Raw genomic sequence first — 57,671 nt, forward strand, 5'->3', positions numbered from 1 at the left:
CTGTCCTGGTAGAAGAGGGGTGATTTTAGTCCATTCCTGCTCGGTGATCTCATAGCGTCTCATGCCACAAAGATCGTAGGATTGGGTAAGTTTATCCTAATTGTCCACACACTCTAAAATTCGGGATGACTCATGTTTAGACTCATTAAGTTTCAGCCGGGTTTCCAAAGGAGTTGTGCCCGAATTTCTGATGAGTCGGAGAGTCGGCTTTTCCGGTTTACAGGCAAACTATGTAAAGCGTGATGGTCAAATCAAGCAACGGAACGTCGGTCGCTATAAACTATAAACCAAAAACTATAAACCATAAACCCCTCAAACCACCGAGGGCGAAGTAGCTTCGGGCAGACCTTCCTGCCGCCATAACTCGATGCCTTGCCGGATCAGGACGAAGGTAGGAAGTTGCGTGATCTCAAAGCTTCGGAAAATATCCGGGTGGGCGGTCTCGTCGAGCTTCATTACCCGAACCCCGGTGCCCAGATGCCCCCGTAGCCGCTCGATCAATGCCATAACCGATGGACGTAGGGTCGCATCGACAGGCATAAAAATCAGCAGAACGGCCGACGCGGTATCCGAAACATGCGTTTTTTTACGGTCTGGATTCATGGGGAATCAAAGCTACAGCCTGGGTAAACCCGGCTGAATTCAGGGGTAAAAGTACGAGTAGGGGCCGGTTTGGGTACATGACTTTTATCAGGCAATTGACTAATCGTTTCCCTGCTGACCATATTCGGCGTAATTTGCAGCTTTATAGAGACAGTCTTTAACTCATACATACCGCCATACCCGTATGCTTACTGGTTTGTATACCAATACATTAACCGATCTGCTGTTTGAGCAGGAAGATGATTTTCTGGGCGTATTTGACCTGGCGCAAAACCGGTATGTACGTATCAATCAGGCAGGTATTCGGTTGTTGGGGTACGCGTCGGAAGAACCAATCCTGAATCAGAGCGGGCCCTGGTTTCGGCGGGAACCGCTCTCGGCTGAGGGGCAACAAGAGGCTCTGGTCCGGCTGCTCCAGGTAGGTTCGCATGAGGAGGAGACCGAAATGGTGCGGCACGACGGCTCTACGTTCTGGGCACGGCTGACCATCACCCTGTTTCCCGATGGTAAACTGGCGTTGGTACGGCTGGTAAACCGCGAACAACTGCACCGCACCGAGCGTGAGCTGAACCACAGCGTTCGACGCTACGAGGCCATTTTTTCCAATGCCACCATTGGTATCATCGTCTCTGACCAACAGGGGCAGGTTGTGTCGGCTAATCAACTGGCCGACCAGCTATTTGGGTACCAGGAGGGCGAACTGGTGGGCCTTTCCATTGAGCAACTCGTGCCTGATTCGGTGAGCCATCAGCACGAAAATCTGCGTAAGTCGTTTAACCGAAACCCGCAGGTGCGGCCTATGGGGCACAACCGCGACTTGCACGCCCAACGCAAAGATGGCACCTTGTTTCCGGTCGAAATCAGTCTTAGCTATTTCCGGCTCGATCAGGCTCTGTACGCCGTCGCGTACATCATCGACATCACGTTCAAGCGCGAGGTAGAGCGCCAATTGCTCGAACAGAAAAGTCAGGTGGAGCGGCTTAACGCCGAACTGGAGCAGAAAGTGGCCGACCGGACGCACGCGCTTATGAATACGCTCGAACAGCTCGAACAGTCGAAAGATGAGCTGGCACAGGCCCTCAAAACCGAGCGTGAACTGGGCGAACTGAAGTCGCGCTTCGTGTCGATGGCGTCGCACGAGTTCCGCACTCCGCTCACGGCCGTACTCAACGCCACTACGCTTATTGAAAAATACCCCGAAGGCGACCAGCAGGAAAAGCGGCTCCGCCACCTGCACCGGATTCGGGCGTCGGTAAAGCACCTTAACGATATTCTGGAGGAGTTTTTGTCGGTTGGCAAGCTCGAAGAAGGCAAAATTGTGGCGCATCCGGCCCGCGTCAGTTTGCCTCAGCTGGTAACCGAAACCGTGGCCGATATGCACAGTATGCTCAAAACCGGGCAGGTGGTGCATACCGAACTGGACTGCCCGCGGCCAATCTGGCTCGACCCCTCGCTACTCCGCAAAATGATCGTCAATGTGCTGTCTAACGCCATCAAATATTCCGGCGAAGGCTCCGAAATCCATATCCGGGCCAACTGCCAGGAGGGTCAGCTGACCATGATCGTAACCGATCAGGGCATTGGGATTTCGCCCGACGACCAGCAACATCTGTTTGAGCAGTTTTTCCGGGCCAAAAATGCAATTAATGTGGCCGGTACGGGCCTTGGGTTACATATTGTGGCCAAATATGCTGAACTGATGCAGGGCTCGGTGCAGTTGCAGAGCGAACTTAACAACGGAACGACTATCACCCTTATTCTCCCTTATGAAGACCATCCTCTTGATTGAAGATAACGAGGCCATACGCGAAACCACCGCCGAAATTCTGGAATTGGCCAACTACAACGTGCTCACGGCCGAAAACGGCAAGGTAGGCGTAGAAAAAGCCCTGGCTACCCGGCCCGATCTGGTCATCTGCGATATTATGATGCCCGTACTCGATGGCTACGGGGTGCTACAGATTTTCAATAAAAACCCGCAGTTGTCGGGGGTGCCGTTTATCTTCCTGACTGCCAAAACCGAACGCACCGATTTCCGCAAAGGCATGGAACTGGGGGCCGACGATTACCTCACCAAGCCCTTTGAAGAAAGCGAATTGTTGAGCGCGATTGAGGGCCGACTGAATCGGTTTCAGCACATGCGCCCGGCCTACGATCTCCAGCAAAACGGCCTCGATCAGTTTCTCGACGATGCCCGCAGCACGGCCAACCTGGAAAGCCTCTCGGCCGACCGGAAAGTACATGCCGTTCGGAAGAAACAGTATCTCTACACCGAGGGCGACGAACCCACCCGTTTGTATTTCCTGAAGTCGGGTAAAGTGAAAACCGTACGGACCAATGCCGACGGTAAAGAACTCATTACGGGCATCTACAACGCAGGTGAGTTTTTTGGGTACCTGGCCCTGCTCGAAGACCGTGAGTATACGGAATCGGCTGTGACCATCGACGATTCGGAGCTGGTGTATATTCCGCAGGCCGATTTTCAGCAGCTTTTACTGGCTAATCAGGACGTAAGTCATCAGTTTATTCAGTTGCTGGCCGGTCGGGTAGTTGAGCGTGAACAGCAGCTGGTAGGCATGGCGTACCATTCGCTTCGTCGGCGGGTGGCCGATGCCTTGTTGTGGCTCCACAGCCGCCAACCGGAGTCGGGGCCGGGCCTGATTCAACTCTCGCGCGACGATCTGGCGTCGCTTGTGGGTACGGCTACGGAGTCGCTTATTCGGACGTTGAGTGAGTTTAAGCAGGACGGCCTGATCGAAATGGTGGGATCGAGTATTCGGGTACTGCAAGCCGAAAAACTCCGCCGGGCCAACTGGTAAGTCCATGACGTACTAACCTGACCAACATCAGGTCAGGACCTAATCGGTCTCATTCGGGTAGCGGATGAGGCCGATTAGTTTTGTGGGGTAATTAATCGTCAACCGGCGCATGAAGACTGCCCTTTATCTCACGAATTGTACAGCCGATGCTTCGCAGATCCTGCATCGCTGGTCCTCGACCGACGAGCCCGTGCGGCTCACGGTAGTTTATCCCTACACCATTGAAACGGGCCGGGCTTTGACCAAAGACTCGTTTCATCAGGCTAAAAATCAGGCCGAAACCCGCCTGCAAGGCTGGGCCAACCAACTCCCGCAGGCCTGGCCGGGCGAGGTGCGTACCGAAACCCTGCTGGCCGAACCCGAACTGGCGGCTACGCTTCACCTGCTGCTGCGGGGCTACGACTATATGCTTGTCGACGATGAACAGCTGGGCCTTTCTGAGGCTGCATCGGCCCTGCTGACCCAGACTCAGACCCAGCTTTGCCAATTGTGTGGGAAGCCCACCTACGCTGCCGTATAGAGGGCGAGTGAGTGGCTTTGGGCCTGCATGCCCACCTGTAGGTAGCTTTAGCACATGAATCCGGGCGAGTGAGTAGGTAAAAAATCGAGTGCTCCTTATATTGTGAAACTATTGGGAGTGACCAGCGATAAACCGACTCAACGATCCTTGTTATTCAATCAGACTCGCCGACACGCTGACGGTGAGAACACTTCGAACCAACGGGCTTCGCTCCCGGCCGCAGGGCTGATCGGGGGCATCTTCGACGCTATCCCGGGGTACGTCGCGTACTGCGAACCGGTATTTTACCCAGAAACCGACACGGTTGTCGACTGGGTGTATCGGGTAGCTAACGCCCGGCTCAATTCGCTGGTACATCCGCCGGGTGGGTCGGTAGTAGGGCACACCCTCCGGGAGCTGTTTCCCGACCTCCCGACCGGGGATTTTCTGTCGCACTGCACCGTTGCGTTTCTCCAGAAGCAAGCCGTCTCCTTCGAGTTTTCGTACAGGATTGGTACCGAAGAAACCTGGTTTCTGGCCGGAGCCGAGCCGCATGACGACGGGTTAGTGTTGTCGTGGACAGACATCACCCAGCAGAAAAAAGCCATTTCGGAAGGGCCGTTGTCGTCGGTTGTACAGGCAATTCTGGACTATTCGCAGACCGCCGTGGCCCTGCACGAAGTCGTATACGACCAGGCGCATCGGATTGTTGATTTTCAGACCGTACAGGCCAATAAACAGGCATTGGTTAATTGGGGAGCTCATGGGCAAGCCCGGCTGCGCGAGTCCCTGCTGACGCTCGAGCCGCAGGCCCGCGAATCGGGCGAGTTTGACCGGCTCGTGCGGGTGGCTACCACGGGTGAGCCCGAATCGTACGAATTGGCTTACAACGACCGGCTGTATGCCGTGACCGTGGCCCGCGCCGACAAGGGTGTGGTGACCTCCGCCGTTGATATCACCATCGACCGGCAGTACCGGCATCAGCTCGAAGCCATGAACCAGAGCCTGCGGCAATCCAACGAAAACCTCCAGTCGTTTGCCTACGTAGCCTCGCACGACTTGCAGGAGCCTCTGCGCAAGATTCAGACATTCAGCGACATTCTACAGAATCAGTTCGAGGATAACCTCTCGGATGGGGAGCGCGATATGACCCGCCGGATTCAGAAATCGGCCCGGCGGATGCAGATGCTCATTAAAGATTTGCTCGCGTACTCGCAGTTGGCGGGTCGACGGGAGGCCCATCAGCCCGTTCGGCTCAATGAGATCGTCAACGAGGTGGTGAGTGATCTGGAAATAGGCATTGCCGAGAAAAAAGCGACCGTAGAAGTTGCCGCGCTGCCCGTGGTCCGGGGGAGTGCGTTCCGGTTACGGCAACTCATGCAAAACCTGCTGGCCAATGCGCTTAAATTTGCCGGGGCCAACCGCCCGCCTGTGGTACAAATAAACGCCCGGCCCGCTCAATCCGACGATCTGCCCGCCGATTTGCCCCGCTCCAATTCGTATTGGCTCATTACCGTAGCCGACAACGGCATCGGGTTCGACGAAAAGTACAAAGGGCGCATTTTTCAGCCATTCCAGCGACTACACGACCCGGCCGATTATACCGGTACGGGCATTGGGTTGGCTATCTGCCAGCGGGTAGTCGAGAGCCACGGGGGCGCCATTGACGTGAATAGTGTGCCCGATGTGGGGACAACGTTTAAAGTGTTTCTGCCCGTCGATTAAGTGAATGAATAATGTACAATGGGTAATGAATAATGAATAATGGGAAAGGCTCAGTGTGCTGGTTGTCAGACTTTTAACTATTCATTCTGCATTATACATTATACATTTGATTTGGATTCAGCACTTAACACACGCTGGTATCGGCTGGGAGATGGCCAAATACCTGCGGAGCTGTATACCCAAAGATTTTGCGGTAACAATCAAAAGCCTGCCGGGCAGCGGCTACAACCGCATCGGCATCGGGGGCACCCTGCGCAAAGGCAAACTCGCCAAACTCCCGCCATAATGGCCCCGTCTGGACACCGTAACCGCGATAAAAACGGGCCTGCCCGAGCAAAGGCTGTAAGGCTTCGCTTTGTTCCAGGTAATGCCAGACCGTTTTCCCGCCCAGCATGGAGCCTTCGCCCACATACGCAGCCCCAAGTAGCTGTACGGGGCTCCAATCGGCAAACACGGGCTGAGGGTGCACGGGTAACGACAATTGAACGGTTTCCAGATCGGCCCGGAGCCAATTCGTTTTCCGGCGGGAATCGGGCCGGTAATCCGAGAAAAAAGCCGGCTCGTTGTCGATGGCGGCTTCGAGGGCCTGGTGAAAAATGCCGTGGGTAAGCAACAGGTGCCGGTACTGATCGGTCGATAGGGTACCCGACCGGAGTGCATCGGCGTAAAGCAGTTGTTCGGTCTCGGTATGGTGCGGGCGTGTTTCGTCGCGCAGACGCAGGAGCAGGTCGTTCATGGGGAGGCAATTTGGGCGTTATCGTCCAACCAAAAATGGCAGAGCCGCCGGAGCAGGGCCCCAGTTTCGGGATAGCTGCCCGGTTTCACGAGGTAAGCGTTGGCCCCGGCTTCGTAGGCTTGCCGAATATCGCTGGGGTTGTCTGAGGTGCTGTAGGCAATAATGGGCAATAGTCGGGTACGTTCGTCGGTTCGCGCCCAGCGTAGTACGTCAATACCGCTGATCCCCGTCAGGTTAATATCGAGTAACACCAGTTTGGGTAAAGACGTTGTTGGGCGGGCCTCCAAACCCTCCGCCGATAGGTAGCGAATCGCGTCGGAACCGCTTGTCAGAATGGTGTACTGGAGCGGCCGTTCCAGCTTATTCAACAATCGACTGAAGACCTCCACGTCGTCGGGATTGTCTTCAACGTATAAAATATCAGTCATGACTTATTGAACCTGAGCGCCAGGTAACGAAACGAAAAAGGTGGCTCCCCGATTCAACTCACTGTGGTACCAGATTTTGCCGCCGTGCCGGTGGATAATCCGCTTCACAATAGCCAACCCTACGCCTGTTCCTTTGAACGAGCGGGCGTTTTCGAGCCGTTTGAATAGGTCAAACATTTTTCCGGCTTCCTTCATGTCGAAACCAATGCCGTTGTCGCTGACGGTGTAGATAACTTCACCATCAACCTCATGCCCGTTGACGTGTACCAGACCCGATGCAACCGAGCGGGTGTACTTGGCGGCATTGGAAATCAGGTTGGTAAATAATTGGGTAATCATAACCGGGTCGGCGTGCAGAGGGGGAGTCTCGCCAATCAGAATAGCCAAAGGCCGGTCTTTTTCGACCACCAGAATTTCCTCGCGGATGGTCTGCAACAGACCGTTGGTGTTGATCGGCTGCTTTTTTATGTCGACCCGACCCATGCGCGAGTAGTACAGAATATGCCGAATCAGCGACCGCATCCGGTCGGTTGAGTCGATGACTTTCTGAAACAGCACCTGGGCGTCGGGGTTGAAGTCGGCGCGGTATTCTTCCAGTAAGATTTCGGTGTAACAGCGAATCGACGACAGGGGTGTCCGCAAATCGTGCGATACCGTGTAGCTAAAGGCGTCGAGCTCTTCGTAGGCGGCCTGCAACCGTTGATTCAGCAACCGGATTTCGTTGGCCTGCCGGGTTACAATTTGCAGAATGTCTTCGCGGAGTTTGACGGCGGCTGCTACCTCGGCCTCAGTCCAGGGTTCCGAGGTGTTGCGCACCAATTCGGTCCAGGCTTCAAAGCTCTTGCGGGGGCTTATTTGATGTTGACCGTTCGGGTTAATGGTGACGGGCTTGTCGGGATTCCCGGCCCAGGTCACCTGCTGAATCTGTTCGGGCTTGAACCAAAGCAGGTACTCGTTCATTTCCTTCGACAAGACTATGGCCAACATACCGGCTCCCGTGTTGCGGAAACTTTCGGCAGGCGGATATAGGCTGGCTAAGTGGTCCGTTTCCAGAAACGAATCGGTATCGATGGATTTGAGCCAGCCTGTCAGGTCGTTGATAGCGGTTTCGTCGGGTGTTTGGCCGAGTCGGTACTGCTGGTTGTTGAACAGCAGCACTGCACCCGTGGCCGAGGTGAGGTCGAGCGCCGTTACCGGGTGACGGGTGAGGGCTCGCACCACGTCTTCGTCGGCCCGGAGCTGGCTGTTCAGGTGTTGCCCGTTTTGTCGGCTTACTTTGAGCAGGTTGCTATCTTCCTCATCTTTCCGAAACTCCAGCGCGGCCGACAGCAACTGACTTACAAATTTAGCTGCTTGCCGGGCGCTGAAGTCCACAAACCGGGGCGAGTAATGATGACACGACATCAGGCCCCACAGCTCGCCCTGATACAAGAGCGAGATGCTCATCGACGCGCCAACGCCCATGTTTTTGAGGTACTCGATGTGCACGGGCGACACGGCCCGCAGCACCGAGTGAGTCAGGTCGACGGGTTGATCGGCGGGCCACTCGGGCAGCGACAGAATAGGGGCGGGGCTGCTACCTACGTCGGCAATGAGTCTGACCAGATTGGCTTTGTACAGTTCGCGGGCCTGCCTCGGAATGTCGGATGCCGGGTAGTGGAGGCCCAGAAACGGCTCCAGGTGGTCTTCTTTTTCCTCGGCAATCACTTGTCCGTGCCAGTCGGGGGCAAACCGGTATACCATGACCCGGTCGAAGTCAATAATCGTTTTGACCCGCCGGGCGGTATTCTGAAGCAGCTCAATCAGTTGGCGGCTCGATTGCATCTCGGTCAGGGCTTCGGCAATAAGCCGCTGATTCAGAATCTGCTGGTTGCTTTCGCCAACGGGTTCCCATTCGAGCAAAATCAGGCCATTATGTTCGTGAACGATCAGATTCCAGGCTCGCCCGCTAAACTGGAGCCGGTACGGGTTGATTGTATCCCAGGCTTTGTTACGCTGCCCCACATTGAGCAGTTCGATCAGGGTCGAGGTAGGTAAATCGGTATGGGCCAGCAGCGTATCAATGGGTTGACCAAGTACGTCGGCTACGGGCCGACCAATAAGGTGAGCAACATTGGCGCTGACGTGGACAATGGTGTAGCTTTCGGGCAGAATACCAACTAAATAGCCATGTGCCTGGACATGACCCAGAATGTGGATAGGCTCTTGCTCGCAATTGGTCAGGTCAACGTCCTGAAAAGTCATTCTAACGGAGTTGTGAGGGCTATCCGGTGAACCGAGGAGCCGGTATTTGTTTATACGGGGAGCAATATACGTTATTCGCTTTAAGTATATATAAAGTATAGATTAATCTAATTGAATGGACCGGGTGAATTAGCGAATGAGTGATTGAGTGAATGAGCGCAAGGGAGGGCGGCTTTTTTCCATTCACTCAATCACTCATTCGCTAATTCACTCATTATTTCCGGTATAACGTTGTTGCGGCTGCCTGGGCGCTGGCCAGAATGGTCAGGTCGGCAATAGTAACGTGGGCGGGGGCGGTTACGGCATACACAATGGTATCAGCAATGTCGTTAGCCGTGAGTGGGTCAAATCCTTCGTAGACCTTGGCTGCACGCTCAGCATCGCCTTTGAAGCGTACCACCGAAAATTCGGTTTCTACGGCTCCGGGGGCAATGTTAGTTACTTTAATGCCGTGCTGGGTGAGGTCGAGCCGCATGCCCGTGCTGAGCGCTTCAACGGCCGCCTTGCTGGCGCAGTACACGGCCCCGTTGGCGTAGGTTTGTTTGCCGGCAATAGAGCTGATATTGACAATATGCCCCCGGCCCCGGGCAACCATGCCGGGAATAACGGCTTTCGAAACGTACAGGAGTCCCTGCACATTGCCGTCGATCATCTGGTCCCAGTCGGCCACGTCGCCATCCTGAATGGCCGATAGCCCGTGGGCGTTGCCGGCATTGTTCACCAGAATATCCACGAGTGGGAAACCGTCCTGCTGCCAGTCGGCGGGTAGGCTTGCTATGGCGTTCTCGACAGCCTGCCGGTCGCGAACGTCAAAGGTTAGCGTGGTAACCGGTGTTTGGGAAGCAAGCTGATCGGTCAGTTCGGTGAGTCGGTCGGTACGGCGGCCGCACAGGATAAGGCGGTAACCGAGAGCCGCGAAAGCTTCGGCGGTGGCGCGTCCAATGCCCGATGTGGCACCGGTAATAAGAGCAGTGCGTGTCATGGTTTGTCGTTGGTTAAGACCGTCAAAGCTACGATCTAAATATACTTTGGCCCAAATATTGCTCGCTTATCAACAGATGCTGTTGTCTTGGTCTTCTTTTTCTACGACTCAGCATCGACCCGTTGTTCGACAGGACAGACACCAACCCTACATTAATCGCTACACGTTATGATTCCTGATTTTTCGGTGGTAGTGCCTACAAGCCAGAAAACCACCCATCTCCTGAGGTGCCTCGACGCATTGAGTCGTCAGCGCCTGCCCCACGGACAATTCGAAATTATTGTGGTCGATGACGCCAACGACCGCGCTACGGCAGAGGCTGTTCGGTCGTTCACGCAAGTCTTTGGTATCGAAGCCCGGTACCTGAGTCAGCCCCGACGGCGCGGAATTGCGGCCGCCCGCAACCGTGGCTGGCAAGCGGCCCGTGGGCGGATCATTGCCTTTACCAACGAGGATTGTGAACCCCAGCCCGACTGGCTGTCGGCGGCCTGGGCGTGTTTCCGCCGGGGGGCGCAGGTGGTTTCAGGACAGATGCGCACGACCCCGTCGGCACGCTCGCATCCGTACGGATATGCCCCTGCCTTTGCTGAAAGTGGCGATTTTACGGCGGCCAACTGTTTTTGCCTACGCACAGCCATTCATCGAGTAGGTGGGTTTTCGGAGGAGTTTGGGATTACATGGTACGAAGATAGCGACCTTCAGTTCCGGCTTATTCGTAAGGGAATCCCGATTGCCAAATGCCCCGAGGCTGTGGTTTTGCATCCGTCACAGCCCACGCGTTCTATTCTGGAAGAGGAACGTCGACGGTCGTACGATGCCCTTTTGTACAAACGTCATCCTGATTTATATCGGCAGCGGATGCCCCACTCGCGTACGCAAACGGTGCAGTATGCTGGTGTGGTGCTGAGTGCGTCGGCAGTTCTGGCAGGGGCGCTGAGTGGTCGGTTCGACATGGCGTCGCTGGCGCTTGGCGTATGGGTATTGCTTACCGCCGATCTGTTCTGGAAACGCCTGCCCGCCGGGCCGATAACCTGGGAGGGCGTGAAACAGGCTGCAACCACCGCCGTGGCAACGCCTTTTCTCTCAGTTTACTGGCGCCTGTATGGCTCTGTCAAGTACCGGGTTCTGTATCTATAGTGTGCCTGTCACCACTACATGGGTGAGGTGCTTCGGCAACAGTTTATGTAGAGCTTTATACGTTTTCTTGCTAAGGATCTGGGAATAAGGGCGAAAGAGTACACCGTTGGGTAGATTTCTGATTAAAATTCAACCTTGCAAGCTACTCTACACGCCTATAAAAAAGCCGCCGGACAGACCTGTTGATCTGCCCGGCGGCTTTGTGTACCTGGGTATCAGTTATGCCTGCTGGGGCGTGCAGAACTCTTCGAAAGCCATTTCGAGGTGCTGGGCAATCATCTGTGCCGAACGCCCTTCGATATGGTGCCGCTCAATGAAATGCACCAGCTCACCATTTTTGAAAATGCCAATGGCGGGCGATGAAGGCGGGTAGGGCAGCAGGTATTCGCGCATCCGGGCGGTGGCTTCTACATCGCCCCCGGCAAATACCGTAACCAGTTTGTCGGGCTTAATGCTGCTGTTGGCCAAAGCGGCTTTCACACCCGGCCGGGCCGCACCAGCGGCACAACCACATACCGAGTTTACCATCACGAGCATGGTGCCCTGATCGTCGTTCATTGCCGTGTCAACTTCCTGCGGGGTTGTTAATTCCTGAAACCCTACGCTGGTGAGGTCCTGACGCATGGGGACCAGTAAGTGAGGAGGATACATAAACAGTGTCTAGTTTATAGTTTACAGTTTTACAAGTGGGGCTGGATTTACATGAAACCCAACTCGAGTTTTGCCACTTCCGACATCATTTCGGTCGAGTAGGGCGGGTCGAACGTCAGCTCAACGCTCACGTCGTTTACACTTTCAATTTCGCGAATTTTCTGCTCAATCTCTCCCGGCAACGAACCCGCTGAGGGGCACGAGGGCGAAGTGAGGGTCATGAGCACATACACGTTATTGACAGGGAAAATCTTGATGTCGTAAATCAGTCCCAGTTCATACACGTCGACCGGGATTTCGGGGTCGTACACGCTTTTCAGCGCCATTACCACCTGCTCTTTCAACTCGGCTTCGGTCAATGTCGATACAGACATGGTTGGGGTTGTTTAATGGTTTCGGTTTGGTTGGGCGGGTATTACTGCGCCGGAGCTGCGTACTCCCGGCCGTACTCTTTCATTCGTTGCAACATGGACGCAAGGCCCCCGGCCCGGCGCGAGGTGACCAGACTACCCATACCTACCCGGTCGATGAAGTACAGGTCGGCCTGCGCAATGTTCTCGGGTTTTTCGTCCGACAATACCCGAATCAACAGGCTGATCAAGCCCTTTGAAATTTGGGCGGTGGGTTCGGCATCGCCGTAGAAATGGAGTGTATCGCCCTGAATTTCAGCGCCCAGCCATACCTTCGACTGGCAACCCATAATCCGATTTTCGTCGGTCAGGTATTGTTCGGGCATGGGGGGCAGTTTTTTGCCCAGGTCAATGATGTACTGCGTTTTATCGAGCTGATCGTCGAAAAGATCAAACTCTTCAATGATCTCGTCCTGTTTTTCGTTGATTGTCATATTTCAGGTTTTGCCAGGTGGTTGGCCCAGTCAATACACCAGAAAAAGCGTACGGCCTTGGTAGTCAGCGTATATGATTGATTGACTTAAATCAAGCCATCATAGTTTGCACGCGTCGGATGCCCTGTACGAGCCGGTCAATTTCGTCTTTGGTGTTATAAACCGCAAACGAGGCCCGTGTGGTTCCGGCAATGCCCAATCGACGCATCAGCGGCTGCGTACAGTGATGCCCCGTCCGGACGGCAATGCCCATTTGATCCAGAATCACGCCCGTATCCTGATGGTGAATACCATCGAGTACAAACGAAACCACGCTAATTTTTTCTTTAGCCTGACCTACAATCCGAAGTCCCGGTACATCAGCCAGTTGCGCAGTGGCGTAATCGAGCAACTCACCCTCGTAAGCGGCCATATTCTCCTTACCCAGCGACTCCATGTACTCTATGGCTGTCCGAACCGCAATCACGTCGGCAATGTTGGGCGTACCGGCTTCAAACTTATAGGGAAGCTCGTTGTAGGTTGTTTTTTCAAACGTGACCTCTTTGATCATCTCACCTCCTCCGCGGTAGGGTGGCATGGCGTCGAGCAGGGCTTTTTTGCCATACAACACGCCCATGCCTGTAGGACCGTACAGTTTGTGGGCCGAGAATACATAAAAATCACAGTCGAGCGCCTGCACATCGAGAGTAATATGTGAGGAAGCCTGTGCCCCGTCAATCAGCACCACTGCGCCCACGCGGTGCGCTAGGTCGACAATCGTTTTAACCGGGTTGATGGTGCCCAACGCGTTGGACACATGCACCACCGACACAAATTTGGTGCGCTCCGACAGCATCTTTTCGTACTCGTCGATGAGCAGATCGCCGTTGTCGTCGATAGGGATTACTTTCAATACGCACCCTTTCTCTTCGCAGAGCATTTGCCAGGGCACAATATTCGAGTGGTGCTCCAGGGTTGAGATAATGATCTCGTCGCCTTCGTTCAGGAATTTACGGCCGTAGGTTTGGGCTACCAGGTTGATGCCGTCGGTGGTGCCGTAGGTAAAGATGACTTCCTCAACGTGTTGGGCGTTGAGAAACGACTGAACCTTTTGGCGGGTTAACTCAAAATCGTGTGTAGCCCGTTCGGCCAGTGTATGAATACCCCGGTGGATATTGGCGTTGTCGTGTTCGTAATAGTGCGCCAGGGCGTTCAGCACCGAAACCGGTTTCTGGTTGGTAGCCGCGTTGTCGAGATACACCAGTGGCTTACCGTTGACCAACTGGTCGAGAATCGGGAAGTCCTGCCGGACACGCTGAATATCTATGGGACTAAGTACGGATTGCATAAGGGACTGTTAGAGAATAAAATAACCCGTCGGGGTTGAGCTGTTGGGCAAGCCAGTACCCCCGTTGACGGACCGGATAACCATTGCCTGCGCAAAGTTACCGCTTGTATTGATAACAAGGCCCGTGGGTAAAAGGTGCTGAAAAACCGCACACTCTTGCCTCATTTTACCCGGTTTGGTTTAGAATGAATCATTGTTTGGCGGCTACTACGGGTGTTTAGAGCAGTTTGATGGCCTCGGCCACGCTCGTAACCGGTAGCTGACAGGCCCGGTCGTGGCACACGTAGATAGTCGTTTGTCCGTCGCGCATGGTTCGGTCCTGGAGCAACGGCAAATCCGACACACAGGCGCTGGGGGTGTTACAAACCAGTCCGCAGAAAATGACACCCGTAGTCAGGTGGCTTTCCAGCTCGCGTCGGTAGGTATCGGCTTCGGGGCCAATAATCGCAATCTCGACCGAAGGCAGCACCCGTCGGGTGTAGAGGGCGGCCCAGTTGGTGAGGTAGTCGGGGTTCTTTTCGAGTAGTGGCCCAATCCGGCCCAGCATCCGGTCGGCGAGTTCGGCGTAGGCAGGCCGGTCGAGCAGGAGGCTCAGGGTGAGCAGGTTTCCGGCCATGATCGAGTTCGACGCCGGTACCACATTGTCGAACAGCTCCTTGCGCCGGGCAATGAGGTCTTCGGCGTTTTTGTCGGTGAAAAACAGGAGCGGGTCATTGTCGGTATCGGCAAAGTTTCCGAGTACGTATTGGGCGAGTGCGTCGGCTTCGCGGAGCCAGCTTTCGGTAAACGTAGCCTGATACAAAGCCAGCAGCCCATCGATCACGGCGGCATAATCTTCCAGAAAACCAGCCTGTTTGGCCCGGCCGGGGGCGTCACCGTTTTTCTTGTACGTGTGCCACAGCCGACCGTTGCGTTTGTCGCGCATGTTATGCAACAGAAAATGAGCCAGTCGCAGAGCAAGGGTCAAAAACTCAGGCTCGGTAAACGCCCGGTAGGCCGATACCAGCCCTTTCAGCATCAGTCCATTCCACGAGCACAGTATTTTGTCGTCGAGGCCGGGTCGGATGCGGGTTGCGCGTACGGTCATCAGTTTCTGGTGGGCTCCGGCAAGCATCTCGTGCAACTCGGCCACGGTCCAGTCGGCGCGTTGGGCAAACTGTTCGTCGGTGAGGGTGCGGTGCAGAATGTTGCGGCCTGTTTTACCGTGACCGGTTTCATGCTCCCAGTTGCCGTCTTCCTCAATCGAGTACAGATCGGCAAACCACTCAAAATCGGAACCCAGAATGTCGCGGAGTTCGGCCGTGGTCCAGGTGTAAAACTTGCCTTCTTCGCCCTCGCTGTCGGCGTCGAGGGCCGAGTAAAACCCGCCTTCGGGGCTCAGGAGTTCGCGTTGGGCAAAGGCGATGGTCTGGTAAACCGTCTGTTTGTAAAGCGGATTGCCCGTAACGCGCCAGGCGTCGGCATAGAGGCTCAGGAGTTGCCCGTTGTCGTAGAGCATCTTCTCAAAATGCGGGGCAAACCAGTCTTCATCCACCGAGTACCGGGCAAATCCACCGCCCGACTGATCGTAGATACCACCCAGAGCCATCCGGTCGAGGGTGAGCGTTAGCTGATTTAGGGCGCGTTCGTCGTTGGTAAGTTGGTGATAGGTGAGCAGAAACGTGTAGATGCTCGGCATCGGGAACTTAGGTGCCCGGCTCAGGCCCCCTTTCTCCTGGTCGAATTTGGTAGCAATCTGCTCAAACAGGGTTTCGGCTACAGCCTGCCGGTATTGCGGGCCGCTATCAGTCAGGCCAAAGCGCACACTGTCGCTCAGGTTCAGTTCATTGGTAAACCCTTCGGCCGATTCAACCAGTTGATCGCGGTGCTCATCGAACGCATTGCGCACGCTCACCAGCAGGTTCACCCATTGTTGCGGGGGCAGGTAGGTAACCCCGTAGAACGGCCGGGCGTCGGGTAGCAGAAACACGTTGAGGGGCCACCCCCCACGCACGCCCATGGCCTGCACGGCATCCATGTAGATAGCGTCCACATCAGGCCGCTCCTCCCGATCGACTTTAATACACACAAACCGCTCGTTCATGATGGTGGCAATCTGCTCGCGCTCAAACGATTCGCGCTCCATCACGTGGCACCAATGGCAGGCCGAGTAGCCAATACTTACCAGAATGGGTTTGTCTTCCCGAACGGCTTTGGTGAGGGCTTCCTCGCCCCAGGCGAACCAATCGACCGGGTTATGGGCGTGCTGAAGCAGGTAAGGGCTGGTTTCGTGGGCTAATCGGTTGGGCATGTTCTACAGGCATTAGTTACTGTAGGCATAACCGAGAAAGGAGAGGAATGTGTGCCAGAGATCACCAATTTTTGTTATATTGCTTAAAACAAGGGTTATGAGTCAGCTATTAATTGAGATAGACACCCCTGAAGATGAAGCGATTTTGCGCTCTCTTCTCCCAAAGCTAAATGGCCGTGTGGTAGCGACCAATCCGTTACTTGATGAGTCAAGACCAATTGAACAAACTAACTTGAAAGAAGCAATTCGTGTACTACGAAATGCTAATACGGCGCTTAAATTCGGAGAAGCAGCCGAATGGCAGCGAAATGAACGAGACGGTGATCGGACTTTATACGGGCGATAAAAATGATTCTGGATAGCAACATTATAATCTATTCAATACTGTAGTGTATCAGTTACCAATTCTGACAAATAACGTTGTTGATTTCTGGGTATAGACGATTTGGCTGTTATGCCTTTAGATTCTATTCGTCTGACTTAATAAGCCGGGTTTCGGCTCTGCCTTGTCCGTTGCTAACCTGAACGATGTAGATTCCGATTGGAAGCTGATTTAGCTTAAGCAAGTGTTTGTTTACACCCGTCCTGGCCCGTACGGCTTTCTCCGCAACCACCTGACCGAGCAGATTAACTACCTGGAGTTGAACCTCCCCGGCCTTTGCCGCTGAAAACGTGACTGTAGTCCAGTCGGTGGTTGGGTTGGGCGATACACTTAACTCCGAAAACGCGGGCGCATCGGGCAAGGCCGTTACAGCCGCCAGATTAAACTGACAGAGATACACCTGCCGACCCGTCAGCACAATGTCGCGGCTGAAATTTCCGTACCGAACGGACACGGTTGTGGTCGCGCCATCGGCTGCGTAGGGGTTGTGGGCGGCAATAAGTAGGTTTTGCCCTTTTACTACGCCCCGCCAAACGGGCTCGCGGGCGTCCATCAAATCTCGAGCGGGCTTCGGAATGACAAGCTGATAATCACCTTCGAACATATCGGCAAAGCGCGATAGCCGGTACAATCCATGTACAAACGACTCGTAGGCCGCGTACACATCGTTAGGGCGGTAGATGTTCGATTGCGGATTGTCGAAACCGGGTACCTCCCAGAGCCACAGCCCTTTGGCTCCCGAAAAAAATGGAAAAATCGCCGTGGCTTCGGCCATTTCGGGCCTGATAAACCGGGGGTAGTTGCCACAGCAATCGTGAAAACGCATCCAGACAAACGGCATCACGGGCTTATTCGTCCAGGCGCGGTTGGCCTCAACCTGAAACAGCAGGTAGGCCAAATAGTCAGGGGCCAGCGCACTGGGGTAGTCGTAATAGTAATAGCCCGACGGGCCCACGTAGTCGAGACGCTCGTAGAAGGGGCCACCCACGCGCGCAAACGAAGTTGTATCTTTCAGCAGATAGTGCACGCGGTTGGGGTTGGTGCTCCAATCGGTCCAGGAGTTGCCCACCACGTTGACAAACGTGTTCAGAATCGGGGTATCGCTGTAGGTGCTCATCCGAATCCGGCTGAGGTCGGCGCGTTCTCGGATAAAGCGAAGCCCCTCGGCGTAGAGGGCCGTGATGTCTTTTTTGTACCGAAGTAAAAACTGATCGTCGGGCAACGACCGGTAAGCCGCCGGCGTGGTGGGGTCAGTTTTCAGGCGCAGAATTCGGGTGTCGGTTTCGTGAATCCGCTCATAGTCGACCATCAGAATATCGGTGGGCAGCAAATACTGTCCGGCCGCATTTCGAACTCCGCCCGACGCATCGTGGAGCCAGCGGTCCCAGCGGGTGCGGTAGGCATTCAGATCGTTGTTCCAGGGGCTTTCGGCCGTTTCCCAGGGTTGGTTAAGGCCAAATGCAAACCCGCTCCACTCAATAGCCCGCTGCTGCGGTTGAACCAAAGAACCAAATTCGGCCTCCTGCACCGTCGAGATATGGCTAAATCCATGCTGAAGCGGTTTGGCCTGTACATCGCCCAGCCTAGGGCCGCCGTACACAATAGTAAAGGGCAGTTTGAACGTAGGGAACTTGTCCCAATCGATGCGGCCGGGTGCGCTCACGGGCGTGTACGAGAGGGGGTGGGCGCAACGGTCTTGCCCCCAGGCCGCAACGCAAACGAGCCATATCAGTAGAGTGCTGAACAAGAGCCTTTGAAGGAAACCTGTCCGTGCTGATGACCATTTGCTCCTGCTGTGCCTTACACTCATACTTTAGCTCTCTTTTCCGTAATCTGTCAATTAACCGCTAATTTGGCATCTACAAATCAAAAACTGATTGTTTCATGCGTCTGTTCACCCATTGTTTGCTTCTTTTTCTACTCATAGGGCTGTTTACCCAGTGCAAACGGGAGACCGATCCGGCACCGGTCACGGCGACAACCCAAACCGAGCTGCTCACCACTAATCCCTGGCGGGTCGAGCGAGTGACGGAAACGGGGGGTAAAGAAATCAATAAATCGGCGCTGGGACTCGAAACCGCCGTTCTATTTGAGTTGCTGTTTCAGTTCAACACCAATAAAGTGGTACGGGCCATTAACCTGACAACCCGCCAGATTATCAATGCGGGCGACTGGTCGCTGGTCGACAATAATACGGCGCTCGATATTCAGGTGACTGGTTTCAAAGGGAAGTTCAAAATTATTCAGCTTACCCGCCAAACCTTGATCCTGCAACAGGATCAGGTGCAGGTGAACGGCACCAAACAGGTTGCCAATCTGGTATTTGTGCCGAATATTTAGAGAGTTACGTGCCTGTAGAATGGAAAATGTACAATGGATAATGTAGAATGAATACGGGTTTATTGTGCTGATTGTAGGCTTGTCCATTATTCATTTTAGCCTGGACATTATACATTTGACGTTGACTCAGTACTTAACTGCCCTTTTCCTTTATGCAGAAGAATAACCCCCGTATTCTCAGAGCCTGGACATTATACGATTGGGCCAATTCGGTGCATTCGCTCGTGATTGTTTCCAGTATTTTTCCGGTGTACTTCTCCGCTACGGCCCTCAACGAGTCGGGTGGTCCGGTGATCGACTTCCTGGGTTTCCCGATCAAAAACTCGGTATTGTTTTCGTACACCGTATCGGCGGCCATGCTGCTGGCGGCTCTGCTAAGCCCGTTTTGCACGGCTTTGGCGGACTACAGCGGTCGGAAAAAAGCGTTCATGAAGTTCTTTTGCTACACGGGTTCGGTTGCTTGTGCGTTGTTGTACTTTTTCACCAAAGACACCACCACATTTGCCGTTTTCTGCTTCGGATGGAGCCTGGTTGGCTGGGCGGGGAGTATTGTGTTCTACAACTCGTACCTGCCCGAAATCGCAACCGAAGATCAGTTTGACCGGGTGAGTGCGCGAGGATTCTCAATGGGCTACATCGGGAGTGTGCTGCTGATGATTCTGAATCTGCTAATGATCCTGAAAGGCGACTGGTTTGGGGGTATTTCGGAGGGTATGGCCTCGCGGGTGGCGTTTCTGACGGTGGGTTTGTGGTGGTTCGGATTTGCTCAAATTCCCTTTACAGTGCTGCCCGATGGGGTTCGCAAGTCCCCCGAAAGTGCGACCGAATCGTGGCGCTCCTGGTTTTTCAACGGATTTCGGGAGTTGCAGAAAACCCTCGGCGAAGTGCGGCAACAACTGCTGCTCCGGCGGTTTCTGGTGTCGTTTGCGGTGTACAACATGGGCGTGCAGACGGTGATGTACGTGGCTACGATTTTCGCCAGCGATGAGCTGAAAATGGAGTCGAGTGCCCTGATTACTACTATTTTGCTGATTCAGCTGGTGGCCATTCCGGGGGCGTATGCCTTCGCCCGGCTTTCGGAGCGCTGGGGTAATATTTACGCCCTGATGGTGGCCGTTGGGATCTGGATTGGGATCTGCTGGGCGGCCTATCTGGTGCAAACCCAAACCCAGTTTTTCGTCCTGGCGGGCATTGTAGGGCTGGTGATGGGCGGGGTTCAGTCGCTTTCCCGCTCAACCTATTCAAAGCTGATTCCGGCCGATACCAAAGACACGGCTTCGTTTTTCAGTTTCTATGACGTGACGGAAAAAATGTCTATTGTGCTGGGTACGCTGGTGTACGGTCTGGTGGAGCAACTTACGGGCAGTATGCGCAACAGCGTGTTGGCCCTACTGGTCCTGTTTGTGGTTGGGTTGCTTTTGTTGTGGCGTATTCCGTCGCAAAAAATCTACCACCTGCGCTTGAAAACAGAGGAAGTTTTGTAGTTTTGCCGGGCCTATGGCAACGAATAATGTAGAATGCATAATGAAAAATGGGCGTTAGAGGCCACTATCCATTTTACATTAATCATTATCCATTAAACAAAGGAGGTTAGCTCAGTTGGTTCAGAGCGCTGCTTTGACAGAGCAGAGGTCAGCGGTTCGAGCCCGCTACTTCCTACCGGGACGCGTAGTCTAAAAGCCCCAAATCTCGCTGATTTGGGGCTTTTTCATGTCAAAGCGTAGCTAAAGTGTAGTTAGAGCGCGTTTTGGGTGTAGTATCTGTCTACCTGAACACTTCATTCTCCCTCAAATGGGTAAATTTTGGCAGTAAGCCGGTTATAGCGTGGGAGTACGCCCATTGAATCGCTACACGTAACCTGCATTCGTTTACCCACAATATGACCGAAATTCACGCGAACCGTCGTCGGTTTCTGAAAGAATCGATTAGCACAGCTGCCGGACTGGTTTTGGCGCCGGCCGTGCCGAGCCTGTCGGCTGGTACACCGATAAGCACCCCTTCGTTTTACATTCACGATACCACCAAACGGGCCAACCGGATTCGGTTTTCGGTGATTGGGCTCAATCACGGGCATATCTATGGGCAGGTAGAGGCCGTAGTGCGGGGTGGGGGTGAGTTGGTGGCGTTTTATGCCAAAGAGCCGGAATTAGCCGCTGAGTTTGCTAAACGTCACCCGAACGCCAAAAAGGCCCGCTCCGAAGATGAAATTCTTCAGGATTCCACCATTCAGCTCGTTCTGAGCGCGGCAATTCCCGACGAACGGGCTCCCCTGGGCATTCGGGTCATGAAGGCCGGTAAGGATTATATGGTCGACAAGCCGGGCATCACGTCGTTGAGCCAATTGGCCGAGGTTCGGCGGGTGCAGAAAGAAACGAAGCGAATTTACTCCATCATGTACAGCGAGCGGCTTGAAAACCGGGCTACCGTAAAGGCCGCACAAATGGTGAAAGATGGGGCCATTGGGCAAGTCATTCAGACGATCGGCCTGGGGCCACACCGGCTAAACCTGAAGTCGCGGCCTGAGTGGTTTTTCGATAAAAAGCGCTTCGGTGGTATCATTTGCGACATTGGTTCGCACCAGTTCGATCAATTTTTGTACTTCACGGGCTCTACCCAGGCCGATGTGGTGGCTTCGCAGGTGGGCAATGTGCATTTTCCGCAGTACCCCGGTTTTGAAGATTTTGGCGATGCCATGTTGCGGGGTAACGGCGGTATGGGCTACATCCGGGTCGACTGGTTTACGCCCGACGGACTGAAAACCTGGGGCGACGGCCGCCTGACCGTGCTGGGTACGGATGGCTACATCGAAATTCGTAAAAACATCGACATCGGCGGCCGCTCGGGCGGAAATCACCTGTTCCTGACCGACCATAAGGAAACCCGCTACATCGACTGTACCAACGAGCCCTTGCCGTATGGTACGCAACTGGTAGACGATGTGCTGAACCGAACCGAAACGGCCATGTCACAGACGCATTGTTTTCTGGCGACCGAGTTGGCCCTCAAAGCCCAGAAACAGGCCCAATTGGTATCGTATAAGAAATAAACGGCTGTAGGCATGAGTTATCCCGGGCCGCGTCAGTGGCGTAATCTGCTGACGCGGCCCGGTGGCTGAAGTGAAGAGCTAAGCCTTACACAACATCCAGCGTTTCTACGATTACTGTCTCCGTTTCTGCATTTCGCATTTTCCACCACAAAGCGGCCCAGGCCAGCAACAGCGTTCCGACGCCGTACAGCGTTAGCGTAATCACCTGCGGTTGGATGCTCGACAAAGGTGCGCCCAGAAAATAGACGCTGCGGAGTGCGCCCAGGTAGTGCGTTAGCGGAATGCCTTGTGCTAACTGTTGCAGAAAAACCGGCATCTGACTCGCAGGCCACGAGTAGCCGCTGATGATGAAAGCCGGCGTGGCCAGAATCATCAGAATTTCAGTAGCGCGTAACTGGTTTGGAATCAGAATGCTAACCAGAATACCTAGACCCGTGAGGGCGAGCGTAAACGCGGCAACGAGGACCAGCAGAGCCGAGGCCGACCCGAAACCAGGTAGTCGGAACAGCGGGAACAGAACCCCCAGCACAAACGCCCATACACCGGCACCCATGAGCCAGTACGGCAGGGTTTTGGCCAACAGTACCACCCCCGACCACCGCGTTTGCCCGGTCACCTCCTCGAAAGTATTTTCTTCAAACTCTTTGCTGAATGCCAGCGCCAGTACCAGCAGGAACACCTGTTGGACAATGGCCCCGGTAACGCCCGGCAGCATGTAATACCCGTAGTTGCCCGAGGGGTTAAAATAGCGGGTGTTGTTGATGCTAAACGCCTGAAACTGATTACGGGCTTCCAGGGCGGGTACACCCCGTTTCATCAAGCCCTCAATTTCGATACCAGCGTTGAGTGTCGACAGGGTAGTTTGTACAGCGCGCGATACAAAGTTGGCCGTCAGGATGTTGGCCATATTGAGGTCGACCTGAATTTCGGGGGTTCGGCGTTGTTGCACGTCACCGGCAAAGCCGGCCGGAATAGTAACCACAGCCTCGTAGCTGCCCGTGCCAAATGCCTTGCGGGCGGCTACCTCGTCCCGAAAAACGGTTTTAATCTGGAGGGTAGGGTTGTCGCCCAGGGCGTCGATTACCTTATCGCTCAGGGCCGAACCGTTCAGGTCGACCACCGCAATGGGCAGATTGCTTACCGTTGCGTTGGTGTAGGTGTATCCCACCAGTAGTCCAAACACCACCGGGCCACCCAAAAACACCGCCATAGCGACCCCGTTGCGCGAAAACTGGCGAAACTCGCGCAGAAAAAGATTCCAAAAGGCTTTCATGCAGGTGTGGGTTAACGACGGGGCAGCAGCACCGTCTGATTCGATAATAGGTTGTCCTGTTGACTAGGGTCGGTCGGAACGAGTTTGAGTTCGTAAGTGGCCTCACCCAGTTCATAGGTCGGGTAGCTGGTGGTACGGGCTGCATACGCACTCAATTCTTTAACCGTCACCAGCCGGGCCGTTACCGATTGGTTGGGCGCATAGGGCAACCGAACGGTGTAAACCTCGCCTTTTTTGAAAGGGCCAACCTCTTTCTCGCTCACCGTAAACCGCAAATACGTCCGGGTATTGTCGTAGCCGGTCATGACGGTATACCCCGCCGGAGCCAGTTCGCCTTCGTGCAGGCTGATACTTTCAATCGTCATGGCCTGCGGAGCCACAATAACCTTTTCCCGAATGGCCGCCTGTACTTCTTTCAGGGCACCTTCGGCCCGGAGCATATCCCCGTACGCCATCCGAATTCGCTCGGCCCGAATCCGCCCGTCTACCTCGTCGCGTTTGGCCTGCGTGCCGTTCAATTGCGCCCGTGCCGACCCGTATTTTGCCTGCATCTCGTCGTATTGTTGGGCCGAAATGAGCGAGTCCTGATACATATGCTGTACCCGTTTAAAGCTTTTCTCGGCCAGATCGGCCTGTTCGCGGGCGGCTGTCAGGGCGGCATCGGCTTGCCGACGCTCGTTGGGCGTAGCCCCGCGTAAGGCCATTTGGTACTGTGCCTTGGCCGAAGTGAAAGCCCCCTGTGCCTGTAAAAGTTTGGCCTCGGCTTCGGGAATGTCGATTCGGGCTAAAATCTGCCCTTTGGTCACAACATCCCCTTCTTTCACCAGCAGTTGGGTGATTCGGCCGGGGACCTTGGCCGTTACGCCGACGGTCTCTTTTTTGACTTTCCCCTCCAGCTCGTTGGTACGGGGTTGGTCGGGTTGGCAGCTGGTGAGCCAAAGGGTGGATAAGGTCAGAATAGGCAAAAAATGCGGTTTCATGGTTGTTGCTTGGTTGTACTGGCGTTGGGCCAGGTTTAAAATGGAATGCGTGATTAGCGTATATCGGCGATGGTTAACGAACCCGTTGCTTCGAGTTGCCCGACCTGAGCCGCCCGCTGATTGGTTACTGCCTGTGCGTAATCGAGTTCGGCTTTCTGGTAGTCGGTTTCGGCTTCGAGCCGTTCCGTAATGCGAATCAGGCCCTGCTCATACTGTTTGGTGGCAATGTCGAGGGCCTTGCGGGCAAGCACCACTTTTTGCGTGGCCACATCGGCCAGCTGATTGGCTGTTCGTAACTCGGCATGGGTTTTTTGCAGGTTGAGCGTCAGTAGGTCACGGGTTTGGTCGAGGTTGTTCTGGGCGATAATCAGGTCCTGTTCGACGGTCCGGCGCTCGGTGCGGGCCGTAAACCGGTCGAACAGCGTCCAGCGGACGCCTACGCCCACGTACCAGTAGGGTTCAATGGCCGAGAGGTCTTTCCGGTACAGTTCGTTTTTCCCGAATGCATACACCTGCGGCAAGTAGGCCGCCAGGGTCGCTTTTTGGCGATACCGGGTGGCTTCGCCCGCCAGAGCCAGCGATTTCAGTTCGGGCCGGTTCTCTACCGAGGTGCTGACGGTATCGGCCACGAGTCGCGTGAGTTCGGGCCGGATACCTGCCAGTTGTTCCGCCGGGGTTCCCGTCAGTTGGGTGAGCCGGGCCAGGGCTAACTGGCGTTTGCCGTTCAGATCAACGCGTTTGGCGGCTAAATCCTGCACTGCCAGTTCAACCTTGCTCCGGTCGTAGGGCGTCGCCAGACCTTCTTTAACCGCTTTATTGATAAACCGAACCCCCTCGGCCAGACGCTTGTCGGCTTCGTCGAGTACCCGTTCCGACTGAGCAATGAGGGCGAGTTGGTCGTACGCCAACGCCACATCGCGGATAACGGCCATGCGTTCTTTGTCGGCCAAGGCCTGCACTGCCTGTTGCTTGAACGACAGGGCTTTGTACAATGTCGGGATTTTGGTGCCGGAGAATAGAAGCATGTTGGCCTGCGCGGTGGCTTTCAGGATGTTACGGGGCTGGAGCTGCTGACTGAACTCGTAGGGTCCACTGTACACCTCCTTGGGTAGGGGTTGATACGGTAAGCGCGGCACCGTGATTGAAATGTCGCGGTCGAGGTGCGTGTATGTCGGGTTAAGCGTGAGCTCGGGCAAATAGGCATTTTTCAGGGCCTGTTTCTCCAGCTGTACTTTACGTTGCTCGGCATTATTGTTAGCCAAGGCATAGCTCTTGTTCAGGGCCTGCTCCATGAGCATCTGCCGGGTCGGGGGCGTGGGTTGCGCCATACTTTCGTTTGACAGGCTCAATCCCAGCAGAAGTGTGAAAATAGGTTTCGGTTTCATTTGTATTAATTACACTTTTATTGTTTTTTGAGTTTCCGTGTGGCCAAAAAAATAGAGGCTATTCCTCATAGAATTTTTCGGTCAGGATACCCCGGAGCAGAATCCCCAGCACCTGATCGATGCGTTCGGTGGTGGTGGCCGGAATCGAGCGGGTAATGTCGTCGGGAAATTGCCCCAGAAAATCGGCGTCGGTCAATTGACCAACTGTGCTGATAAACATGATAATGGCCAGGTTACGGGCCCCATCATTTCGGATATACCCCACCCGGACACCCTCTTCAACCAGCTGGGTGAGATACCGGAGCTGCATGTCGCGCCGGAAGTCAATAGTGCGGTTGTATGCGTTTGGCTCAGAGCGCTTTAGGTCTTCCCAGAAATCCTTAGAGACTCGCGAAAAGCTCTCGCCAATATGCTGTAAATAAGCATTTAGCTTTTGCCGGAGCGTCAGATCTACGTTGTCGACAATCTCGTCGGCCCGCTGCTGAAACCGGCGGGCAAACCGGTCGATGCCGGCGTTGAGAATCTCTGATTTACCACCGAAATGGTTATACACCGTTTTCTTGCTGATGGCCAGTTCCCGGACAATATCATCCACCACAACCCGGCTGTAGCCATACCGGAAAAACAAGGTCATGGCGGCCTCAATAATCCGGTCGGCTGTACTTAATTCAGGGGAAGGAGTAGTGCTACTATCGGTTTTCATGGAAACTATAAAAGTAAAATTAGTGTAAAATTGTTGGTGCGTGCCTGATTAACTCCAACCTCGGGGCTAAAGTTCAGCGTTTAGGCGATGTTTTGCTACTTTTTTACACCAACAGGGCTTTTTGAGGCATGGACAACCCCGCTAACCTCACAAAAAACTTTTGAAAAAAAATTAGTAAGTCGGCTCGGAAGTGCGCGCAAAAAACCTATTATTGCTCAGGCAAAACTGTTGCGTATTTTGGTATAAAGCCCAAAATAAAAAATATTATTTTACCTATAAGGCCTTTCGCCTTATATAATTAGCTATTTGTTTCATGTTGGGTCAGAACCTATCCTCCGAGTCCGACGCTCAATTATGGCAGCAGCTGCGTACCCATTCGCACGCAGCACTGGCGGCCATGTACGGGCGTTACGGGGCGGATCTGATTCGGTATGGCAATCGACTGACCGATGACGAACATTTGGTGCAAGACTGTGTGCAGGATCTGTTTGTTGAACTATGGAACCGGCGTCTGTTTATCGCTCCAGACGTGCAAAACCTTCGGCTGTACCTGCTGGGGGCTTTGCGGCACAAGGTAACTAAAGCGATTCGGGCGCAGCAACGGCACGAGGGCTGGTCGGATGCTTCTGAGGGGGCTTTTTCGTATTTCTCCCCCGAAGACGTTCTGATTCAAAGCCAACACGAAGAGGGGCAGCGCGAACGTCTGCAACAGGCCATGACCCGACTGGCTCCACGGCAGCAGGAGGTTATTCACCTCCGCTTTTTTCACAACCTTAGCCATGCCGAAATGGCCACCGTCATGAACATGCAGGCGCAATCGGTGCGAAACCTGCTGCACGGGGCTCTCCATCGTCTGCGCGAGTTGGTCTTACCGTATGTGCAACTGACCCTATTGCTGGTAGCTGAGTGGGTAAGCTGAATTTTTTTTTGTGATTCATACAGTACAAAAGCTGTGCACGGTGCACATCAGGTAAAGCGTGCGATTGGTGACCCTATGTACCCCATCGCTGGCGTTGCCTGATGAACTATCAATCCTATACCGTCGACGATTTTTTGCAGGATGATGACTTTGTGCGCTGGGTGCTTCGGCCCGACGCACCGAGTGACCAATACTGGTTGACGGTAGCCCATTGTTCGCCCGAGGTGGCCGATACGCTTGCGCAGGCCGCCGAGCGGGTGCGTCAGTTGGCCGAAACCGAGCACCAGCCCGTCGATCCTCGGATTGTGGCTGAGGTCTGGAGCCGGATTGAAGCGCAAACAGCCCCCCGCCAACGCGTGTACTCCCTCGGCCGTAGCCTTTGGGTGGCGGCCGCAGCCTGCGTAGTGTTGGTTGGATTTGGTGTGTACGGCTGGTTTACCCGGCAAGCCCCAACACCTTCGCTGGTCATACAGCAACAGTACGAAAACAAAACGGCCAAGCCCGTATGGCATCAGTTGCCCGATAGCTCCTGGGTATCGCTGGCGCCGGGTAGTGCCATGAAGTATACCGAGAGCCCCGGCACAAACAGCCGCAACGTCCGGCTTACGGGTGAAGCGTATTTCGATGTTCGGCGCGATACGGCCCGCCCGTTTCGGGTAACAGCCGGGCCAACACTCACACAGGTGTTGGGAACGAGTTTCTGGGTTAAAATGAAGCCCGCAGCCCGCGCTGTTGAGGTCGATGTACTATCGGGAAAAGTATCGGTAGGGGAGGCCGAACGTGCCCCGGCGGGTGCTTCAAAGCCGCAGTCGGTGCTGCTCCTGCCCAATCAGCGGGCGCTTTATTCGACCGAAAACCGTACCCTCACCACGGGGCTTGTCAACAATCCGGTAACATTGGCCGGTGCTGAAAGTACCCAAACATTTACCGACGTTCCCATAGCAGACATTATGGCTCGGTTGAGCCGGCTGTACGGAATACCCATTCAGATTCAGGGCAATGGATTGCGGTCATGCACCTTTACCGGCGACCTGAACCAGATTTCGTTTTTTCAAAAGCTTCAGTTGGTATGCCGTTCGGTGGGGGCCCGGTACCGGGTTGAGCAGACGGTTGTGCGAATTGAGGGAGGAAGATGTAACAAAATCGTAATGCCCGGCCAATAGCCCGTTCGATGCCTGTTCGCGTATTTTGTGCAGTCCCTGTTCACTTAACCCTGTTGTTGCGTATGGTCTAAACCGTATACAGAAACCTCTCCGCGCTATAGCTGCCGTTGGCCCGCCAATGGCTTTGGGGCCCTGGTTTCATCGTTGATCCGAAAGCATCGCCCCCAAACCTGTCCTACCTAATTTCACCTAAACGAGTACCGCTTATGAAGCCATTTTTAAACGAATGGGTGCCCAGACGGGCATCGTTACGAGTCCTTATCCCGCACTTACTTTTTCTGACCTTATTTTGTCAGATAGCCCTCGCTGCCGACGGACAGTCACAGCAGATTTTCGGGCGCCGAATCACGCTGAAAGTCGACGCTAAAGAGCTGAAAACAGTCTTGAGCCAGATCGAAAATCAGGCCGATGTTAAGTTTGCTTACAGTCGGCAGGTGGTTAACCCGAACCGACTGGTATCGCTCAACGTCAATCAGGCGACCCTCGCCGAAACCCTCGACCGGCTGCTCAAGCCCCTGTCGGTATCGTACGATTACGTATCGGGCCGGATTCTGCTCACGGCCACCGGCAACCCTGCTAAAACTACGGGTTCCGTTGAGACAGCCCCCTCGGCCGATGTAGTGGTGACGGGTCAGGTGAAAGATGCGCAAACCAATGCCCCCTTGCCGGGCGTGAACGTTGCGGTGAAAGGAACCATGCGCGGCACCACGACGGATGCAAGCGGTAACTACCGGTTGTCGGTAGCGGGTAGTGGCGATGTGCTTATTTTTTCGTTCATCGGGTACGTAACCAAAGAGGAAATTGTGGGGTCGCGGACTGAAATTAACGTGACGCTTGCCGATGATCAAAAGCAGCTCGATGAGGTAATAGTAACGGCCCTCGGTGTCAAACGCGAAGAGCGTTCGCTGGGGTATGCCGTGCAAAAAGTGAGCGGAGCCACCTTGCAAACCGTGAAGGGCCTCAACGTGGCCACCTCGCTCACGGGCCGGGTGTCGGGTCTGTGGGTGCGCAACAGCACCGAGTTCAACGAAGCGCCCACGCTCTCGCTCCGGGGCGAAACCCCACTGCTCGTGATTGATGGGGTACCCTACGGTAACATGAACCTGAGCAATATCCCGCAGGATGATATCGAAAGTATCGACGTGCTGAAAGGCCCCACGGCTGCGGCTCTCTACGGTTCGCGCGGGGGTAGCGGGGCCGTTATTGTGACCACCAAGCGGGGCGCGGGCTCAAAAGGGCTCACCGTGACGGTGAACTCCAACAACATGGTGAATGCGGGTTTCCTGATGCTCCCCGAAGTGCAGACGGGCTACAGCGCCGGTCTGGGTGGCAACTACGACCCTACCGACTATGTATGGGGTGCCAAACTCGACATTGGCCTCAAAGCCATGCAGTTAAACCCCGAAACGAAGCAGATGGAACTTATGGAGCTGCAATCGCGGGGTAAGAATAACTTCCGGGATTTTCTGGTGCCGGGCATGGTGACCAACAACAACATCAGCATTAGCCAAACAGGCGAAAATGGCAGTTTCCGGGCGTCGCTGACGCACATTTACAACAAGGGGCAGTACCCAAACCTGAAGTCGAATGCGTTCAACTTTGCGTTGAGTGGTGATATGAAGGTGGGCGACAAATTTAACTTGTCGAGTCAGGTGGGCTATAACCGCAAAACGGCCCCGCAGGTATTCGGGTCGGGCTACAGCGCGCAGGGCTACATCTACAACATTCTGATGTGGATGGGACCCGAATACGATCTGAGCAAATATCAGGACTACTGGCTCATCCCGAACGAGCGCCAAAACTGGCACTACAAAGCCTGGTACGACAACCCGTACATGATGGCCTACGAAAAACTCAACGGTATTGAGCAGAACAAGATGAACGCCAACCTCACGGCTACGCTCGCCCTGTTTCCGGGGGCCAAGCTGATTGTGCGGCCTGGTTTCGACTGGTATCAGAACGACGAAACGAAGCGTAACCCGCCCAATATCCTTTCTACGCGGGGCTGGGATGCTGCCGGTTTGTACTCGCTCGACAAACGTTCGGGCTACAGCTTCAACGGCGATGCTATCATGACCTACAACAAAACGTTTGGGCCGTTTGCCGTCGACGCCCTCGCCGGGGGGACCATGTATCGCTGGACCGATCAGGGCCTGTACAGTGCTACCCGGGGTGGTATCGTGATTCCGGGCTTCTACTCGCTCAACAACTCAGTAGAGCGGCCTAACGTGAGTACGTTCACGAACCGCAAGCAGGTGAACAGCTTGTTTGCCAAGGCGACGCTGTCGTACCAAAACCGCCTTTTCCTCGACGTAACGGGCCGGAATGACTGGAGCTCAACCATGCCCCGCATTTCGCGGTCTTACTTCTATCCCTCGGTAGGTGGTAGTGTGGTTATCAGCGAGTTTACCGATGCCCTGCCTACCTGGCTCGATTTCTGGAAGGTACGCGGCTCGTGGACCATGTCGAAAAGCGACCTCGGTGTGTATGCCACCAACCAAACGTACGGCACGGTTACAGCCGACTGGGATAACCTCAACTCGGCGGTGTACCCAACCACGATCCGGGGTGGGGCCGTGAACCCCGAAACCAACCGGACGTGGGAAATTGGTACCTCGGCCTACTTCCTGGGTAAGCGCTTCAAGTTCGACGCGGCTTATTTCGACAAGTACAATTACAACATTCAGCGGAGTGCTAACATCTCGTCGTCATCGGGTTTCACCTCCACGCTCATCAACATCGACGAGACGTACGTGCGTCGGGGTGTCGAGCTGAGCCTCGAAGGCGCTGTTATGAAGCGGGCTAACTTTGGCTGGGATGCCGTGGCCAACTATTCGTACAACCACCGTTATTTCAAAACCCTCGACCCCACGTATTCGGCCAAAAACAGCTGGACTACCGAAGGTGGCCGTACCGATACGTATACGGGCCGCGTTTGGGTGACCGACCCGACGGGTAACGTGGTGCATCGTACCAACGGCCTGCCGTTGCAGAGCGACTATAGCTACCTCTACGGCTACACCGATCCCAAATTTGTCTGGGGTTTGTCGAACAACATCCGCTGGAACAACTTCCGGTTTGGGGTTAGCTTCGACGGCCGCGTGGGTGGGGTACTTAATAACTACTCGGCGTACAAAATGTGGGATACGGGCTCGCACCCTGATTCCGACAATTTCTGGCGGTACGATGAGGTGGTGAACAAAAACAAGTCGTATGTGGGTACCGGTGTTGTGGTTGCCTCCGGCGAAGTGAAGTACGACAACTTCGGTAACATCACGAGCGATACCCGGCAGTTTGCCAAGAACGAAACTAAAGTGTCGTATCAGGACTATGCCCGCGCCTACGGGGATGGTACCCGTGGGGTGACGAATGCTACTTTCCTGAAACTGCGCGAACTCTCGATTGGCTACAACGTGCCAGCAGCCGTGGCCCGGCGTTTCGGGGCTCGCTCGGCAACGATCTCGTTTACGGGACAGAACGTCTGGATGTGGGCGAAAGCCTTCCGGTTTGCCGACCCCGACAAGGCCGACGATACCCAGCTGACGTCGCCCTCGGTCCGGTACGTAGGGGGTAACCTTCAACTGACGTTCTAAACAACCTGTAGTTTATCGTTTTTGGTTTTTAGTGTATGGATGTGGCCGATGGTCAACTCGTTGATAGATAAGGCTTCACTTGCCAATTTGCCCGTTCGGTCATCAGAAGCCCGGCGGCCATAAACCCAAAACCAAAACCCATTTGTTTAACCGAATTTCCGATGAAACCAGCTATAAAACGATTGACGCTCTTCGGCCTGACCGCCCTGATGCTAAGCAGTTGCGGAGAGTTTGAAGAACTTAACTCAAACCCTGATGCGGCCGTGCGGGCTACCGCGCCCATGCTGGCCACGGGCCTGATTCTGAACATTACAGAGGGGACCGTGAGCGGGCAGAAAGGGTTTCTGTCTCCGCACTTCCTGAGTAAGTCGGTGATCTACACCGAATTTGCCGAAGATCTGCAGTACAATTACCTCGGCCGGACAAGCTTCGATGGATTGCCGACGCTCACCAACGTCGAGAAAATGATTTCGTTTTCGCCCCCGGATGCCTATAAAAATTCGTACACCGCACTCGGTAAGTTTGTGCGGGCCTGGAAGTTTTTTGAGCTGACCATGCGCGTGGGCGACATTCCGTATTCGGATGCCCTCAAAGGCGAAGCCAACGTGATTGCCCCGAAGTATGACACCCAGAAACAGGTATTTGTGGGTATTCTGAACGAGCTCGACGAAGCCGATAAACTCTTCGCGCAGGGGGTGAAGTTTGACGGAGACCCGGTGTACGGGGGCGACGTGACCAAGTGGCGCAAGCTGGTCAATACCTTTGAACTGTACGTACTGCTTAACCTGTACAAGAAAACAGGCGAAGCCGACCTGCGGGTGGTCGACCGGTTTAAGGAGATTGTTAATACCCGGCCTATCTTCCAGAGCAATGCCGATAATTTTCAGCTGGTTTACTCCGATAAGGCGGGTCAGCGGTACCCGTTTTTCAAGCTGGGGAACCCCTCGGTTATTTACCCGATGGTGTCGGAGGTGCTGATTGGTAAGCTCAAAGATCTGGACGACCGGCGGTTATTTTATTACGCCAATCCCTCGCCGGTGCAGATTGCCGCCGGTAAGTCGATGAGCGATTATGCCGCCTACAAGGGTACCGACCCGTCGATGATCTACTCCGACATCACGAAAATCTTCTCGACCAAAGATTACTCGCCCCTCAACAGCCGGTACACCGAGCTGCCTAATGCCGAGCCGGTGGCGCTCATGAGCTTCGCGCAGTTGAAGTTTATGCTTGCCGAGGCTACCGTGCGGGGCTGGATTTCGGGGACGCCCGCAGCTACCTATTATAACGACGGAATTCGGGCGGCCATGCAGTTTACGGCCAATTATACCCCCGACAACGCGCTCTATCACCACAACATGAAGATTACTGATGCGTACATTGCTACGTATCTGGCTTCGGATAAGGTGAAACTGGCGGGTTCGAACGAGAAGCAGATTGAACAAATTGTGACGCAGAGCTACCTCAGTACTTACTTGCAGGCACCATTCCACGCGTTCTTCGAAAATCGGCGGACCGGCTACCCGGCGTTCCCGATTAACCCGGCTTCGAACAGCAACACGCCTTCGAACAAGATGCCGGTTCGGTGGCTGTACCCGCAGAAAGAGCTGGATTACAACACCGAGAATGTGAAACAGGCCATCGCCAGTCAGTACGGCGGTAGCGATGATTTCAATCAGGCTATGTGGATTTTAAAATAGATTGGGCTATAGTTTACTAACTTAGGAAGGCTGGATCCTTCCTAAGTTAGTGTTTACAGTTTAGGGTTTATAGTTTTTGGTTTACGGTTTAGCGTTTTGGGTGGCGATACAGTATGGACTCACGTAGAGAATTTCTTAAAAAGGCGGCCCTGCTCTCGGCGGGCCTATCGGGGGCGCTGCCTGCCTCCATTCAGAAGGCATTTGCGATTGACCCGCAGCCGGGTACTACCTACCTCGATGCCGAACATGTGGTGATTCTGATGCAGGAAAACCGCTCGTTCGACCATGCCTTTGGTACCCTTCAGGGCGTTCGGGGTTTCAACGACCCCCGCGCCATTGACCTCCCCAACAAACGGAAAGTCTGGTTTCAGACGAATAAAGCCGGGCAGACCTACGCGCCCTTCCGGCTAAATATTAAAGACACAAAAGCCACCTGGATGAGTGCCCTGCCGCACTCCTGGGAAAATCAGGTAGATGCCCGCAATGGGGGGCGTTACGATAAATGGCTCGACTCAAAACGATCGGGCAACCGAAATTATGCCGATATGCCCCTGACCATGGGGTACTACGACCGCGAAGACATTCCGTTTTACTACGCCTTAGCCGACGCCTTTACGATCTGCGACCAGAACTTCTGTTCGTCGCTAACGGGTACCACTCCCAACCGGCTTTACCTCTGGACGGGCACCCTGCGTGACCCCCGCGACCCCAACGCTATGGCCAACGTGCGCAACGAAAACGTGACGTACGAGCGCGAAGCAAGCTGGACTACCTTTCCGGAACGGCTCGAAGACAACGGTATTTCGTGGAAAATATACCAGAACGAGTTGAGCCTGCCCACGGGCCTCTCCAACGATGAGGATGGCTGGCTGAGCAACTTTACCGATAACCCGATTGAGTGGTTTACGCAGTACAACGTGCGGTTCCACCCGGCCTATTATCCGTATATTCAAAAGCAGCAGAAGGTGCTTCCGGCTACCATTAAAGAGCTGGAAGCGAAGCTGCAAACCCTGACCGAGACCGATGCCGCCTATGCCCGCACCCGGCGCGAACTCGACAACGCCCGGCGGTTTATGGGGTACATTGAGCAGGATCTGGTGAAATACGCTCCCGAAAAATTCAATAGCCTGTCGGCGCGGGAGAAAAACCTGCATCAGAAAGCGTTTACCACCAATACCGGCGACCCCGATTACCGGACCCTTTCGACGGTCAGTTATCAGGATGGTGATACCCAACGCCGGATGACGGTGCCCAAAGGCGATGTGCTGCATCAGTTCCGGGCCGATGTCGAAAACCGGAAACTCCCGACCGTTTCGTGGGTCGTGGCCCCCGAAAACTTCTCCGATCACCCCGGTGCCCCCTGGTACGGGGCCTGGTACATTTCGGAGGTGATGGATATTCTGACCAAAGACCCGGAGGTCTGGAAGAAAACGATTTTTATTCTGGCCTACGACGAAAACGATGGTTATTTCGACCACGTGCCGCCGTTTGTGCCGGCTCACCCCGACAAACCCGAAACGGGCTTAACCAGCCGAAATGTTGATACCCGGCAGGAGTTTGTAACGGCCGAGCAGGAATCTAAACGCCCTAACGGTGGGCGTACTGGCCCCATTGGGCTGGGTTTCCGGGTGCCGCTGCTGGTGGCTTCGCCCTGGAGCCGGGGTGGCTATGTGTGTTCCGAGGTGTTCGACCATACCTCCGTGCTCCAACTGCTGGAGCGGTTTCTGAGCCACAAAACGGGTAAAACGATTCAGGAGCCCAACATCAGCCCCTGGCGACGGACCGTGTGCGGAGACCTGACATCGGTGTTTCGGCCGTACCACGGCGAAAAAATTGCCATGCCCGCTTCGGTGCAGAAACAAACCTTTATTGAGGGAATTCATAAGGCACAATTTAAAGAAGTGCCGACGGGCTTTAAGGCACTTTCGGCCAGTGACCTCGACCGCCTGCATACGAACCCGATAGCGGCTGGCTTTGGTCAGGAGCGCGGGGTGCGTCCGTCGTGTGCCTTGCCGTACGAGCTGGGGGCTGAGGCCACGCTTCAGAACGGCAAGCTGACGTTACGCCTGTCGGCCGGGCGTCAGGTGTTTGGGGCAAAATCGCTGGGGGCGCCGTTTCATGTGTATCAGCTACTCGACAACGACGTGCTTGTCCGGTCGTACACGGTGGCTGCGGGCGACACCCTGACCGACAGTTTCGACCGGGCCTATCCGGTGCGGGTGTACGGGCCTAACGGCTTTTTCCGGGAGTTTAATCTGGCTACCGAAGCCCCGGCCGTGACTATCAAGTCGGCCTATAAACGGGGCCTGCGCAACGCACTTACGGGCGATTTAACATTGACCCTCACCAATACCGATGCCAATCGTGCCTACACGGTTCAGATTCTGGATAATGCGTACGGAGCGAAACCTCAAACGGTTACGCTTGCCAAGGCGGGTGCTAAAGGAGCTACGCAAACGGTTGAAGTTGACCTGAAAGCCAGCTACAACTGGTACGATGTGAGCGTACGCATAGCCGGACATGACCGGTTTGAGCAGCGGTTTGCCGGGCGGGTCGAAACGGGTAAAGCGGGCTTCACCGATCCACTTATTGGGGGCGAAGGCAAAGCCCTGAGCGTGCGCAAGAGCTAAGTATGTAGTTTTTGGTTTATTGTTTCGAAGCAACTACAAACGATAAACCCAAAACGATAAACCCTAAACCATGCAGACAGACGAGGTTTCGTTAAAAAAAGCACTTAAGCCTATTCACCTGTGGGCCATTGGCGTCGGGCTGGTGATTTCGGGTGAGTATTTCGGCTGGAATTACGGGTGGGGCGTAGCCGGTACCGTTGGCCTGTTGCTGGCAACACTGGTGATTACGCTGCTGTATTTCACATTTATTTTCAGCTTCACTGAGCTTACTACGGCCATTCCGCACGCGGGCGGGCCGTTTGCCTACGCACTCAAAGCGTTCGGGCCATTGGGGGCGCTGGTGGCTGGGTATGCCACCCTGATTGAGTTTCTGCTGGCAACACCGGCCATTGCGCTCGCGTTGGGGAGTTACATTCATTTTCTGTACCCAGCGGTGCCTATTGTGCCGGCATCCATCGTGTCGTTTGTCGTGTTTACGGGCGTCAATATGCTGGGTATTCAGGAGGCCGCCTGGTTTTCGCTCATCATGACCCTGCTGGCTATCGGCGAGTTGCTGGTGTTTATTGGGGTAGTGGCTCCGCATTTTCAACTCCAAACGTTTCTGCATAATCCCATGCCGTTTGGCTGGGGGGGCGTGTTTGCGGCTCTTCCGTTTGCCATCTGGTTGTTTGTCTGTCTGGAAGGTGTGGCTATGGTAGCCGAGGAGGTTAAAGATGGCAACAACGCCATTGCCAAAGGGTACATTTCAGCCTTGCTGACGCTCACCATTCTGGCCCTGGCGGTGATGATTGGCGTAGGTGGGATTGCGCCCTGGGACAAGCTCGACAGCCTTGATTACCCCTTGCCCGAGTCGATGGCCCTGGTGCTCGGCCGCGACAATCCGCTGACCAAACTATTTGCAAGCGTGGGCCTTTTTGGCCTGATTGCGTCGTTTCATGGTATCATCATCAGCTATTCGCGGCAAATGTTTGCCTTAGCCCGGAGTGGGTATTTACCTGCCGGACTGGCGCGGGTGAGCCATACCCGCAAAGTGCCTTACGTGGCGCTGCTGGTGGGTGGGGCACTCGGTATTCTGGCGCTGACGCTGCTGGATACGAGTAAGTTGGTTATCCTGTCGACGATCGGGGCGGTGGTGGTGTATATCATTAGTATGCTCGCCCTGTTTAAACTACGGGTGAGCCGGCCTGAGATGGCCCGGCCGTTTCGCGCCCCGTTTTATCCCTATTTTCCGGCTATCGCGCTGGGCCTGGCCATTGTGGCACTGGTAGCTATGGTGTATTTTTATCCCTGGCTGAGTGGGCTGTTTGTGGGAGGTCTGGTGCTCGTAACGCTGCTGTTTGTCGCGGCCGGTAAGCACCGTAAGGCACCCAACTCGCTCTCGGTAGAGGCCAATGGCACTGTCTGAATGGGTATGAACTATGCATGTACGATTCGGGGGTTTACCTACCGGTTCCAAGACCTGAAAACGCTGCTGGCCAAAGCTAGCCCGGCCCGGTCGGGCGATGGGCTGGCGGGTGTAGCTGCCGATAGTTACGAAGAACGGGTAGCGGCTCAACTCGCTCTGGCCGATGTACCGTTGCGGACGTTCCTGAACGAGGCCGTGGTACCTTACGAGTCCGACGAAGTGACCCGGCTGATTCTGGACACGCACGACCCCGTCGCGTTTGCGCCGGTAAGTCACCTTACCGTAGGCGACTTTCGCGACTGGCTACTGGCCGATGCGGCCGATACCGAAACGCTGCGGCAACTGGCACCGGGCCTCACGCCCGAAATGGTGGCGGCCGTATCGAAGCTGATGCGTAATCAGGACCTGATTCGGGTGGCGCAGAAGATTGAAGTAGTCACCCGGTTTCGGAATACAATTGGCAAAAAAGGGCAACTTTCGGCCCGGCTCCAACCCAACCACCCCGTCGACGACCCGCGTGGTATTGCCGCGAGCGTACTCGATGGGCTACTTTACGGCAGTGGCGATGCGGTAATTGGCATAAACCCGGCCACCGACAGCCCGGCCGCAACGGCCAAGCTGTTGTACCTGCTCGATGGCCTCCGGGAACGGTTTTCGATACCGACCCAAAGCTGTGTGTTAAGCCATATCACCACCACGATTCAACTGGTGGAGCAAGGGGTGCCGGTCGATCTGGTGTTTCAGTCGATTGCCGGCACGGAGGGGGCCAATGCCAGTTTTGGCATCAACCTCGCCTTGTTGCAAGAGGGCTACGAGGCTGGGCTTTCGCTCGGCCGGGGTACGCTGGGTCAAAACCTGATGTATTTTGAAACGGGGCAGGGGAGCGCGCTCTCGGCCAATGCCCATCACGGTCTCGATCAGCAAACGTGCGAGACCCGGGCCTATGCCGTGGCTCGCCGGTATAACCCTTTGTTAGTCAACTCGGTGGTTGGCTTCATTGGCCCTGAGTATCTGTTCGATGGGAAGCAAATTATCCGGGCGGGCCTCGAAGACCACTTTTGCGGCAAGCTCCTGGGCTTGCCGATGGGTATGGATATTTGTTACACCAATCACGCCAACGCCGATCAGGACGATATGGATACCTTGCTGACGTTGCTTGGGGTGGCCGGGGTCAACTTTATCATGGGCGTACCCGGTGCCGACGACATCATGCTCAACTACCAGTCGACCTCGTTTCATGATGCGCTGTACGTTCGTAAGGCGCTCGGACTCCGGCCGGCCCCTGAGTTTGAAGCGTGGCTGCATCGGCAGGGAATTATGGATACGGACGGCAATCGCCTGTTTACCGGGAGTCAGCCACAACTATACGCAGGTCTGTTTAGCGAATGAACGAGCCCCAAAAATTACCCGTCGAAACCGATGAGTGGACAGCCCTGAAGGCGTTTACCGAAGCCCGGATTGCACTTGGCAAAACGGGAGTTTCGGTGCCGGTGCGGGCTTCGCTGGCTTTTCGGCTGGCTCATGCTCACGCTAAAGACGCCGTATATTCTGCGCTCGATACGGACGCGCTGATGCAGGCACTCGCTCCACTTGAGCTGCCTGTGTACTGGCTGCAAAGCCGGGCCGAACACCGGGATATGTACCTGCAACGCCCCGACTACGGGCGGCAATTGGCCCCTCAATCGGCCGAGGCTCTCCGCGAAATAGCCGCCCAGCCGGCCGATGTGGCTATTGTGGTGGCGGATGGATTGTCGGCTACGGCGGTGAACCTGTACGCCGGGACTGTGGTGCAGGGTTTGGTACAAGCGTCAAGAGATCAGGGATTTACACTCGCTCCGCTGACGTTGGTGGAGCAGGGACGGGTAGCCATAGGCGACGAAATTGGCCACTTGCTGAACGCCCGGATGGTGGTCATGCTCATTGGCGAACGGCCCGGCTTAAGCTCGGCCGATAGCCTGGGGGCTTACCTGACTTTTGCTCCCGCCCCCGGCCTGACCGACGAGCGCCGGAACTGCATCTCCAATATCCGACAGCAGGGATTACCCCCGGCTATGGCCGTCGAAAAAATTATGTATCTGGTTAGCGAGGCTTTCCGGTTGAAACTCACCGGGGTGGCTTTAAAAGATACGACTGACACACCCCCAATTTTACCTGCCGGGCCCGATGCCGGGCAATTATCCTGACGCGCGTGTCGGAGAAAGTCCCGGTTGGGCGATAACTTAGGGCATCGTTTTTCGAATCAAACCGACTCTAACCGATGCAAAAGCTACTGGCCTGTCTGGCTATCCTCGCTTCGCTGAGTGCGCCGGCATGGGCGCAGACCTCGGCCCCGACCGAGCCGCACCGCCCTCGCTTCCATTTTTCGCCCAAGGCTCACTGGATGAACGACCCCAACGGAATGGTGTACCACAAGGGCGTTTATCACCTGTTTTTTCAGTATTACCCCGACGGAACTACCTGGGGCCCTATGCACTGGGGGCACGCTACCAGCGCCGATATGCTGCACTGGCGCGAAGAAGCCATTGCCCTTTACCCCGACAGTCTGGGCTATATTTTCTCAGGTAGCGCCGTAGTTGACGTGAACAACACGAGTGGTTTCGGGCGAAACGGGCAGGTGCCACTCGTGGCCATTTTCACGCATCACAACCCCAAGCTGGAGAAAGCCAAGTCCGAGAAATTTCAGTATCAAAGCCTGGCGTACAGCCTCGACGATGGCAAAACCTGGACGAAATATACCGGAAACCCGGTGCTGCCTAATCCCGGTATTGTCGATTTTCGCGACCCGAAAGTACGCTGGTATGAGCCTGCCAAACAATGGATTATGACCCTGGCTACAAAAGACCGGGTCACGTTTTATACCTCGCCCGACCTGAAAAACTGGACAAAAGCAAGTGAGTTCGGGCGTGATTTGGGCGCACACGGGGGCGTGTGGGAGTGCCCCGACCTGTTTCCATTGCAGCATAAGGGTAAAACCGTATGGGTGTTGCTGGTGAGTATCAACCCCGGCGGGCCTAACGGTGGCTCGGCAACGCAGTATTTTCTGGGCGATTTCGATGGTAAGACCTTTAAGCCCTACAACAAGGCTTCTCAGTGGATGGACTTTGGGCCTGACAATTATGCGGGTGTGACGTTTGCCAATACCGGCAACCGAACTGTTCTGATGGGCTGGATGAGCAACTGGCAATACGCCCAACAGGTGCCTACCGACCCTTGGCGCAGTGCTACTACGGTGCCCCGTGAGCTGTCGATTCGGGAGGTGGGTAATGAGCTGTATCTGGCCTCGAACCCGGTAGCCGAACTGAATACATTGGCGGCTAAACCAACTACGCTGAATTCGGTAAGCGTAAAGGGGCAGTACGACCTCACCCCCACGGTGGGGAAGCTGACGGGGCCATTCCGGCTTACGTTTACGGCGTCGGCAACCGAAGATGTGTCGGTTGTGTTGACGAATGATGCGGGTAATGAGCTGGTGATTGGCTACGACAAAACGGCCAACGCGTACTTTATCGATCGCAGTCGGTCGGGTAAAACAAGCTTTGAGAAGGGGTTTGGTAAACGAAACACGGCCCCGCGATTAGCCACCGATAAAACCCTGACGATGACCCTGCTGGTTGATGTAGCGTCGGTTGAGCTGTTTGCGGATAACGGACTAAGCGTGCTGACGAGCAACTTTTTCCCCGAAGGCGACATGAGCCGGATTTCGCTTCGCTCGGCCTCGGGGGCTACGGTGAAAAAGCTGACCTACGCAACGTTGACCTCCACGCTGCCGTGAGTGGTTAAACGGACTTATTGGATTCAGGCTTAGAATAGACAGGTATTGGCGGGCGTCATCCGGGAATTGGACGGATGACGCCCGCGTTTCTTTTCTAAGAACTAAACTACCTATTAGGCAGCTTTAGCCGCTGCGTTTCGTTTCCGGGTCTCGGCGGCTTTCCGGGCCGAAGCCGATCGCTGTTCGGGCGTTCGCGCAGCCGAAGATGCTCCACCTTTCTGACCACCGGTTTGGGCGGGTTGCTGGTTCTCGGCCCGCCCCCGACCGGAGCCACTTTTCTTACCTCCGCCCGATGTTTTGTTAACCGTTGCCCAGGCCCGACGTTCGGCTTCCTCTTCGGGGAGGCCCTGCTTTTCGTAACTCTCTTCGATGTGTTCGGCCTGCCGTTTCTGCTTATCGGTGTAGGCGCCTTTATCTCCGCGTGGCATTGTTGTGGGGTTTGGTTGATAGATACTGGTTTTCAGAAACCGTACCCCTACAACGGTACTGACTGAGTTGTGTTTGTCCATGATAGATTCATTGAGGTAACGAGCCCAGGCGCGTAGGTTGAAATCGTAAAAGGCTTTGATTGAGTAGAAACACGCTACTATGGCTCTCTTGCCTGTGTCTTTTCAACCCTTATTATCCTGTTCCCATGAGCCTGACGTCGTCCTCACTTTCCCGCCGAACGTTTCTCCAGAACTCCTCTCAGCTGGTTGCTGGTACCCTGTTGCCAACCATTGAGTCTGCTCAGGCGAGTACCGGTTTGGTAGCAGCCGATCCGTTGCGGGTTGCCCTGATTGGCTGCAATAATATGGGTTGGGCTGATCTGACATCGATGCTCAAACATCCTGCTGTGCAATGTGTTGGCCTGTGCGATGTCGATCAGAATGTACTGAACCGGCGTGCAGCTGAGCTACAGAAGAACAACGCTGCTGCTGGTGCTGCACCCAAATTGACCTTGTACACTGACTTTCGGAAGCTGCTGGATAACAGAGAAATCGACGCTGTCATTGTGGGTACGCCCGATCATTGGCATTGCCTGCCCGCTGTAATGGCCTGTCAGGCCGGAAAGGATGTGTACGTTGAAAAACCACTTGCCAACTCAATTGAGGAGTGTAACCTGATGGTAGCTGCTGCTAAAAAGCATAATCGTATTGTGCAAGTGGGGCAGTGGCAGCGTAGCGGAAGCCATTGGAAAGCGGCCATTGATTATGTGCGCTCAGGAAAGCTCGGTACCGTGCGGCTCGTGAAAACGTGGGCGTATATGCCTTATGGTAAAAAATTCCCCGTCGTGGCCGATGAACCCGTGCCAGCTGGCGTCGACTACGCGGCCTGGCTCGGCCCTGCCCCCGAACGCCCTTTTAACAAAAGCCGGTTTCATGGTAGCTTCCGCTATTTCTGGGACTATGCGGGCGGCCTCATGACCGACTGGGGGGCGCACATGATCGACATGGCGCTGTGGGGTATGAACGTAACCACGCCTGTGTCGGTGATGGCTGCGGGTGGCCGATTTGGATTTCCCGACCATGCTGGCGAGACCCCCGATACATTACAGGTGCTTTTCGATTACGGACAATTTACCATTCAGTGGGAGCAAGCCATTGGTATTGGTCGGGGACCCTACGGCCGCGAACATGGGGTAGCTTTCATCGGTAACCTCGGTACACTGGTGACCGACCGCGACGGCTGGGAACTGCTACCCGAGATTGACGGGGGACAGTATCTGACGCCAGCCATGCCCTTGCAACGGCGCTATACCAACGACCTCGACCGGCATACCCTCAACTTTGTGGAATGTGTACGCAGCCGACAACAACCCAACGCGCCAGCCGAAGTAGGACGACATGTCGCCGTGAACGCACAATTAGGGAATATGGCTTATCGGTTAGGTCGTAAACTGCACTGGGACGAACAGACCCAGACCGTACGTAACGATCTCGAAGCCAACAAGCTGGTACGGGCACAGTACCGAAAGCCCTGGGCGTTACCCATCGTGTAAAACTCTTAGCGGGCCAGACGTTCGTTGACGGCTTTGAGCCACAAAGAGCGGCCGTAGCAGTTCCAGTGCGAATCACCTAAGGCGTACACCTGCTTTGGTTGCCGGGCATACACCGAATAAATATCAACAATCGGTACCTGTAGGCGCGGGTGTTGCTGTACCCGCTCGATCAGGCGGTTGTACGCGCCCCGTTCGGGTTCCAGAATACTCGCTTTGTTCGGGATAACCGACAAGTAGACCGCGTCGAACCCTTGTTGCCGAAACCGGGCGGCCGTTGCGTTCACACTGTCGACGAGGGCATTCAGCTCTGAATCGGGTAGGGCGACAAACGACGAGTTCAGCCGTTTGGTGGTGTCGGTATCGAGGTCGACAAACAGGTGCTGCCGGTCATGCGAAATCCCTACTTTGGGCGTTGTCCGGTCGAACCAACCCAGATTCATAGCCGCTTTCAACTCCTTAAACCACAGAAAAAAGTCCTGACTGAACAAGACCGTTTCGAGCCGCTCTTCAATCCCTTTCGACTGAATCAGGGCAAACAACTGCCGGGTCAGGGGCTCCGGGGTAGGGGTGGTCCGTTGCGTAGTGTCAGGGACGAGGGTCAGCTCGGCTACCGGACGCGAGAAATGTTCCCGAAAATGGCGTTCTACCGTTTCGAGGAGGAGGACATTGTACTTTGTCGTATCGAGTTGGGCGGTATGGCGGGTGTCCCAATGTACGTACTGATAATAGCTCACCGGAAAATCGGCCTTGCTGATTCGCTGCGGCTCGGCAAAACTATCGCCAATCAAATACAGATGGGTGCGGGCCGTATCGCTCGATAGCACCGGCGTTGAAGCCTCTCGGCAGGCCACCAGCGGATCTTTGAACTGGGACAGATTCGCTAATCGATACAAATCGCCATACCGGTAATCATCGGCAACCAGATTCGTTTGATAATACCATTTCATCACCTCGCGCGAGCAGCCGCCTGCCCACAGAGCAATAGCCAAAAAAAGAAACGTATAGCGGACCAGGTATTTCATGTTATAAGCACTCAGTCAATGTGGAATGTAAAATGAACGATCAAGGGGCTGTAGCCAGCGGAAAAGTTCATGGTTCATTTTACATGGTTTATTCACGTGTCAGGTCAAGTTAGTAGGCTGTCTGTCAGGAGCAACGACCTTTCAGCGCAGCCGAATCGAGAAAAGTTGCACCGCTTTCTGGATGCCACTCAGAACGTAAAGTTCGTTCGTTAATTCGTCAAACTGCAAGGCAACCGGAAAATCGCTCGGAATGGGCCGGTCGCCAATGCGTTTACCATCGAGTGTATAGAGGGTGGTGAAGCTCCCCGATTTGAGACTGATTAATTCGATACCGCCCCCCAGCCGGTGGTAGCGGATGCTCGTTTGGTCGGGTTGTAGGCCGCGTACCGCAAACCGTTCGTTGCCCTGCTGGTCCAGAATGGCGGCTTCGGTATCGGAGGTGCGCATAAGTAGCCACGTTTGCTGACTCACATCGGGGAACAACCGGAACGAACCTGCCCGCACTGGTCGGTAAAGCCCATTCCGACTGGCAATGAGGCCGTTGGGGTTCAGCCGAAGCAATTCGCCCTGTTCGGTAATGGCCTGCATATAATCAGCATTGGCCGGTTGCAGCGCCGGGCTCACAAACGAGAGGTCGAGCTTGGCCGGGAAGTGGGTAACGGGGGTACCATCGTCGCGCCATCGGTTCAAAATACCGTTTCCCTGCATGGCCAGCACCTCCATGCCCGTTGGGGTGTCGATAACCTGAAACGGCAGCTGGAGCGGCCCTTTAGTTTGGGCGGTCATCAGGCGCACAAACTGGCGTTTTTGCCGATCAAGGGCGTAAATATGCCCGTCGGTATGCGCGGCAAGGGCCACAATAGAACGTTGGCGACTGCCACGCGGCTGGGCGAGCAGGGTCGGGTTCAGGCCGGCGGGCAACCGAATTACCTGTAGCTTAACCGATTGGTTACCCGGTTGGGCCACGTAGAGCCGCCGGTCAGTCATAAAGAGATACTGCAACCGGCCATTGTCCAGAAAATCGGTCGCAATCACGTTGCTGCGAATGGGGCCATCGGTGGTATCCTGCACAATTTTGTCGCCTTCGGGCGTGACCAGCACAAACTGACTTGCCCTATTCTGCGCGTAAAACTGAGCCGATCCGTCGGCGAGTGAACCCACCACCACCGGAGCCGCAATGAGCGAAGCATTAAACTCTACTTTCCGGCGCAGGAGGACCTTGTTCAGTACCGCCCCACTCGCCCGGCGGGTAGTACGGCCCAAAATAAGCGTCGACAGGATTTTTTCGTTGCCGTAACTGGCCTGATACACCATGTTTTCGAGGTTATCGAAACCGGCAAACGGTCGGCCGAGCAGTTTGCGCCAGGGAGCGGGCCACCGCTCAGGTACGCTTTCAGAGCTGCGGTTGAGCCGCACAAAGGCTGTAAAGTTGGCCGGGCGGAGAGTTTGTGCCAGTAGGCTGCTCTGTCGTTCGTCGGCTGCCCAGACCGTTTTTTGGGTGATCTGCTTCAGGTATTCCTGCATCACATCTTCGCTGTTGGCCACAATCAGGGCTGAGCCGTGCTGCGTCACCCAGCTTTCCCGAAAACCGGCAAACAAACTTGTAAACAGCGTAGCGGGCAGCTCGGCCACGTTGAGCAACAGGGTTTTATGGCCCAGAAACGTTTTGAGCGGAGCCGGTGTAGCCGCGCCAAGGCGATACGCAATCTGCTGATACGCCCGCGCAAGGGCAGCCCCGTCGCGGCCCTGCACCACCAGCACCTGCCGGGTACGGGCGTCGGGCGACTCCAATCGGCACAGCAAGACATCAGACCCAATGGCGCCGTAAAAATTATCGGTTTCGGGGGCGATGCGTTCAAGCCGGTCTTGCAGTCGGTCGTCAGAGTTAGACGCCAGCAGCGCCCGGATCGATTTCCCAAACGCGGCCCCGTCGCTCAGACTAATATGGTACACCGACGAGGTGTTTTGCGGGATCAGTTGGCCAGCCAAAATCCGGCGCGGGGCCTGATTTTGAAACAGGGCGGCCACATCGGCCCGTTGCCCGATCTGATCCGAAGCATACCCTACCAGGTGCGTTCGGGAGTCGGTGTTCCGAAACCGGAGCGTCAGGTGTTCGGGCAAAAACAGCCGAACCAGCGAGGTATTACCTTCGCCAAACAGACGTTGCAATACTTCGGGCCGTACCGATAGACCTGCCAGTTGGCCTTCGCCCGTGGTTAGCTCTTCACTGTCTGTCAGCAAGTTAGGGCTATGCATCCGACGGGCCACGTTTTCAATCAGTACCCCCGATCCGCTGCAGATCAGCGCGTCGTCGGTCTGTAAAAAATGGCCGTACGATTCGTTGCGGAGGCTAACCAGCTCGCTAACCCGCTCCCCGTTGAACGGCCGGGTCAGTAGCCGAAACCGGTTCGGGTCGGGGCTGAGAATCTGGCTTACAACCACCCGGTCGGCCTCGGTGCTTACCGGGATGTAGAAGATAAAATCGAGCGTCGATTTGCTGACGGGGTGCAGCGAGCACCGCACGGGGCGGTTGCGTAAAAACTGCCGCAGCCGCGTGGTATCGCCCGATGCCAGTAGGTTACGGCTAAGGTGCGCTACAGCCTGCTCGAAAAGGGGTATTTGATTGAGGGTCAACGACTGCCGCTGTATCTGCGCGGTGGTGGAGTCGAGCAGGTGGGTGCTTTCGAGAACCAGCAGGGCATCCGACGGGACGAGGACCGACAGTGGGCTGTTTGAATGGAAAGCCCTGAAGCCTAACCACCCGCCCAACAGCAGGACTATCGCACCGATACCAAGCCAGATTCTCCGATTCATAAACAGCGTTTAGCGTTGTACAGGTAAAATGGGAAGAGTTGCACGGCCAACGACGGACACCCGGTTCCGACCCATTCAGCGGTGCAACTCTTCACGTATTGATTTTTGGTTTATGGTCTATAGATTTTGGCGGCCGACGTTCCGGGTTATGGTTTCGGAACAACAATAAACCGGAACGTCGGCCGCCATAAACTAAAAACCATAAACTATAAACTTTTTATTTCCCCCACATGGCGTTGGCCGTATCGGGGAAGAACAACGTCAATTCCGGGACATCGGCAACCATGCGGTTGGCCCACTCAACGCCCTGCATCAGTGAGTGGTCCTGATTGCTCACTTCGTACTTCCAGGCCCCAAACCGACCCCGTGAGTAAATACCAAAGGGTTCCAGTTTTGGCAGAACCGCTTTCAGAATACTGTCGCGCTCTACCGATGGTGTCGGGTAGCCGTAGTCGAAAGCCACGTGGAAGGTCGATACCACCTCGTCGTCATCGGTAATGAGCTGATCTTCTTTCAACGCCCGCACCGTATCGTCGATAAGCGTCTGCCGATCAACGGGTTTGGCCGACGACTCGCTCGTTTCGGTCATCAGCGACCAATATTGACTGCTGTCGGGTACGTTGTTTGGACTGTAATTGGAGAACACCGTCACGCGGTAGTAAGGGCTATTGGCCTCCGGGAAATACATCCAGCACATAGTTTCGAGGCTTTGCTTCGGTTGCCCCTTGAGCCCAACCCCAACCACGTTGGTCGATGAATGTTTCAGGCCCTGCGCGGTTTGCACCGTTTCGGCGTCGAGTCCCTGCACTTTCTTCGAGAAGATGTCGAGCGGCATGGTATTGAGCAGGTATTCGTACTCAACCGTTTCGCCGTTGCTCAGAATAATCTTCTTTTCGGCCCCAATCACCTGATCCACGCTGGCGTTGAGCTTGATGTTTTCGCGACCCACCAGATTCCCTACCGACTCCCAGATACCGCCCGTTCCGCCGTGTTTCGGGAACTGGAACGTGCTGTTGGGACCCCACGAGAAATCTTCCTGGTTGAAAATAATATTCTTGGTAACCCGTGCCAGGTCGGTAACGGCTACGCGTTCGCCCACCCATACGGCGTTCATTTCTTCCGGCGGGAAGGCCCATACCTTAAAGTTGTACGGGAACATGAACGTTTCGGCAAGCCCCGGCCCGAACGTTTGCAGAATCCACTCGCGGAAGTTTTTAGGCTTCTGCATCGTGGGGTTCTTGTAAACCTGGATAATGCCCTCAAGGCATTTCCACATGGTTTCGGGCGTGAGGTACTTAATGTTGTTCTGGAACGGATACGGCACAAACCGATTCTCAATCCATACCCACGACTCGCGCTGATGCCGCAGCCACCCATCTTCGCCGAGGGCTTTGTTCATCAGGTCGTCGAAATATTTGTAGTGCGAAAATTGCACGTGACCACCCACGTCCCACACAAACCCCTTGTCGTCGACAAAGCTTTTGGCCAGGCCGCCAATGCGGTCTTCTTTTTCTAAAACGATAAAATCTGTAACGCCGAGTTCTTTAAGCCGGTAAGCAGCGCCTAAGCCCGTGGGTCCAGAGCCGATAATGACATATTTATGCTTCATGTACAGGGGTCGTTGAGCCACCAGTTGTGTCGGCCGCTCATTCATTTAAGTTAAATTGTTGAGTAATTCTGGTAAGAGGAATGGCCATAAGCCATAAGCAGGCCAGAGTAAATAGCGGGTGCCGCCCGAATCGAGACGGCACGTACAGACCATGCACCCCTGGCAATTAGTTGTTGACCGCACGCTGGGCTTCGGGTGCACTACGTAAAGCTTTTACTTTACTACCCAATTGCATACGGAACTGGGCCAGCTCGGCAAAGCTCTGCATACAAACTTTCAGAAGCTTCCAGTTCATAATCGAGACGGTGCCCGTTTCGCGCTCTTTGTGCGTGATGGGTATATCGAAGGTCTCGTTGCCTGCTTTTTTGGCCATGACCGCCAAGAAGATATTAGGCGCAAATGGCGTGGGTGTTGGAAGCTGAGCCAGCAGCTTGCGCAGGAAACTACCCCGAATCAGCCGGAACGGAATATTGCTGTCCATTATATACGTTCCATAGATTAGGGCGATACTACCCCGCAGCACGCGGGTAATCCAGAGTCGGGTGGTGGCATCGTGCCGTACCTCCCGGTAGCCCAGTATAAAGTTTGATTGATCGCGTTTGGCCCAGAGTTTTTCAAAATCGGCCGTCACAAACTGATCGTCGCTATCGGTCTGGAACACGTATTCCGAATCGAGCGCAACCGCCTGACGGTACCCGTTTACCACCGCATTACCATGACCTCCGTTGGGCTGATGAACAACCATCAGCTTTGGATAGCGTTCTTTGATGCTGTCCAGAATAGCCCCCGTTTTGTCGCGGGAACCATCGTTAATAACAATCAGGCGTGTATTGTCAGTCGGGAACTGGCGGTCCAGTAAATCGCACCACTGCCGAACAACGAGTTCAATACACTCTTCTTCGTTGTAGGCAGGCATGACAATTGACAGCAGAAGACTCATAGAGAAATGATGAATAATGAATGATGAATGATGAACAAGATCTTGGTGAAATGATAGAGTATTAAGGGTTTATCATTCATCGCTTACCATTCATCATTGACTTGATGACGCACAAATATAAGTAATTGTTGGGGTCTAAACCGTCCCCCAAATAGGACTTTATCGAGTGGGAATCCGCCAAATGGATAAAGAGCCGGGAATTAATAAGAAAATTTACCTTTCAGCGAGTTGATTGGTTTCTCGACTAAGTGCCACGACAAAGCCGCCAGCAGTACCGTCAGGGCATAAAAATAAGCCAACTGGAAAAGGGGGGTACTGTTCAAAAAAGGTACTATCGACACGGCTTTGTTCCAGACCCGGAGCGTAGGAAACGTGGGTTGGGTGTGGTAATAATTGAACACGATATTGTGAAACAGATAAAGGCCGTAGCTGATTTGGCCCAGGTAGGTAGCTACGCGGTTCTCCAGAATTGCCTTGAGCGGTTGCCCGAAGCCCAGCACTGCCCGGCCGATGATTGCAGCACAGAAAACGGAGGTAATAAACCGGTCGGTGACGTCGGTGAACAGGTTGCGGTTAGGCTCCACCGTGAGCATCACGTACAAATGAACGATGTACAGTACAAAGCTGCCGAGCAAAAAGGCATTGCTCATGACGAGTCGTTCAAACGCTTCTTTCCGGTACACGATGAGCCAGGCCAGAATACCGCCCAGCCCGAAGGCATCGAGGCAGGTAGGCATCATCACAAACTGGGTCATCCAGGGAGCATGGGTGGCAAAAAGAAGAATCCGCAGGACCACCGAAAGCCCGATTAGACTCCAGAGCATTCGGAGCAGATACCGCTCGGGCGTGAACAGCAGCAGGAACGGAAAAAATAAGTAATACTGCTCCTCTACCGCCAGCGACCAGAGGTGGTCAATAGCGCCGAGCCAGCTTTGGTGAATCACAATCCAGAAGTTGGTGGTGTAGGTAATGAGCCACCAGAACGAGAGCCGCACGCCTTGAAAATGTACCAAAGCCAGTATCAGGATGGTGAGGTAATACACGGGCCAAATGCGGAGATTCCGCCGGATAAAAAAGACTTTGAGCGAGTGCCCGTGACCCCGGCCAAGTTCGGTGTCGCGTTGCTGACTGTGAATGAGAATCCGGGTGATGAGAAAGCCGCTTAATACAAAAAACAGGTTCACGCCGAAGTAGCCGAGCGGAAACGGGTTGGCCTCGCCCAGCCAGTGGTCGAGCATGACGAGCGTAACGGCAATAAACCGGAGGCCGTCCAGCTGTACAAGGTGATTTCGGAGGTTGCTCACAGGGATGTAAACGTTACGGTTTGTGGGGTCATGGAAAGGTGCAGCTGCCCGGCCCGGTTGGTTAACAGGCCTATTCGGTACGTGCCCGGTTTAAGGTGTTCCTGTAACACCTGCGCCCGGATGCCTTCAGGCCGGAAATATCCGTCGAACCCACCCAGGGCCAGCGGAGCGGGCCGAAGGGGGCGGGCCGCAAACAGGTAGGTGTGCGTGCCGCTGGTCATGTATACGTAGGTGCCATCGGTCGGTCGGTTTAGTGTCGGGTTAACAGTGTTAGATTTTTCGATCCAATACATAAACGTCTGACTACTAAAGCGGTCTAGTTTGGCACTTGCGGGTGCGTTGAGCCACGACTGGACGGCTAACTGACGAGTTTGGCCACTAAAAAATGTCTCTTCCGTCGGGATAAACAGGGTGCTTAAAGCCAGTTGTTGCTTCAGCGGGGTGTTGAGCAGGTAGTTGAAATACTCAGCCGTGGTGCGCCGATGCTGATTGACAATCCCCTCCAGACACAGGTAGTCGGACAACAAACTTTGCCCTATGGAGAGCGTGGCAATCACGCCCAGAACCGGGGCTGATAGGGTCTTCTGAGCCCGACCCAGCCGGTACAGGGTGTACAGATACACGACTGCCAGCGTCAGCGCTGAATATACTTTGTAGCGTCCCTGCAAGAGGTAACCCGGCCCCGCAAAACCAACCCGTGAGTACACGGTAATGGCTGCCGTAACGAGCAAAAAGAGTAGGGTAGCCAGAAAGAAATCGGGTAGGTTAATGCGTCCCCCCGGCGTTATTTTGCCCGGTGTTCCCTTCCGCTTTTGAACGGTTTCCCAGAGGTCGGTCCAGGTCAGATACCCACCCACTCCGACGAGGACTATGCCCAGAAAGATGGTCAGGCCGAGCGGGTTTTCGTAGCCGTATGCAGCCGCGCCTGAGTAGGGGTAAGGGTCGGCAAAAGCACCGAAAAACACAAAAAAAGCCTTCGCCCAATCGATGAACGGATAGCGGAATGGTGAGGGGAAAAACGTGATACGGCTGTAGTGGTAAAAATACCCGGCGATACTCAGGGCCGTAACGGCCAGCCATCCGCCAACCCACACGAACCGAACCCGGCCCGTAATGGCCTGCCAGATCAGCACCGCCAGCCCGGCCAGCAATACTAAAGAGCCGTTGCCGCTGGTATAGGTAGCCAAAACGGCTAAGGCCAACGCCAGCAGGCGAGACCACCCGACCGGCCGGGCCAGCAGATAAAAGCTTGCCAGAGCGAATACCAACACCCAGAAATTCTGGATAGAGGCCATGGCCCAGAGCAGGTTCTCGTGCGATTGCAGCGTAAACAGCCAGAACGGCACCGGTAGCAGATACAGCAGTGAAAGCCCCGTTTTCCGAAACACCAGAATGAGTACACCCATGAGGGCCAGCAGGCCACTCACGCCTACCAGGGTAAGGCCGTAGTAATTGAGCACGCCGTTGAGTTTGTACCAACCAGCAAATACCAGCCGGGTCCAAACAATCCGGTGTTCCCAGTGCTGATCGAACAGGTGTAGTAGTTTGAGCCGTCCGGAGGGCTGTGATTTCAGCAAGAGCAACTGTTCCTGCACCAGATAATCGTCCCAATACGGCAGATTGAGCGCGTAGGTGAGCACCGTGGCCAGTACGATACCTATGGGGACTGCGAGCAAAAGCCCGGTTGCCAGGTTGCGACCATTCAAACCGGTGTTGCCCGGTGCAGCGTGTCGGCGTGTCGGTTGCGTTACCAATTCTTTTTAAGGTCGGTTGATGAACGGGGTTGAACAACGAGTGTACGGCCAGTCGGGTGAACCGTGCAGGCCCCTGAAACCGGGTCGACGGCCAGCACCGAAAGCCGGTACTGATCGGGAGCGGGCTCGGCGGCCGGAAACACCACCAACAGGTCACGATTGGGGAAGATTCCCCGCTTCAGGGCTGTTTTGGGGTTGTCGGCCGGGTTGGGGAGCGCGCCATACAGATACGTTCGCTTGTCGGATTGCAGGATGAGGGTCAGGCCCCCATCGGGTTGCCGGAGCGACGGTTGTGGCAGGGCTGCTAAACTGGGGGCAGCACTCTTGACCACAAACTGCCCACCCGCTTCGTACACAGTATCGAGTTGAACCGCCCCAGCCTCAGCCGGGCCGTACAGGGCGGGCAGGCAGCGATCATAATATGCCGGGGCATTGTCGACCCAGCGGGCCGTGGTCGGGTCGATACCCGATACCGGGCGGTTGCTCAGATAGGTCCAGTTAAATTGGTTGGTCAGCAGCCAGCGTCGCCACCAGAGCACTTCATCGGCATACACCACGTACGAAAGCCCGGCAATTGCAACGCTACCCACCAGGCCCACGGTCCCCGCCAGCCCCCGCCATCGGGGAGCCAGTTGCGCAATGGCATACACGTAGGCCACTGCCATCAGGAGCAGCGAGTAAATCTTGTACCGACTGGTGATGAGCACATCCAGACCGAACCCTACCCGCGACCACGCTACGATTAGCCCTGTACCGAGCAAAAAGGCGGCACAGCCTACAAAAAACAGGTTTCCCGCTGCCGGGCGTGGGGTTGTTTGGCATGTTTTTGATAGTGCATAGGGGAGGAGGTCACGAATGAATACCCAAAGAGCGGCCCCCAAGACCCCCACGGTGAGTACACTTCCGAGGAATAAGCAGAGCAGGAACGGGTTGCCGAGAGGAAATACGTCGGCGGCCGCACCGTTGAACGCCAGCCAGCCTTTGAAAAAGTCGAGCACACTGCCCCGTGCGGGTGGATTTCCTTCGGGGTTTTCGTAGCCCAGAAAGTAAAGGCCAATCACAACGAGGGCACTCAGGCTCCAACCTAAAAGCGGGCGGTATTGCCGTTGTAGGAGTAATACAACCACCCCGATTGGCCAGATTAACAGGCCGTTACCGCTTGTGAGCGTTGCCAGAATGGCCAGGCCCACAGCTACCCACACCTGCCAGCCCACGGTGAGGCAGTACAGACTACCCATCACCCACAGCACGACCGAGAAATTCTGGAGGGCGGCCATGCCCCAAAAGGCATTTTCCCACGACGACAGGTTGAATAGCAGAAACGCCACCGGAGCCGCGTACACCAGACCCGATTCACGCCGGGTTGACCGGACCGTACGGTGCAGCACGGCACTCAGTACGGCCAGCAGTCCAAGCAAGCTGGCATTACCGAGCAGCATCAGATGCCGGTAATTCAGTTTGCCAAACAGGTTGTAATCGAGCCAGGTGACCATCCGGTCGAGCACAATCCGGTGTTCGTTGTGCTGCCGGAACAACTGGTAAATCTTACCCGAAACGTCTGTTTCCTGCTCGCTATACAGCAAATAGGCTTTCAGGGCGTGATCGTCCCACTTGGGTACATTCACGGCCAGATGCCCCCAGCACAGCCAGAATATGACGACGGGAACCAGTGTCAGCAGTAAAGAAAACCAGATTCGAATCGAGCCTTGCAAATCGATAAATAGGGCTAAATGCCTCGGGTATATATGCCTGGTAAGCAACCAAACTAAAAACAAAAAACTATAAACCCTAAACCAGTTCGGCCAGACACCGGGCAATGTTTTCGGGATCGAGACCCGAAAGTTGCTGATGGTATTTCTGGTCGCCGTACAGGCCGTTCGGGTACCCCTGCGCCGACAGGCTAACAAACCGGCCGGGCATAACGCCCTGGGTGAGCATGGCCACCGAAAGTTGCCCCGCCAGCCCACCAACTGATACGTGCTCTTCGACCACCAGCATGGGTTTGCCAGCCCAGGTTGCGGCCAGTTCGAGCGGCAGGTCTAGAGGGAGGTTCGTGGCCGTAAACAGGTCGAAACGACCTGACAAGCCGGATTGTTGCAGGGCCGTAAGCACGTTGGCCGCTACCGGGCCGAGCGCTACAATGGTCCCGGCCGAGTTGCCCTCGGCCTGCACAATCTGTTTAAACGTACCTTGTTGCGTTGCTCCGTCGGGAGTTTTAGGGCCGGCTCCCAGCCGCAGATACGCGGGCCGGGCCTCGGCTACGATCTGTTCGAGCATTGGGTCGACCTCATCGGCAAAAGCCGGGATGTACGTATTCACGTTTTGCAGACCGCTCAGACAGGCGAGGTCTTCGATGGCGTGGTGGGTGCTGCCCATGATGCCGTAGCCGTACCCACCCCCATTACCTACCAGAAAAACGGGCATTTTGTGCAGGCAGGCATCGTTCCGAAACTGTTCCAGACAACGATACACCGCAAACGGCGCAATGCTGTAGCAAAACACCTTATATCCTTTGTAGGCCATGCCAGCGGCCATTCCCACCATGTTTTGCTCGGCAACGCCCGCGTTGATGAACCGGGGGCCCATCAGGTCGCGGAGGTTTTCAAGGGCGTTATACCCCAGGTCGCCGGTAATGAATACAAGGCGTTCGTCGGTTTGTACGAGCCGCTCTACACCGGCTGAAAATTCTTTTCGCATCGTATTATTTAAAACGAATGGTATCTTTCTGAACCTGAACCTGCATAGTGGCCGTCAGAAAATGCCCATTGGTAAAATAGCCAAATCGCTGGCGATAGCGTTTGCCGGTACTCCCGGTTGCTATAATTTCCATATCGCCATCGCTCGATCGGAGGTTTTTCTCCGAAAAGACCCCTGTTTGCGTCGTCAGGGGAAGAATATCGCCGAACCGCACTGAATCCGTCCGGGTGGGTTGGTAAGCTGTGCCTACCTTCACCGACTGCACTGTGTACACCCGAACGTCGGTTAGTGGGCCGCCAGTTTGATTTTCAATGCGTACTTCAATTGTGTCGTGCTTTGATTCGGCCAGAAAATTTTCCAGTCGATCACAACCCGTGAGCAGGAGAAGCAAGGCGAAAAAAGTCTTCCTCATTTGTACCATTCAGTTAATGGACACCCACTGATCTTAGTTGAATAAGAGCGTCTTAGTGGATTTAATTCAAGATTCACCCTGTCGCTATCAGCAATTCCATAAAGTCGTCTATTGTCAGGGTGTTGATTACTTGCTGTTCCGTTGCTCTACTAACGTATTGATTTCGGCCGCTGTTTTGTAAACCTTACCACCCTGCCGAACCAGCGTGCGGATAAACTTGGGTCGCTTCTTCGACTCTTCGAAAATCTTACTGATGTACTCGCCCAGGAACGAGATTCCCAGCAGGTTAATCCCTCCGAAGAACATCACCAGAATAATGACCGTCGACAATCCGGCCGGGGTGTCGGGGAAGAAGAAGAACTTAGCCAGAATCTGCCACAGAATGCCCAGAATCGACAGGCCCGTTAAGGCGAAACCGGCGTAGACCATCAGTTCGAGCGGCACAAAGCTGAACGAGAAAATCGCTTTCCGAGCCCAGGCAATGTTTTTGCGCCAGTTGTTGGTCGAGACGCCAAACATCCGCTCCGGCCGTACGTAATCGACGCCCGTCTGCCGGAAGCCCACCCAGGCTCGTAACCCCCGCAGAAACTGTTCAGTTTCGGGCAGGGCGACCAGCTCACGCACCACTTTCCGGTCGATAAGCGAGAAATCGCCCGCGTCGGCCGGAATGTTGATGTACGACATGTTCTTGAAAATCCGGTAGAACCCTTTGTAGAACACCTCAAGCCAGGCCGGCATTTCGCGCTGTACGCGCACGCCGTACGTGACATCGTAGCCTTCCTGCCACTTTTCGTAAAACTTCGGAATAATTTCGGGTGGGTCCTGCAAGTCGCCATCCATCAGAACGACGGCATCGCCCGTTGCAATTTCCATTCCGCTCAAAAAGGCCGACTGCGAGCCGAAGTTGCGCGAGTGTTTGATGGCGATAACATTGGGGTCTTTGGCGCAAATCTGCTCCAGTACCTCGTCGGTATTATCGGGCGAGTTGTCGTTAACAAAGATAATTTCGTACCGCACCTTCATTTCGTTGAAGGTTTTCACCAGCCGCTCGTACATGTACGGAATGGCCTGCGCGTCTTTGTAACAGGCAATAATAGGCGTAATGACCGGGTTGAGCGTGGGTGTCTGGAAAGCCGGAATCACGCGCTCGGCGTACTGGTTGGACACCTGCCACTCGGCCGTTTTGCGCAGACCAGTGGTCAGGTCGGTGGTGGCTTTCCAGCCCAGGTCGGCCTGAATAGCCGTGGGATCGCCGTACCAGTCGGAGAGGTCCCAACCCCGGTTAGGCATACTGCCCCAAACGGGTTCGGTCTGAATCCCAAACGTTTGACGGGTTACGGCCGCTAGGTCGCGCATGGTGGTTTTCTGGCCCGTTGCCACGTTGTACGAACGCCCGCTGATGCCACTGCCTTTTACGCGTAAGGCCGCCTGCACAAACGCCGATACACAATCGTCGATGTACACAAAATCGCGGCTGATGTCGGGCGATACCAGCGGGGGGTATTTACCCTGTTGAGCCTCTTCTACCAGCCTCGGAATCAGCCGGTCGGGCTCCTCCCAACCGC

At 55.0% G+C, this 57,671-nt stretch carries 46 protein-coding genes and 1 tRNA gene (1 of these 47 running past the window's edge); 20 read left to right on the top strand and 27 right to left on the bottom strand.

Annotation, left to right across the window (positions count from 1 at the left end; genetic code table 11):
• Positions 1 to 312 precede the first annotated feature (312 nt).
• Complete coding sequence (locus F5984_RS11895) at positions 313 to 603, bottom strand: thioredoxin family protein (protein WP_152124501.1); 291 nt, start codon at positions 601 to 603, stop codon at positions 313 to 315.
• Between the two features lie 184 nt (positions 604 to 787).
• On the opposite strand from F5984_RS11895, the gene F5984_RS11900 reads away from it, so the two are divergent.
• The 4 genes from F5984_RS11900 to F5984_RS11915 all read left to right on the top strand — a co-directional run bounded on the left by F5984_RS11900 (position 788) and on the right by F5984_RS11915 (position 5,646).
• Positions 788 to 2,392 carry a sensor histidine kinase gene (locus F5984_RS11900; RefSeq protein WP_152124502.1) on the top strand — a complete coding sequence of 535 codons (1,605 nt, stop codon included), beginning with the start codon at positions 788 to 790 and terminating at the stop codon, positions 2,390 to 2,392.
• Entirely contained in the window at positions 2,370 to 3,422 is a 1,053-nt protein-coding gene (locus F5984_RS11905) for a response regulator (protein ID WP_152124503.1), read from the top strand. The genes F5984_RS11900 and F5984_RS11905 overlap by 23 nt, the downstream gene beginning before the upstream one ends.
• A 109-nt stretch (positions 3,423 to 3,531) precedes the next feature.
• Complete coding sequence (locus F5984_RS11910) at positions 3,532 to 3,942, top strand: hypothetical protein (RefSeq protein ID WP_152124504.1); 411 nt, start codon at positions 3,532 to 3,534, stop codon at positions 3,940 to 3,942.
• A gap of 147 nt (positions 3,943 to 4,089) precedes the next feature.
• A complete protein-coding gene (locus F5984_RS11915; protein ID WP_152124505.1) occupies positions 4,090 to 5,646 on the top strand; it encodes an ATP-binding protein in 1,557 nt (518 codons plus the stop codon).
• 124 nt (positions 5,647 to 5,770) lie between these two features.
• Here the strand turns inward: F5984_RS11915 and F5984_RS11920 are convergent, their stop codons facing one another.
• The 4 genes from F5984_RS11920 to F5984_RS11935 form a co-directional block, all read right to left on the bottom strand.
• Positions 5,771 to 6,382: a biliverdin-producing heme oxygenase gene (locus tag F5984_RS11920; protein WP_152124506.1), complete on the bottom strand. Its 612-nt coding sequence runs from the start codon at positions 6,380 to 6,382 to the stop codon at positions 5,771 to 5,773.
• Positions 6,379 to 6,810: a response regulator gene (locus tag F5984_RS11925; RefSeq protein WP_152124507.1), complete on the bottom strand. Its 432-nt coding sequence runs from the start codon at positions 6,808 to 6,810 to the stop codon at positions 6,379 to 6,381. Before F5984_RS11925 ends, F5984_RS11920 begins: the two co-directional genes overlap by 4 nt.
• A gap of 3 nt (positions 6,811 to 6,813) precedes the next feature.
• On the bottom strand, positions 6,814 to 9,054 hold the full coding sequence (locus tag F5984_RS11930) for an ATP-binding protein (RefSeq protein WP_152124508.1): 2,241 nt from the start codon (positions 9,052 to 9,054) through the stop codon (positions 6,814 to 6,816).
• Between the two features lie 214 nt (positions 9,055 to 9,268).
• The gene (locus tag F5984_RS11935; protein WP_152124509.1) at positions 9,269 to 10,036 is read right to left on the bottom strand and encodes an SDR family NAD(P)-dependent oxidoreductase; all 768 of its coding nucleotides are present in this window, start codon (positions 10,034 to 10,036) and stop codon (positions 9,269 to 9,271) included.
• Between the two features lie 168 nt (positions 10,037 to 10,204).
• Here F5984_RS11935 and F5984_RS11940 point away from each other — a divergent pair, with 168 nt between their 5' ends.
• Positions 10,205 to 11,173, top strand: a complete 969-nt coding sequence (locus tag F5984_RS11940) for a glycosyltransferase family 2 protein (RefSeq protein ID WP_152124510.1) — start codon at positions 10,205 to 10,207, stop codon at positions 11,171 to 11,173.
• A gap of 219 nt (positions 11,174 to 11,392) precedes the next feature.
• On the opposite strand, the gene F5984_RS11945 is transcribed toward F5984_RS11940, so the two are convergent.
• The 6 genes from F5984_RS11945 to F5984_RS11965 all read right to left on the bottom strand — a co-directional run bounded on the left by F5984_RS11945 (position 11,393) and on the right by F5984_RS11965 (position 16,285).
• Positions 11,393 to 11,824 carry a BrxA/BrxB family bacilliredoxin gene (locus F5984_RS11945; protein ID WP_027302682.1) on the bottom strand — a complete coding sequence of 144 codons (432 nt, stop codon included), beginning with the start codon at positions 11,822 to 11,824 and terminating at the stop codon, positions 11,393 to 11,395.
• Between the two features lie 47 nt (positions 11,825 to 11,871).
• Entirely contained in the window at positions 11,872 to 12,198 is a 327-nt protein-coding gene (locus F5984_RS11950; protein WP_394367404.1) for a DUF59 domain-containing protein, read from the bottom strand.
• Positions 12,199 to 12,239: 41 nt separating this feature from the next.
• The gene (locus tag F5984_RS11955; RefSeq protein WP_152124511.1) at positions 12,240 to 12,668 is read right to left on the bottom strand and encodes a SufE family protein; all 429 of its coding nucleotides are present in this window, start codon (positions 12,666 to 12,668) and stop codon (positions 12,240 to 12,242) included.
• 91 nt (positions 12,669 to 12,759) lie between these two features.
• Positions 12,760 to 13,995 carry a cysteine desulfurase gene (locus F5984_RS11960; RefSeq protein ID WP_152124512.1) on the bottom strand — a complete coding sequence of 412 codons (1,236 nt, stop codon included), beginning with the start codon at positions 13,993 to 13,995 and terminating at the stop codon, positions 12,760 to 12,762.
• Positions 13,996 to 14,004: 9 nt separating this feature from the next.
• Positions 14,005 to 14,160: a hypothetical protein gene (locus F5984_RS26530; protein WP_185155496.1), complete on the bottom strand. Its 156-nt coding sequence runs from the start codon at positions 14,158 to 14,160 to the stop codon at positions 14,005 to 14,007.
• Positions 14,161 to 14,212: 52 nt separating this feature from the next.
• Positions 14,213 to 16,285, bottom strand: a complete 2,073-nt coding sequence (locus tag F5984_RS11965) for a thioredoxin domain-containing protein (protein ID WP_152124513.1) — start codon at positions 16,283 to 16,285, stop codon at positions 14,213 to 14,215.
• A 97-nt stretch (positions 16,286 to 16,382) separates the two neighbouring features.
• Between F5984_RS11965 and F5984_RS11970 the strand changes: the two genes are divergently transcribed.
• A complete protein-coding gene (locus tag F5984_RS11970; protein ID WP_152124514.1) occupies positions 16,383 to 16,631 on the top strand; it encodes a hypothetical protein in 249 nt (82 codons plus the stop codon).
• 121 nt (positions 16,632 to 16,752) lie between these two features.
• Here F5984_RS11970 and F5984_RS11975 read toward each other — a convergent pair whose 3' ends face one another.
• Positions 16,753 to 18,414 (bottom strand): T9SS type A sorting domain-containing protein, encoded by a 1,662-nt coding sequence (locus tag F5984_RS11975; RefSeq protein ID WP_246168942.1) that lies wholly within the window; start codon positions 18,412 to 18,414, stop codon positions 16,753 to 16,755.
• A gap of 158 nt (positions 18,415 to 18,572) precedes the next feature.
• Here F5984_RS11975 and F5984_RS11980 point away from each other — a divergent pair, with 158 nt between their 5' ends.
• The 4 genes from F5984_RS11980 (at position 18,573) to F5984_RS11995 (ending at position 22,053) form a co-directional block, all read left to right on the top strand.
• On the top strand, positions 18,573 to 19,007 hold the full coding sequence (locus F5984_RS11980; RefSeq protein WP_152124515.1) for a hypothetical protein: 435 nt from the start codon (positions 18,573 to 18,575) through the stop codon (positions 19,005 to 19,007).
• A 152-nt stretch (positions 19,008 to 19,159) separates the two neighbouring features.
• Complete coding sequence (locus F5984_RS11985; RefSeq protein ID WP_152124516.1) at positions 19,160 to 20,491, top strand: MFS transporter; 1,332 nt, start codon at positions 19,160 to 19,162, stop codon at positions 20,489 to 20,491.
• A 100-nt stretch (positions 20,492 to 20,591) separates the two neighbouring features.
• A tRNA-Val gene (locus tag F5984_RS11990) sits at positions 20,592 to 20,666 on the top strand.
• A 220-nt stretch (positions 20,667 to 20,886) separates the two neighbouring features.
• Complete coding sequence (locus F5984_RS11995) at positions 20,887 to 22,053, top strand: Gfo/Idh/MocA family protein (RefSeq protein ID WP_152124517.1); 1,167 nt, start codon at positions 20,887 to 20,889, stop codon at positions 22,051 to 22,053.
• Between the two features lie 85 nt (positions 22,054 to 22,138).
• Here F5984_RS11995 and F5984_RS12000 read toward each other — a convergent pair whose 3' ends face one another.
• Genes F5984_RS12000 through F5984_RS12015 form a run of 4 tightly spaced genes read right to left on the bottom strand, consistent with a single transcriptional unit; the run spans position 22,139 to position 26,394 of the window.
• The gene (locus F5984_RS12000; RefSeq protein WP_152124518.1) at positions 22,139 to 23,326 is read right to left on the bottom strand and encodes an ABC transporter permease; all 1,188 of its coding nucleotides are present in this window, start codon (positions 23,324 to 23,326) and stop codon (positions 22,139 to 22,141) included.
• A gap of 11 nt (positions 23,327 to 23,337) precedes the next feature.
• Entirely contained in the window at positions 23,338 to 24,306 is a 969-nt protein-coding gene (locus F5984_RS12005; RefSeq protein WP_152124519.1) for an HlyD family secretion protein, read from the bottom strand.
• A gap of 53 nt (positions 24,307 to 24,359) precedes the next feature.
• Complete coding sequence (locus tag F5984_RS12010) at positions 24,360 to 25,691, bottom strand: TolC family protein (RefSeq protein WP_152124520.1); 1,332 nt, start codon at positions 25,689 to 25,691, stop codon at positions 24,360 to 24,362.
• 58 nt (positions 25,692 to 25,749) lie between these two features.
• Positions 25,750 to 26,394: a TetR/AcrR family transcriptional regulator gene (locus F5984_RS12015; protein ID WP_152124521.1), complete on the bottom strand. Its 645-nt coding sequence runs from the start codon at positions 26,392 to 26,394 to the stop codon at positions 25,750 to 25,752.
• A 313-nt stretch (positions 26,395 to 26,707) separates the two neighbouring features.
• On the opposite strand from F5984_RS12015, the gene F5984_RS12020 reads away from it, so the two are divergent.
• From F5984_RS12020 to F5984_RS12060, 9 genes are all read left to right on the top strand, one after another.
• A complete protein-coding gene (locus F5984_RS12020) occupies positions 26,708 to 27,313 on the top strand; it encodes an RNA polymerase sigma factor (protein WP_152124522.1) in 606 nt (201 codons plus the stop codon).
• Positions 27,314 to 27,414: 101 nt separating this feature from the next.
• Positions 27,415 to 28,476, top strand: a complete 1,062-nt coding sequence (locus F5984_RS12025; RefSeq protein WP_152124523.1) for a FecR family protein — start codon at positions 27,415 to 27,417, stop codon at positions 28,474 to 28,476.
• A 206-nt stretch (positions 28,477 to 28,682) separates the two neighbouring features.
• Positions 28,683 to 32,069 carry a SusC/RagA family TonB-linked outer membrane protein gene (locus F5984_RS12030; RefSeq protein ID WP_152124524.1) on the top strand — a complete coding sequence of 1,129 codons (3,387 nt, stop codon included), beginning with the start codon at positions 28,683 to 28,685 and terminating at the stop codon, positions 32,067 to 32,069.
• 161 nt (positions 32,070 to 32,230) lie between these two features.
• Positions 32,231 to 33,766, top strand: a complete 1,536-nt coding sequence (locus F5984_RS12035; protein ID WP_185155497.1) for a SusD/RagB family nutrient-binding outer membrane lipoprotein — start codon at positions 32,231 to 32,233, stop codon at positions 33,764 to 33,766.
• Between the two features lie 113 nt (positions 33,767 to 33,879).
• Positions 33,880 to 36,396: a phosphocholine-specific phospholipase C gene (locus F5984_RS12040; protein ID WP_152124525.1), complete on the top strand. Its 2,517-nt coding sequence runs from the start codon at positions 33,880 to 33,882 to the stop codon at positions 36,394 to 36,396.
• Between the two features lie 70 nt (positions 36,397 to 36,466).
• Complete coding sequence (gene eat, locus F5984_RS12045; RefSeq protein WP_152124526.1) at positions 36,467 to 37,801, top strand: ethanolamine permease; 1,335 nt, start codon at positions 36,467 to 36,469, stop codon at positions 37,799 to 37,801.
• A gap of 6 nt (positions 37,802 to 37,807) precedes the next feature.
• On the top strand, positions 37,808 to 39,190 hold the full coding sequence (locus F5984_RS12050) for an ethanolamine ammonia-lyase subunit EutB (RefSeq protein WP_152124527.1): 1,383 nt from the start codon (positions 37,808 to 37,810) through the stop codon (positions 39,188 to 39,190).
• Entirely contained in the window at positions 39,187 to 39,984 is a 798-nt protein-coding gene (gene eutC / locus F5984_RS12055; protein WP_152124528.1) for an ethanolamine ammonia-lyase subunit EutC, read from the top strand. The genes F5984_RS12050 and eutC overlap by 4 nt, the downstream gene beginning before the upstream one ends.
• Before the next feature lie 74 nt (positions 39,985 to 40,058).
• Positions 40,059 to 41,573 carry a glycoside hydrolase family 32 protein gene (locus F5984_RS12060; protein WP_152124529.1) on the top strand — a complete coding sequence of 505 codons (1,515 nt, stop codon included), beginning with the start codon at positions 40,059 to 40,061 and terminating at the stop codon, positions 41,571 to 41,573.
• A gap of 113 nt (positions 41,574 to 41,686) precedes the next feature.
• On the opposite strand, the gene F5984_RS12065 is transcribed toward F5984_RS12060, so the two are convergent.
• On the bottom strand, positions 41,687 to 42,001 hold the full coding sequence (locus tag F5984_RS12065) for a plasmid stabilization protein (protein ID WP_152124530.1): 315 nt from the start codon (positions 41,999 to 42,001) through the stop codon (positions 41,687 to 41,689).
• Positions 42,002 to 42,207: 206 nt separating this feature from the next.
• On the opposite strand from F5984_RS12065, the gene F5984_RS12070 reads away from it, so the two are divergent.
• A complete protein-coding gene (locus tag F5984_RS12070) occupies positions 42,208 to 43,554 on the top strand; it encodes a Gfo/Idh/MocA family protein (protein ID WP_152124531.1) in 1,347 nt (448 codons plus the stop codon).
• Positions 43,555 to 43,559: 5 nt separating this feature from the next.
• On the opposite strand, the gene F5984_RS12075 is transcribed toward F5984_RS12070, so the two are convergent.
• The 10 genes from F5984_RS12075 to F5984_RS12120 form a co-directional block, all read right to left on the bottom strand.
• On the bottom strand, positions 43,560 to 44,576 hold the full coding sequence (locus F5984_RS12075) for a hypothetical protein (protein ID WP_152124532.1): 1,017 nt from the start codon (positions 44,574 to 44,576) through the stop codon (positions 43,560 to 43,562).
• A gap of 141 nt (positions 44,577 to 44,717) precedes the next feature.
• Positions 44,718 to 47,390 (bottom strand): hypothetical protein, encoded by a 2,673-nt coding sequence (locus tag F5984_RS12080; protein ID WP_152124533.1) that lies wholly within the window; start codon positions 47,388 to 47,390, stop codon positions 44,718 to 44,720.
• Positions 47,391 to 47,607: 217 nt separating this feature from the next.
• The gene (locus tag F5984_RS12085; protein ID WP_152124534.1) at positions 47,608 to 48,999 is read right to left on the bottom strand and encodes a protoporphyrinogen/coproporphyrinogen oxidase; all 1,392 of its coding nucleotides are present in this window, start codon (positions 48,997 to 48,999) and stop codon (positions 47,608 to 47,610) included.
• 166 nt (positions 49,000 to 49,165) lie between these two features.
• Entirely contained in the window at positions 49,166 to 49,939 is a 774-nt protein-coding gene (locus F5984_RS12090; RefSeq protein ID WP_152124535.1) for a glycosyltransferase family 2 protein, read from the bottom strand.
• A 200-nt stretch (positions 49,940 to 50,139) separates the two neighbouring features.
• Positions 50,140 to 51,243, bottom strand: coding sequence for an acyltransferase family protein (locus tag F5984_RS12095; protein ID WP_246168944.1), 1,104 nt, complete (start codon positions 51,241 to 51,243; stop codon positions 50,140 to 50,142).
• Positions 51,240 to 52,997 carry a hypothetical protein gene (locus F5984_RS12100; RefSeq protein ID WP_152124536.1) on the bottom strand — a complete coding sequence of 586 codons (1,758 nt, stop codon included), beginning with the start codon at positions 52,995 to 52,997 and terminating at the stop codon, positions 51,240 to 51,242. The genes F5984_RS12095 and F5984_RS12100 overlap by 4 nt, the downstream gene beginning before the upstream one ends.
• A complete protein-coding gene (locus F5984_RS12105; RefSeq protein WP_152124537.1) occupies positions 52,991 to 54,709 on the bottom strand; it encodes a hypothetical protein in 1,719 nt (572 codons plus the stop codon). Before F5984_RS12105 ends, F5984_RS12100 begins: the two co-directional genes overlap by 7 nt.
• Before the next feature lie 76 nt (positions 54,710 to 54,785).
• On the bottom strand, positions 54,786 to 55,694 hold the full coding sequence (locus F5984_RS12110; protein WP_152124538.1) for a transketolase family protein: 909 nt from the start codon (positions 55,692 to 55,694) through the stop codon (positions 54,786 to 54,788).
• Between the two features lie 4 nt (positions 55,695 to 55,698).
• Positions 55,699 to 56,106, bottom strand: a complete 408-nt coding sequence (locus F5984_RS12115; RefSeq protein ID WP_152124539.1) for a hypothetical protein — start codon at positions 56,104 to 56,106, stop codon at positions 55,699 to 55,701.
• 126 nt (positions 56,107 to 56,232) lie between these two features.
• On the bottom strand, positions 56,233 to 57,671 hold the 3' portion of the coding sequence (locus F5984_RS12120) for an NAD-dependent epimerase/dehydratase family protein (protein ID WP_152124540.1). 544 nt of this gene lie beyond the right edge of the window; the window shows 1,439 of its 1,983 coding nt (coding positions 545-1,983); its start codon lies off the right edge, out of view; its stop codon occupies positions 56,233 to 56,235.

Origin of the sequence: Rudanella paleaurantiibacter (assembly GCF_009184635.1) — a bacterium.
Lineage (GTDB): Bacteria > Bacteroidota > Bacteroidia > Cytophagales > Spirosomataceae > Rudanella > Rudanella paleaurantiibacter.

Excerpts from the sequence above, each read along its gene's own strand:
- F5984_RS12075 (WP_152124532.1), bottom strand. The coding sequence starts at position 44,576 with ATGAAATACCTGGTCCGCTATACGTTTCTTTTTTTGGCTATTGCTCTG.
- F5984_RS11940 (WP_152124510.1), top strand. The coding sequence starts at position 10,205 with ATGATTCCTGATTTTTCGGTGGTAGTGCCTACAAGCCAGAAAACCACC.
- F5984_RS11900 (WP_152124502.1), top strand. The coding sequence starts at position 788 with ATGCTTACTGGTTTGTATACCAATACATTAACCGATCTGCTGTTTGAG.
- F5984_RS11935 (WP_152124509.1), bottom strand. The coding sequence starts at position 10,036 with ATGACACGCACTGCTCTTATTACCGGTGCCACATCGGGCATTGGACGC.
- F5984_RS11965 (WP_152124513.1), bottom strand. The coding sequence starts at position 16,285 with ATGCCCAACCGATTAGCCCACGAAACCAGCCCTTACCTGCTTCAGCAC.
- F5984_RS12110 (WP_152124538.1), bottom strand. The coding sequence starts at position 55,694 with ATGCGAAAAGAATTTTCAGCCGGTGTAGAGCGGCTCGTACAAACCGAC.
- F5984_RS12035 (WP_185155497.1), top strand. The coding sequence starts at position 32,231 with ATGAAACCAGCTATAAAACGATTGACGCTCTTCGGCCTGACCGCCCTG.
- F5984_RS11950 (WP_394367404.1), bottom strand. The coding sequence starts at position 12,198 with ATGTCTGTATCGACATTGACCGAAGCCGAGTTGAAAGAGCAGGTGGTA.
- F5984_RS12080 (WP_152124533.1), bottom strand. The coding sequence starts at position 47,390 with ATGAATCGGAGAATCTGGCTTGGTATCGGTGCGATAGTCCTGCTGTTG.
- F5984_RS11895 (WP_152124501.1), bottom strand. The coding sequence starts at position 603 with ATGAATCCAGACCGTAAAAAAACGCATGTTTCGGATACCGCGTCGGCC.
- F5984_RS26530 (WP_185155496.1), bottom strand. The coding sequence starts at position 14,160 with ATGAGGCAAGAGTGTGCGGTTTTTCAGCACCTTTTACCCACGGGCCTT.
- F5984_RS11970 (WP_152124514.1), top strand. The coding sequence starts at position 16,383 with ATGAGTCAGCTATTAATTGAGATAGACACCCCTGAAGATGAAGCGATT.
- F5984_RS11925 (WP_152124507.1), bottom strand. The coding sequence starts at position 6,810 with ATGACTGATATTTTATACGTTGAAGACAATCCCGACGACGTGGAGGTC.
- F5984_RS11945 (WP_027302682.1), bottom strand. The coding sequence starts at position 11,824 with ATGTATCCTCCTCACTTACTGGTCCCCATGCGTCAGGACCTCACCAGC.
- eat (WP_152124526.1), top strand. The coding sequence starts at position 36,467 with ATGCAGACAGACGAGGTTTCGTTAAAAAAAGCACTTAAGCCTATTCAC.
- F5984_RS11920 (WP_152124506.1), bottom strand. The coding sequence starts at position 6,382 with ATGAACGACCTGCTCCTGCGTCTGCGCGACGAAACACGCCCGCACCAT.
- F5984_RS12025 (WP_152124523.1), top strand. The coding sequence starts at position 27,415 with ATGAACTATCAATCCTATACCGTCGACGATTTTTTGCAGGATGATGAC.
- F5984_RS12115 (WP_152124539.1), bottom strand. The coding sequence starts at position 56,106 with ATGAGGAAGACTTTTTTCGCCTTGCTTCTCCTGCTCACGGGTTGTGAT.
- F5984_RS12040 (WP_152124525.1), top strand. The coding sequence starts at position 33,880 with ATGGACTCACGTAGAGAATTTCTTAAAAAGGCGGCCCTGCTCTCGGCG.
- F5984_RS11985 (WP_152124516.1), top strand. The coding sequence starts at position 19,160 with ATGCAGAAGAATAACCCCCGTATTCTCAGAGCCTGGACATTATACGAT.
- F5984_RS12060 (WP_152124529.1), top strand. The coding sequence starts at position 40,059 with ATGCAAAAGCTACTGGCCTGTCTGGCTATCCTCGCTTCGCTGAGTGCG.
- F5984_RS12030 (WP_152124524.1), top strand. The coding sequence starts at position 28,683 with ATGAAGCCATTTTTAAACGAATGGGTGCCCAGACGGGCATCGTTACGA.
- eutC (WP_152124528.1), top strand. The coding sequence starts at position 39,187 with ATGAACGAGCCCCAAAAATTACCCGTCGAAACCGATGAGTGGACAGCC.
- F5984_RS11995 (WP_152124517.1), top strand. The coding sequence starts at position 20,887 with ATGACCGAAATTCACGCGAACCGTCGTCGGTTTCTGAAAGAATCGATT.
- F5984_RS11930 (WP_152124508.1), bottom strand. The coding sequence starts at position 9,054 with ATGACTTTTCAGGACGTTGACCTGACCAATTGCGAGCAAGAGCCTATC.
- F5984_RS12000 (WP_152124518.1), bottom strand. The coding sequence starts at position 23,326 with ATGAAAGCCTTTTGGAATCTTTTTCTGCGCGAGTTTCGCCAGTTTTCG.
- F5984_RS12005 (WP_152124519.1), bottom strand. The coding sequence starts at position 24,306 with ATGAAACCGCATTTTTTGCCTATTCTGACCTTATCCACCCTTTGGCTC.
- F5984_RS11960 (WP_152124512.1), bottom strand. The coding sequence starts at position 13,995 with ATGCAATCCGTACTTAGTCCCATAGATATTCAGCGTGTCCGGCAGGAC.
- F5984_RS11905 (WP_152124503.1), top strand. The coding sequence starts at position 2,370 with ATGAAGACCATCCTCTTGATTGAAGATAACGAGGCCATACGCGAAACC.
- F5984_RS12010 (WP_152124520.1), bottom strand. The coding sequence starts at position 25,691 with ATGAAACCGAAACCTATTTTCACACTTCTGCTGGGATTGAGCCTGTCA.
- F5984_RS12050 (WP_152124527.1), top strand. The coding sequence starts at position 37,808 with ATGAACTATGCATGTACGATTCGGGGGTTTACCTACCGGTTCCAAGAC.
- F5984_RS12015 (WP_152124521.1), bottom strand. The coding sequence starts at position 26,394 with ATGAAAACCGATAGTAGCACTACTCCTTCCCCTGAATTAAGTACAGCC.
- F5984_RS12020 (WP_152124522.1), top strand. The coding sequence starts at position 26,708 with ATGTTGGGTCAGAACCTATCCTCCGAGTCCGACGCTCAATTATGGCAG.
- F5984_RS12090 (WP_152124535.1), bottom strand. The coding sequence starts at position 49,939 with ATGAGTCTTCTGCTGTCAATTGTCATGCCTGCCTACAACGAAGAAGAG.
- F5984_RS12085 (WP_152124534.1), bottom strand. The coding sequence starts at position 48,999 with ATGAAGCATAAATATGTCATTATCGGCTCTGGACCCACGGGCTTAGGC.
- F5984_RS12070 (WP_152124531.1), top strand. The coding sequence starts at position 42,208 with ATGAGCCTGACGTCGTCCTCACTTTCCCGCCGAACGTTTCTCCAGAAC.
- F5984_RS12065 (WP_152124530.1), bottom strand. The coding sequence starts at position 42,001 with ATGCCACGCGGAGATAAAGGCGCCTACACCGATAAGCAGAAACGGCAG.
- F5984_RS11955 (WP_152124511.1), bottom strand. The coding sequence starts at position 12,668 with ATGACAATCAACGAAAAACAGGACGAGATCATTGAAGAGTTTGATCTT.
- F5984_RS11910 (WP_152124504.1), top strand. The coding sequence starts at position 3,532 with ATGAAGACTGCCCTTTATCTCACGAATTGTACAGCCGATGCTTCGCAG.